We start from the raw sequence: 57,671 nt of genomic DNA, 5'->3' as shown, positions 1-57,671 counted from the left end.
TCTTCGGTCAAGTCCTGCTCCAGATCCTCGATGATCGGCAGCAGATGGCTCCGGTCGGGGTGCTCGGCGAGCTCGCGCTCCCGCCGCTCGAGCTCGGCGCGCAGGTAGGCCTCGTGCTCCGGGCTCAAGCAGGCCGACGGCCCGAGCGTGTCCGGGTCGAGGTCGTCGGCCAGGCAGCCGCTCCTGGAGTCGTACAGACCTGCTCCCGACAGACCCGGCAGGTCCTCGGCGTTGGTGCTGCTGCGAAAACGCAGCCGGGTGACCAGCCCCGCGGCGCCATAGGCCTGGCGAACGGCCGCTTCCAGCGCCTCGCCGAACTCGGGCAAGTGCTCGGCGGCGCGCATGCGGCCCCGGAGCTCCGACAGGCGGCGCTGCTTGTGATCGGCGTCGGTGAACACCCGGGGATCGGCCAGCAGCGCCGCGACGTCGGCGTTGAACCCGCGCCGCTCCATGAAGTCTGCATAGGCGCGGAACGGAATCGCAAAGCCGTCCACGCGGTTCTGCTCGGGCAGGATCCGGGACAGCTCTCCGAGGTTCGCGGCCTTGGTGCCGAACGCCGCGACATCCGCCGCGCCGAGCGAGGCCAGGGCCGCCGGCGTGGCGACCTCCAGGTCCGCGGCGGGATCCCCGAGCGGCGGCCGGCGGGTGCTCCAGAACGCCTCGGCGTCTTCCAGGCGCGCGGGCTCGATCTCCACGTGGGCGCCCCGGGCCGTGAGGTGGACCAGGCCATTGGCGAGCGCGCGGAGCACGCTGTTGTCGAACACGCCCGGCACCGCGGCGCTCGGGATCCCCTTCTCGCGCAAGCGCAGGTTCAGGTGGCTGGCCAGGCTCTGCGGCCGCCGCGTCACGAGGCCGGCGACCAGCCCCAGATCGCTGGGCGCCGCGTCGATCACCAGCACGTCGCGCGGTCCGGCGCTGCCTGCGGCGGCGCCATCCACGATCTTCAGGTAACCGTACGCCTCGCCCTCGCTGTACGTCTCGGCGGACAGCCCGCTCAACAGCGCATCCGGGTCGACCAGCGCGACGCCTGCTGCCACGAGCTCGTCGGCGATGGCTTGCACCGCCGCGGTCTGGGCAGATCCATCCGGTGAGAACACCAGGAAGCGCTCGGCGAACGGGCTGCACCCCTTGAGCCGCCGGTCGGCCTGCACGATGTCGTCGACGGTCAGGAGCTCATCGGGCGCGGCTTCGCTGTAGACCGTGTACGCCAGCACGCCCGCCGCTCCGGTCAGCGGATGAGGCGTGGCCGGGTAGAGCTTCAGACCGCCGCCCCACATCACCCGGCTGGCGCGGCGCAGCACCATGTCCGCATAACGCTCCGGCGCGAGCGCCGCGTACTCCGGGAAGGTACGAAGGAACTGCAAATGGTACGGGTGGTCGTCGGTATTCTGAAACAGGCACGCTGCGCCGGCGAACACCGCCGGAGGCTCGCGACCGTCGACGATCGTCAGGTACTTCACCTCCGCGCCCTCGCCTGCCAGGGAGGTGTAGTCATCGCGCGTGACGAGCTCCGTGAGATACTCCGTGTCGGCCCCTGGCGCTCCCCCCGCGCCGGCGGCGTTCACGGCCGAGGAATCGCCACATGCGGTCAACGCGACCGCCGAAAGCAAGGCTGTTACTCGCGCCGAGGTCCAAGGCTGCATCGACTGGGTTTCCCTCCCCGACGTGGCCGGAGTCGAGCAAGCGTGATGCCAGGCAGGCGGCAGCGCTGGTCGCCGCCGGAAGCGGCGCTCGAAGGGCCGCAGCCGTGACATCCGCGTCGCGGAGTGTGCCGCGGCCGTCATGGCACAGAGCCCCTTGGCGCCCCCAGCGAGAACCGGCCGTCCTCCTCGGGATCCCTGCGCTTCGCCACGAACACGCCGGACTCGGCCGGCTGGCCGCGTGCCAGGTGGAAGAGCGCATGCGCCCTCCCCGCGCTACGAGGACCTCGAGGCTCGGAGATGGCCCTAATGAGAGATGTTGACGAAGACGTTCACGCTCCCGTCCTGCTGGACCGGGGTGGAGACGACGAGCACGTCCGGCCTCTGGTCGGCGTTCACGTCTCCGATCGCGAGCGCCCTGGTGAAGACGCTCTGGTACAGAAGCGCCGCGTCGAACGTGCCGTCGCCCTTGCCGCGAAACACCCCCACCGTCCCACCGCCGCCGAGCGCAAGGAAGATATCGGGCCGCGCATCGGAGTCGAAATCCGCCGTGCTGAGCGCTGTCTCGATGGGGAGGTAGACCGGCATGGTGATGGGCGCGCCGAACATCCCCCGTGGCTGGCCGGGTAGGACGCCGACGACGCTCGCGCTACCCACCGTCGCGAAAGCCATATCAAGCACGCCGTCGCCCGTGAAATCGGCGGGCGCGACGGTCCACGCGGAGCTGCCCACCGGGAGGCTCGTGGCCGCCTCGAACGTGCCGTCTCCGCCGCCGATGAGGAGCCGAAGATCATCGCTGTCGTAGTTCGCCGTCGCCAGATCCGCCTTCCCATCGCCATTGAAATCGCGCGCCGTTACATCCAGGATGTTCATCCCCGCGGGATACGCGATCGGCGGCAGGAACCCGCCAGCCTTGTCGTTGAGGAGCACGCGCACGTTGTCGAAGGTGGTCGCCGCGACATCGGCGGCGCCGTCTCCATTCATGTCGGTGAGCGCGATCTTCCTCCCGCCCTCGTGGAGCGTCACGGGGCCGAACGAGCCTGCGCCGTCACCGAGGAGCACACCGACCTTTCCCGCCGCGTCGGTGCCGAACACGACATCGAGGTGCCCGTCGCCGTTCACGTCCCATGCGACGACCTGCTCCGGATCCACGCCACCGGCGGGCATGGTCACGGGCATATCGAATGCGCCGCTCCCTTTCCCGAGAAATAACGAGAGCGACTGGCCACCGGCATACGCGACGACCACGTCGGCCTTGCCGTCTTCATTCCAATCGCCGAGCGCCGCGCCGCTCGCGCCCTTGCCCCCGAGCAGCGCCGGAGCTGCGTGGAACGTCCCGTCTCCGCGACCTCGCGCGACCATGAGGCCGCCCATCGACATGACGAGATCCGCGTTGCCGTCCCCGTCGAGATCTCCCGACCGGACGCGCGCGCCACGGTGTCCAGTGAAATAGGTCACCCGCGGCTCGAGCCCCCCGAGCCCGTCACCTCGAAAAACGCTGAGGATCGAGTCGTCCATGCTCTCCACCGCGATGTCTTGTTTACCGTCGCCATCCCAGTCGCCGATGACGACGCCGCTCGGCGCGAGGCCGGCCGGGACGCGCCTGGTCGCCGAGAGCGCGCCCGACGGGCTACCCATCAAGAGGGTCATTCCCTTCGTATCCACGGCAGCGATATCGGGGTTGCCGTCGGCGTCGAGGTCGCCGACCGCCAGATCAGCCGCGCTGCCGACCGGCACGCCGTCTTGCGCGGAGATCGTGGTCTTCGTCACGGGGCCGAACGCGCCGCCGGCCTGACCGAAGCGCACGCTGACGACCGGCGAGGAGATCTCCGTGTCGTAACCGACGATGTCGCGCACGCCGTCGCTGTCGAGGTCGGCCAGCGTGATGAAGCGACAGTTCGTGGTCCCGGTGAGCGTGCTCGACGTCGTGAACGCGCCCGCGCCGTCCCCCGCCAGGATCGTGATGCTATTGCCATTGCGGCTCGCCACGATGTCGAGCTTCCCATCACCGTTCACGTCGGCGAGGACGGGCGAGACGTAGTCCGCTCCCGGGCTCGAGATCGGGGCCTGGAACGTGCCGTCGCCGTTGCCGAGCAGGACGCGGACGCCAGCGTCGGCGCTCAGGAGCGTGACGACGAGATCCTGGTTCATGTCGCCGTTCACGTCGCCCACGGCGACGTCATGCGCACCGTTCACGACGTGCTCTGTCCGAGGAAGAAACCCACCCTTGCCATCGGCGAGGAGCACCGCGACTCTGTTCGCGCTGCGCAGCGCCAGCGCGCCGTCGACGAGTCCATCACCATTGAGGTCCGCGAGCGCGAATGGGACGCCGCCATAGCTCGAGCCGGTCGCATAGAACCTGACGACATCAAAATCGATCGTCTCCGCAGCCTGAGGCTCGCCCCCACCGGCTCCGCCTGCGCCATCTTGGCCGCCGCTCCCGCCCGTGCCGCCGCTCCCGCCCGTGCCACCGGCGCCGCCGCTCCCGCCCGTGCCGCCCGTGCCACCTGCGCCGCCTGAGTCGCCGCTCCCGCCCGCGCCACCGACGCCGCCTGCGCCGCCGCTCCCGCCCGCGCCACCGACGCCGCCTGTACCGCCTACGCCGCCCGCGCCACCTTGGCCGCCGATCCCCCCGGCGCCGCCCTGACCAACGGGCGGATCGGATGGAACGTCCCCGCACGCATAGCTGCAGAAGATGACGAACGCCGATGCCAGAACTCCGCGATGTGTGCGCATCTGGATATCACCCTGAAATGAGCCGCGACCGGGAAGATAATCCGCGCAAATCCGCTTCAATTTGTCAAGAAACTTGTGCCAATGCATGCAGCGTGGCCGTACGGTCGGACGGCCACCACGAGGAGATTGACTTCCGGATCGCGCTTGGATTTCCTGGCCCCCTGTGCCGCCGCGATCAGAGAGGAATTCATCATGAATGCGCGTTATGCGATTGGACTCATCGCCGTAGGTTGTGGTTGCGCGGGATCGACGCCGAGCGCCTCGAGCCCGCCGCCGAGCGAACCGCTCGCGAGCGCCGAAGCTCCCGCGCCCGTTGCGCCCGCGCCGCCGGCGCCGGCACCTTCGCAAACGACGCCTGAGGCCGAGCCCGCGGCGACTGCGAGCGTCCCCAAGCTGGCGCCCCCCGAAGCCCCCGATGCCATCAAGGCGCCGAGCACGGCCAATCTCGTATTGAAGGCGAACGCCAAGGGCGCGCAGATCTACGTGTGCGGCAAGAAGAAGGAGCCCAAGGCGAAATTCGAATGGACGCTCAAAGCCCCGGACGCGACGCTCTCGGACGAGGCAGGAAAGACGCTGGGCAAGCATTACGGCGGCCCGACGTGGGAAGCGGCGGACGGCAGCAAGATCGTTGGTGCCATGAAGGCCAAGGTCGATGCTCCCGACACCACCGCGATCCCCTGGCTGCTCCTGGAGATCAAGTCGACGGAGGGGCAAGGCGTGCTCAGCCACGTCGCGTGGATTCAGCGCGTTCAGACCGTGGGCGGCGAAGCTCCGGCGGACGGCTGCGACAAGGCGCACGATGGCGCCGAGGCGCGCATCGACTACAGCGCGACCTACTACTTCTACGCGAACCCGTGAGCTCGCTCGCGCTCTGAGCCCGCGCCGACCGCCGCGTTGGCGCTGGCCGCGGCCGCCCCGCGCGCCGAGCAGGGCGCTCTTACCAAGGATCCGCCGACTCAGCGCGCAGCGGTCAGCTGCCTGGCAGACGGGGTTGTCGCCCTCGCATAGAGGCTATCGAGGAACAGGGTCATCGAGAGGTACAGCTGCGCATCAGGGCTGTAGAACGGGGAACGGTGCTGTCCGTCCGCCCCCAGGCTGGGCGCGGTGTTGTCGTAGCCGAGCTCGAACCACGCGATGTCCTCTGCCGGGTAGCTCAGCGACACCTCGAACGTGGTGCTTGTCGTCGTCGCCGACGAGCCGCGCGACGCCACGGGCACGCACGTCAGCACGGTCTGCACACAGCCCTCATCGAGCGGCGCATCACGGAATCGAGCCACGAGCCCCCACGTGTTGCCGAGCGATAGATCGCCCCAGAGGTTGACCCAGAAGCTCATCCGCATGGACAGCTGATCGCGCAGCAGGAACTCCCCCGAGAGCCGATCGTCGAGCAGCACCTCGCCCGACGGGGACGTACGAGGTCTGACGGGGTCGCCGTTCACGGGCGTGGTGGCCTGCGAGAACAGGTGCTCCCATACGCCGCCGGCCGAGAAGAAGACGCCGTTCAACCACGCTTCATCGAGCAGGGGGACGTTCGCGAGCACACCGAGCCCGAGCCGCGTGCGCGCGTAGACTCCGGCGTACCGGCTCGCCGGCGACGTCGGGAGCGCGACGCCGAGCCGAGGCCCGGCGAGCAGGGCGAGGCCCTTGTCGTCCTGGAAGATCGTATAGGTGTACGCGGCCTGGAGGGGAAGGTCCGCCAGGGTGACGGGGGCCTCTCCGGGGACATCGCCGACTGAAAGGGGCACGCTCAGGGCGATGTCGGTGCCCGCCCAGGCCCAGTGTTCCTTCGTGCTCACGAACGAGTAGCGGGGGACGAGCGAGAACGTCATGCCGGCGTACTCGCCGTCCTCGCTGTAAGACCCGCCGTCGAGGCCGAAGACGCTGGTGGTGGCGCTGGTGGTCCAGCCGAACCGGCTCGTGCGAAGCGCGTTGTCGCGCGCGCCGAGGTGGAACAGCGGCGCCCCGCCCCGGAGCCCCGGCGCCCGGCCCGGCCCCTGCGCCACAGGCGCCGGCTCTTCCGGGAGAGGATCGGCCGCCGGTTGCGCGAGCGCCTCGCCCCGGCAACAGACGAGCGCAGCGGCGAGCGAGCCCGCGCTGAGCGCTGCCCTTGCGGCGCGACTGGACGGATCCCCCGGCATCACGGCAAAAGCATACCCCGACGTCCGCGAGATTTGAACGGCTCGTTCGGCGCTCCGCCCGCGGTCGCGAGAGGGAGCACCAGCACCCGCTCCGCGCCTCCAGCGTGCCCCCGATAGGCCCGATCGACTATCTCTGCTTGCCCGCCGGCCTCTCGTCGATCTTCTTCTCGAGCGGCGCCCCTTCCGCGCTCTTCTTCTTTTCGATCCACGCGATCACCGGATCTCGCCACGAGAGCCCCGTCCCCACGGCCTTCGGATCTTGCGCCGCGAAGACGGCGCCGTCACCGCCCCCGTACATGAAATCGCTGATGATGACCGTGTAACGCTTCCTCGGATCCATCGGCTTGCCGCCCACCGACCAGTTTCCGTCTGGCGCTCTCTTCGCGCCGGAGATGATGAACGACGTCGCCTCGAGGTCCTTCGCGAGCGTCGCGCCGTCGATGGATACCTTCACCAGGCGGTTGTCGAACGGGAGCACGCTCCAGATGGTCGCGTGGGTGATCGGCCCCCGGGGGATGGTCTGTCGCACGCCGCCTCGGTTCATGATCGCCACGTCCCCGCCCACCTCGTGGAGCCAGGCGTCGCTCACGATCTTGCCGACAGCCTCCTCCGGGCCGATGCCGTCCTCCGAATGGCCGATGACCTTCCCGAGCGCGCCGTCGACCTTCGTCCTCGACGCCTTCACGAGCCGCGCGAGCGGAGGATCCGCCGGGACTTGCGGATCGGTCGCCACGTCGACGATGGAATGGCTGACGGTGACGACGCGGGCCCCCGGGGGATTGCCGGGGTTGGCGGTGATGGCGACGCGGGCGTACTGGTGCATGCGCCAGCCGGGGGTGATGACGGGCGTGTCGCCCGCGCGCGCGTCGATCTTCCTGTGGCAATGGCCCCCTCCGACGAACGCGAGCCGCCACTCCGGGTGTCTCTTCACGATGGGCACGAGATCGTCGGGGCATTCGTGCGCGGTCACGACGACGACGTCGGCTGCTCCCGTCTCCCGCGCTTCATGGATCGCTTTGTCGAGCGAGGCCTCGGTGGGCTCGAACGTGATCCCTCGAAAGCGCTCGGCCATCGCGGCCTTCAGCGTATCCGCTGCGGCGAGCCCCACGACGCCGATCTTCACGCCCTTGCGCTCGAAGACCTCGTAAGGCCGGATGGCGAGCTCGCCCGCGAGCTTCGCGTCGTCGATCTTCACGTTCGCCGCGAGGTAATGCAATCGCGCGAGGTCACGGAGCTTCGAGAACTGAGTCACGCCGAAATCGAACTCGTGATTGCCGAACGCCGAGGCGGCATAACCCATGCGCCCCATCGCGCTCGCCATGGACACGCCGTTGGAATACGTCGAGATGGCGGGGCCGGTGAAGTTGTCGCCGCCCGAGAGGAGGAGCGTGCGCGGCGAGGTGCAGTCCTCGGGCGCGGCGGGCGTGAGCGCCCCTGCCGCCTCGATTCCCGCGGGAACAGGCCCTGGGCAGTGCCCTTCGTGCTTCACGAGCCTCCCGAGCAGCTCGGCCGCGCCGCCGCGGCTCACGCCGTCCGCGGACAAACTCTCGAGCCAGCCATGTTCGTCCGTCGTGTAGAGCACCGTGACGGTGACGTCGCCTCGCGGCCTCACGGCGCGCGGAGGCGTCTGGCTCGCGGGGCTCGCTGTGCCCGCCTCCGCCGAGGAGCCCAGGGGTTTCAGCGGGGCTCCGGGGCCCCCCTGAGGCTGGACAGGGCCGCAAGCAAGAGGAAGCAGGACGGTGCACGAGCCGAAGAGCAGGGCCAACGGGCGCATGGTCGAGCACGATAGGCCAGGCCGGGTGTCGCCGGTACGAAAAAACCGGCGCGGTGACGCGCGCGTCGCTCCGGTTCAGAACCAGCGCGCGAGCGCGTCGTCGAGCGACATCGACGACGCGTCTGTCCACGCGATGCAGCCGTCGGGTCGGACGAGCATCGACGGGCCGTCTTTGGTGCGCGCACAATGCACGTCGTGCGGGAGTGACCGCTCCGAAGGCGAGATGAAGAGGCCGCCGCCCTTCTCCATCAGCACATAGAGCCGCTCTTCGCTCCCGCCCTCGAGCGTGAGGAGCTGGTCCTTCGCGAGCGTGCCGACGAGCGGGTCGTCGTCACCGAGGTCGTAACGAACGCCGACACCCGTGAGCATCTCGCCGAAGTAGCGATTGCCTTCGGGCAGCATCATCAGGTCGCTCACGATGGCGCGGAGCGCGCTCGTGAGCGGGTCAGGACGCATGAGCGCGACCTGCGCGCGGGTATTCTCGAGCACGCGCGCAGCGACGGGGTGGCGCTCTGCGGTGTACGAGTCGAGGAGATGCTCGCGCCCCTTCACCGCCGCGGCGAGCTTGAAGCCGAGGTTCGCGGCGTCGACGAGGCCGAGGTTCAAGCCCTGGCCGCCGAAGGGCGAGTGGACGTGCGCGGCGTCACCGGCGAGGAGGACGCGGCCCATCCGGTAGGTCGTTGCTTGCCGCGCGTGATCGGTCCAGCGCGTCGCCATCGTCATCGACAGGATCTTGACGTCGGTGCCGCTCACGCGCTGGATCGCCGCCTCGACCTCGGCTTGCGTGATCGGCGCATCCCGGCTGGGCGGCGGCCCGTGGAACTCCGCCGTGAAGACGCGCCCCGGCATCGGTCCGGACGCGACGAGGCCGCGCGGCGTTCGGCGCCAGCCCGTCTCGAGCTTCTCGGGCGCATCGAGCTCGACGACGGCTTGATAGCCGGTGATCGTCGGATCCGTGCCGGGGAACTCGAAGCCGGCGAGCTTGCGGACGCGGCTCCGGCCGCCGTCGCAGCCGACGAGGTACTTCGCGCCCAGCGGGCCCGCGCTCGTCTGCACGGTCACGCCGCCGTCGTCCCGCTCGAAGCCTTCCACCGTGACGCCGCGACGGATCTCGATCCCGAGCTCCGTCGCGCGCGCGTTCAGGATCTTCTCGAGCGCCTCCTGCGGCACGGGACGCATGTGGCGCTCCGGGTCGCGCTGGAGGCTCGGCTGAATCAAGAACAGTCCAGAGAAATGGCCTCCCGGCCTCTTCATCGGCCCAGGTCCGAAGCGCGCCTTCAGCGCCGGCATCATCAGCGCCATGGCGGCGCGGCGCTCCTCGTCGAGCGCCCCCGCGAGCCCGCGCCGCTCCAGCGCCTCGGCCGCCACCGCGCCGACCCCGGCGGCCTTGATCGTGCGGTCGGGCTCCGCGAGCCGCTCCAGCACGAGCGGCTTCACCCCCGCGGTCGCGAGCTCGATCGAGAGAAAGAGCCCGACCGGGCCGGCGCCTGCGATGACCACGTCGTGAGCCATGACGTGAAATTATACTCAGTAAAATTTTGTGCAAGACAAAATTTCTATCTCAGTATATTCTTTGATCCATGGGCGAGCTCCGCGAGAGCAAGAAGCGCGAGACCAGGCAGCGGATCTCCGACGTGGCGACGGCGATGTTCTTCGCGCGCGGCTTCGACGCGGTGACCGTCGAAGAGATCGCCGCCGCCGCAAATGTCTCCAAGATGACGGTGTTCAACTACTTCGCGCGCAAGGAGGACCTCTTCCTGGATCGCGAGGACGAGGTGAAGCTGCTCCTGCGCGAGGCGATCCGCGGGAGGCCGCAAGGGCAGCCGCCGATCGACGCGCTCCGCCGCCTCGCCGACAGGCTGTGCGAGCAGAAGCATCCGTTCGCTCGCATCGACAGCCAGACGGCCGGCTGGTGGCGCGTCGTCGCGGCGAGCCCGTCGCTCAAGGCGCGCCTCCGCGAGATCGGGGACGAGGTGGTCGAGGGGCTCGCGATCGAGCTCGCCGGTCCGAAGGCCGATGGCCTCGCGCGGCTCGTCGCCGGCATGGTCGTGCTGACGTGGCGCACGGCGTACGGCGAAGCGATCCGCGTGCTCGAGCGCGGAGGCTCGGCGAAGAAGGCGAACGCTGCGTTCATCGCGCTGATCGATCGCGGCTTTGCGGCCGCTCACGGAATGGCGGCGGGCTCGTGCTGGCAGATGACCGGATGACCCATCCCGCCCCAGGGAGCCCGCTGCCTCACCACTCCGGTCCTCGCGGCGCTCGCCTCCCCCGCTTCGGCGAGCGCGAGATCCTGTAAGCCTTCCGCCAAGCATCAGCTTCATGCCCTTGGCGCTGCGCGCTCGAGCCCTCCGGGGCTCGTCATCGCCGCAGCCCACCACGGCGCCAGCGCCGACGAGACTGCATAAGTGCCAGAGGAGCAGAAGTCGACGCATCGCCGCACGCTCCTGCTGCAAGGAATTGCCATCTCCGGTCTCGGAGCTCGGGGCGAAATGCATTAGAGTCGATCGGCAGGTCGAGCCGTGGAAGGGCGCCGCGCTCCGGCGCCGAGTGGGAGCAGCGCGATGAACGAGATCAATTTTTACAAGCTTCCGCGTACCATCCAGGACGGCGTGATCGAGGCGTTCCGCGGGCGGTTCGCGCCGGCGCCGATCGTCAGCCGGTTCGGGACTCGGCGCACCATCGTGGCTTGGCTCACGGTCAGCGCCGCCTCGGGCCTCCTGCTGGCGGGGCTCTGTGCGGCCGGCCTTGGCGACGTCAACAGCGTCCTCGCGCTCCACCCGAGGTCGGCGGCCGCCGCGTACGTGCTGCTCGCCGCGACCACCGTCATCGGCGTGCTCCGGGCGCTCGCCTACAACGCCGACCTGGTCACGCTGCCGTTCGCGCCCGGCCTGTTCGTCTTCCCCGCGAACCTTGTCGACGCGCGCGACCACAGGCTCCGGGTCTTCTCGCTCGCGGAGCTCTCGCGCGTCTCTGCGGGCCCTCGGGGCGCCGTGGTCCTCACGTTCGGCGGCACGCAGCACGCCTTTCCCCTCGAGGACCCGTCGCGCTCGGACGACGTGATCCGGGAGGTCGAAGCGGCGTGCAACCGCATGAGAGCGAAGCCCGACGCCGCGGAGCTGCGCCGGCTCGATCCCTTCGAGCCGCCTGCCATCCAGAGCCCGTTCGCGTCGCCGATCCCGCTCTCGCGCGAGGTCCCGGGGTGGCACAGCTATGCATGGCTCCTCGCGGCCGCTGTCGGCGTGATCCTCGGCCTCGGGCTCTTCTTCCTCCGCAACCGGATGAGCGACGCGCGGATGTACGCCGCGGCGCTGGAGCGCGACGACGTGGCCGCGTACCAGAGCTACATGGCGCGCGGCCGCGGCCACGCGGAGGTCGTCTCGCAGGTGCTGCTGCCGCGGGCCGAGCTGCGCCTCGCGGTGGCGAAAGGCTCGGTCGAGGCCATCGACGATTTCCTCCGCGCCTACCCCAGGACGGGCATCCAGGCCGAGGTCGCCGCGGCCCGCCGCGCCGCGCTCGCCGCGGAGCTCGAGCGGGCGCGGGAGGTGGGTACGCTCGCGGCGCTGCTTGCGTTCGCGGAGCGCTACCCGAAGCACGGCCTGGACAAGGCGTTCAACGACGCCAGGCACGCGCTCTATGCGCGCGGGCTCGATCGCTACAAGAGCGAGATGCCCGAAGGGAGCGAGCAGAACGCCGACTTCGTGCGGCGACTCCTCGCCTACGCGGAGCGCGTGGGGCCCAGGAGCACGCCGCAGGGCCTCCGCGGCCCGGCCGTCCAGGTCCGCTTCCGGCGGCTTCCGTCGCAGGACCTGGAGCGCGCCGACGATATCGTCAGGAAGATCCCGATGTTCAGCGGCGCCGCGTCCCTGCCGAGCCGCTACGTGGATGCGACCCGCCTCGATCCCCAGGAGAAGCGGACCGCGTCGGCCCTGGTGGAGGGGCTCGCGCGGGGGTTCGAACCGGAGCTCGTCACCTTCGAGCCGGGCCCGCCCTTCGAGGGCGCCGCCGAGGAGCAGCTCACCGTGACCTCCCCCTCCCTCGTGGTGACCTATCGCGTCGAGTCGTCCGGGATCGCCCATGCCAGCAAGAAGCCTCAGATCATCATCATGGGGCTCAAGTTCCTGTTCAAAGCGGAGTTCATCTTGCCCGGGGACGCGGAGCCGCTGCTCGCGAGCCACAAGATCTCGCGGCGGGTCCCGGCCGGGCTCATTCAACAGCAGACCCCCGCCCCGCGCCCCGGGGTCCTCGAGGCCATCGTCTACGAGGCCATGATGCGCGAAGCCTTCATCGACCTCGAAGAGCGCTACCTCTCCAAGTGGTTCAAGAAGCGCGACGCGCCCCAGTGAGGGCGGGCGCGGCGGGCGCGCGCGACGCCGGCATCTCGCGAACGGGCGCCGCGGCGGGGGCTTTACGCACGCCGCGCCTTCGCTGATCCTCGTGCAATGCACCTGCGTCTCGCTCCTGCTCTGGCTCTCGCTGTTGCGCTTCATGGTTCCGGATGTTCGGACGCCGGCTCCGGCGATCCCGGCGGCTCCCAGGCCGGCTCCGGCGGCGGGGGCACGGGGGGCGCTGGCGGGGACGACCTCGGCGAGATCGCCGGCGTCGGTGGGGGGAGCGGGCTCACGTGCCTGGACCGCGAGCAGGCGGTGGAGGAGCTCAACCTGATCAATGAACGTTGCACCGACGAGGTCGTGTCGGTGGAGAGCGCGGAGCAGCGAGACGGCGAGTGCTGCTATAAGGTGACCGCCAGGAACTACTCCCGCAGCTGCCCCATGGCAGGCGCTGGCGGCGTCGGGGGCAGAGGTGGCCCGTTGGAGGGCGGCAGTGGCCAGTCGGAGGGTGGCGGTGGCCAGTCGGAGGGCGGAGGCGGCCAGTCGGAGGGCGGAGGCGGCCAGTCGGAGGGCGGAGGCGGCCAGTCGGAGGGCGGAGGCGGCCAGTCGGAGGGCGGAGGCGGCCAGTCGGAGGGCGACGGTGGCCAGTCGGAGGGTGGTGGCGGCCGATCTTGACTGAAGCTGGATCCCGCCGATGGTTGGCTGCGGAGCCGCACGACACGAGCGTCTAATTTCCGCAAATCTCAGAGACACACGACAGCGCTTCGACGGCAGCCTCACATCTTAGCCGCTCGACCGCGCTTCCCCGCCCGACAGCAATGCGATGAGGCCGTGCGGGGCGGTTTCGCCAAAGCAAAGCTCGAAGGTCGCCGCGGCTTCGGGGGCGGCCTTCGCTCCACGAACGAACATCGCTTCTTCGTATTCGCTTAGGTGCAAGAGCAGAGCGGCGGTCTCCCGCACAGGAGACGGGCCCAGATCGGCGTTTTCGGCGCGCAAGCCCACTCCGGTGCGCTGAGCACCGAGAACGTCGAGGTGGGCCCGTATCCGAAGCGGGCGACCGCCGCTCTAGAACGGGACGAAATCCTGATCGCCCGGGGCGTGCGGCACGCGCCCGTTGCTCGATGCGCCGCCGCTCGGGGGGCCCTTCTGCGGCGGCCTCCACAGCGCCTTGCCGCCGCGGCGGTCCGGTAGACGCCCCGGCGCCGCAGGCCTCTGGCCCGGGTCGCCGTCGCTCTCCTGCGCGAGGCGGAACGACGCCATCACGTTCTGAAGCTGCTCTGCCTGCGCCGAGAGCTCGGCCGCCGTGCTGGCGAGCTCCTCGGAGATCGCCGCGTTGCGCTGCGTGGACTGCTCTATCAGCTCCACCGCCCCGCTGATCTGGGCCACGCCGTTCGACTGCTCCTTGGATGCCACGGCGACGCCCTGCACCAGCTCCGCGGTCTCCCGGATCGACGGGACGAGCTCCGCGATGAGCTGTCCCGAGCGCTCCGCGACGACGATGCTCGACGCGGCGAACGAGCCGATCTCCTTCGCCGCATCCCGGCTTCGCTCGGCCAGCCGCCGCACCTCCGTGGCGACCACGGCGAAGCCCTTGCCGTGCTCGCCCGCGCGAGCCGCCTCGATCGCGGCGTTCAAGGCGAGCAGGTTCGTCTGGTACGCGATCTCCTCGATGATCACGATCCGCTGGGTGATCGCCTTCATCGCCTCGACCGTCTCCCGGACCGCCTGACCGCTCTGCTCCGCGTCCCTCGTCCTCCGGTGCGCCGTCTCCTCGACCTGCTTGCAGTTGGCGGCGTTCTTCGCGATCGTGCCGCTCAGCTGCTGCAGGCTGGTCATCGTCTCCTCCACGGACGCCGCCTGCTCGCTGGTGCCCTGCGACAGGCTCTGCGCCGTCGCCGAGAGCTGCACCGAGACCGAGGAGACCGAGACCGCGCCGCTCCGGACCTCGCCGATGAGGCCCGCCAGGCGCTCCGACATGGCCTTCACGGCGCCGAGCATCTGGCCGAACTCGTCGGAGCTCTTCACCGTGACCTGGCCCGTGAAGTCGCCCCCGGCGATGCGCTGGTGGATCGACACCGCCTGGGTGAGCGGCAAGAGGATCATCCTGCTGAAGATGACGGCGAGCACGGCGGCGACGACGATCGCGAGCAGACCTCCTATCTGCAGCGTCACGTACATCGTCTTGACGAGCGCGTTCGTCGCCGCCTGCCGCTGGGCGAGGAGGGCGATCTCCTCGTCGTCGATCTCCTTGAGCGCCGCGCGCATCTGGTCCATGAGGCCCTTCCCGCGCCCCTGCTTGACCTCCTCGACCACGCGATCCGCCGGCGCCCTCGCCTCGTCCGCGCTGCGGCGCTGCTGGATGATCGGCTCCAGCACGGAGGAGAGCCACTCGTCGTGGAGCTTGTCGATCCTGTCGAGGCGCGTCTGCTGGCGCGGGTTGTCCCTGGTGAGCTCCCGAGCACGCCTCAGGCTTTGCTCGAACCGGTCGCGCCCGCTGCGGTACGGCTCCAGGAACGATTCCGCCCCGGTGATGACGAAGCCGCGCTCTCCTGTCTCGGTGTCGAGCAGCGACGCCATGATCTCTCTCGTCGTGAGCATCACCTCGTACGTGTGCTGGTCCCATGAGCGGGCCTCGTCGAGCTCCGCGAACCTCTGGTAGGCCGTGCCCGCCAGTCCGAGGACGATGACGACCATGGCGGCGAAGCCGAGGTAGAGCTTCCGGCCTACTCCGATATGCGCAAGCATGATGCATGCTCCGGGCTAGATGTGGTGCGGCGTGCTTCGAGCGCCGCCGGGGGCGAAAGCCGATAAACGGATGGCGCGACGCACCGCACGCGGTGGTCCGTCCCGTGGAGGCCCTCGGCGTGTCCGAGGAACAGGTACCCTGAAGGCGCGAGGCTGGCGATGAGCCTCGCCACGATCGACGCCTTCGTCGCGGCGTCGAAGTAGATGAGGACGTTCCGGCAGAAGATCAGATCGAACAGGCCGAATCGCTTGGGTGCCGCGTCGAGCAGGTTGAAGCGCCGGAAGGTGATGAGCCTGCGCAGCTCCGGCCGGGCCTTCATGAGGCCCGCGCTCGCGCCCGTCCCGCGGAGCATGTAGGTGCGCAGGCGCTCCTCCGGGATCTCCGAGGCCCGCTCGATCGGCCACACCGCGCGTTGCGCCTGGTCGAGCGCGCGGACGGACAGGTCCGTCGCGAGGATGCAGATCCCCGGAGCGCCGGTCGACGCGGCGGCGGCCCGTGGCGGCGCCTGTCCCGCCGTGTCGCCGCGATCCCGGGAGGGCAGGCTGTCGAGCAACGACATCGCTATCGAGTAGGGCTCTTCTCCGGTCGAGCAGGCCGCGCTCCAGGCGCGCAGCGGGCGGCCGCGCGCGAAGGACGCTCCGTGGCCCGCGCTCTCGTGCCACGCCGGGAGGATCTCGCGCTCGAGGAGCTCGAACTGATCGCGCTCCCGGAAGAAATGGGTCTCGTTCGTGCAGATGCAGTCGAGCATGTGCACGAGCTCGCCCTCGCCGCCCGGCGCGGTCACGCGGCGGTAGTACTCGCCGAAGCTGCGGAGCCCGAGCGCGCGGAGCCGGGGCCCGAGGCGGCAGAGCAGGAGCGGCTTCTTCTGCGGGCCGAGCGCGATGCCCGAGGCGCGCCTGACGAGCCGCTGGAACATCGCGAACTCCTCGTCGCCGAGGGCGCGCGAGCCCAGCTCGGCGAGCGAGATCATGGCCTGTCCCCTTCGCCGGCCGGCGCACCGTGGCCGCCTGGGAGCGCCGGCGGGGCCCCGGGAGCCGAGGGGCCGGGCGTCGTCGAGGCCAGGAGCTCCGCCGGCGAGAGGATGCGGTCGATGTTGAGCAGCAGCACGAGCTTCTGGCCCACCTTCGCCATCCCGAGCAGCTGATCCGCGCGCACCTGCGCGCCAAAGGCCGGCGCGTGCTCGATCTCGTCCTCGGAGAGCGTGAGCACATCGCCCACACCGTCGATGAGCAGGCCGAGGCGGGTGTTCTCGCCGTCGAGCTCGGTCTCGACGATGAGGACGCACGTCCACCGGCTCACCCTCGTCGGCGGCAGCCCGAGCTTGACCGCGAGATCGATGACCGGCACGACGCGGCCCCGGAGGTTCATGGCGCCGACGATGCACGCTGGCATCATCGGGACACGCGATGTGACGCTGTGCTCGACGATCTCCCGCGCCCGGAGGATGTTCACCGCGTACTCGTCCCCCGCGATGATGAAGGAGATATATTGCGACACGGGGCTCGACGCGTCGGAGATCATGACGCCTCCATGGAGAGAGATGGCAAACGGGCGCTCTGCGCGCCGGGGCGCCGGCTCATCCTGGGCTGCCTCCGGTGGCCGCTGGCGCTGCGCTGCGCTCGTCGGGGGCCTCGACCGGGCCGAGGTCCCCGAGGACGCCGCCGAGCAGCGCGTCGACGTCGAGGATCATCGCCACGCTGCCGTCGCCGAGGATGGTCGAGCCGGAGATGCCCCGGACGCGGCGAAACAGCTGGCCGAGCGGCTTGACCACCGTGCGCCCCTCGCCGTCGAGGAGATCGACCACGAGGCCGGCCTCGGAGCCGTCGTGCGCGACGATGACGACGCGCTCATCCGGCGGGGGAGATCCGCCGAGCCCGAAGAGCGCCCGGAGGCGGACGCACGGCAGCGCGCGCCCGCGCCGGATCATGAGCCCCTGGGGGCCGCCGTGCGCGAGCGTGCCGCGGGGCAGATCGCAGCAGGCGAGCACCGCGCGGAGCGGGATCACGTACCGCTCGCCGCCGATCCCGACGGAGAGCCCCTCGATGGTGGCCAGGGTGAGCGGGAGCTGGATCGACAGCGACGTGCCGAGCCCTTCGCGGCTCTCGATCCGGATCGTACCCTGGATCGACTCCACGCTGCGCCGCACGACATCCATGCCCATGCCGCGCCCCGCCAGGTGGGACGACTCCGCCGCCGTGGAGAACCCGGGCTCGAACACGAGGCTGAAGAGCTCATGATCGGGGAGCGTCTCGGGCTCCGGGTGCCTCCCCAGCGCGCAGACGCGGGCGGCGATGCGCTCGCGGCTCATCCCAGCGCCGTCGTCGGAGATCCGGAGCGCGATGCCGCCCCGCTCGTGCGCGGCGTGAAGGGTGATCGTGCCGCAGGGGTCCTTGCCCGCGGCGCGCCGGGCCTCGGGCGGCTCGATGCCGTGACAGATCGCGTTGCGCAGGATGTGCGTCAGGGCGTCCCTGAACCGCTCGACCACGGCCGTGTCCACCTCGACGTCGCCGTGCACGACGAGGAGGCGCGCCTGCCTGCCGTGCGCGTGCGCGAGATCGCGCACCGTGCGCTCGTAGTGCCGGAACCAGGGGCCGACCGGCACCATGCGCGCGGCGCGCACCGCCTCCTCCAGCTCCTTGCAGAGCCGATCTTGCTCCTCCATCTCGTCGCGCAGCGCGGCGCCGGCGTCGCCGCGCACCGCGCGGAGCGTCCGAGCGATCCTGTTCCGGCCGAGGGTGAGCTCTCCGATGAGATCCGCCATGCAGTCCAGCTTCTCGACGGCGACACGGATGCTCTTGATGCCGGTCGCTCCCTCCGCGTCGTCCTCGGTCGCGCGGCGCGCGCTCGTCGCCCCCGCGTCCTCCTTCGCCGTGAGCCCGCCGCGCCGCGCTTGCTCCAGGCGCGCGACGACCTCTCTGTACGAGGTGCTGCGCTCGGCCTGCCCCCGCTCGACCTCGGCGACGAGCCGGCGGGCTGCGTCCACCGTCTCGAGCAGCAGCGAGACCACGGGCGTAGAGAGCGGGAGCTCGCCGCGGCAGAGCGCCTCGATGATGTCCTCGGCGGCGTGCCCGAGAGCGCTCAAGCCGCCGAGGCCTACCGAGCCGGCGCTCCCCTTGAGCGTATGGGTGGCGCGGAAGACGCGCTGGAGGACCTCGTGAGCGTCGCGGCCGGTCTCGAGTTGAAGCAGCGCGCGCTCGATCTCGTCGAGGATCTCGTGCGCCTCTGGCGTGAACGTCTGGAGCAGCTCGTCGCGATCGCTGTCCATGCGGCTCACAGAGGCTGGATCGAGATGGCGCCGTCGCTCGTCCGGAAGACGATCTTGCGTCCCCGGTTGCCGCCCGTGTCCAGCTGGGCGATCCGTATCCGCTCCACGCGCAGGAACGCGAGCCCGGCATCCACGTTCTGGGCGCCGAGGTGGGTGCCGCGCTCCCGGAACGCGGAGATGAGGCAGGCGCCCCCGACGACGTGCGCTTGCAGCGCCCGGCTGGAGGCCCCGAGCGCCACGAGCCGCTCGAGGAGGCGCTGGCATGCGAACTCGGCGAAGCGGACCGAGGCCATCGCCGGGCTCGGGCATTCCGGAAGCACGTAATGGTTCATCCCGCCGACGCCGGTGGTAGCGTCCCAGAGGCAGATCGCCACACAGGACCCAACGATGGTGGTCACCATGGTCGGCTCGGGCGAAGCGAACAGCTGGCCTGGCATGACGTGCTGGACCACCGCCGGCAGCGAGCGCCAGCTGGGCGGTCCGGCCGACGCGGCCGCCTCCCTTGGGCCGGACGGACTGGTCCTCTCCTCTCTGCCGACATCGTCGGGCAGGGCTACGGATCCATCGTCGCCGCTGGAGGGGGCGAGACGTGCGCCCTCGGATGCCCTCGCCGCCGTGTCAGTCGCCAAGGCAGTTCCTGACCTTTTCCAGGAGCTCCATCGTGTCGATAGGCTTCGTGACGAAATCGGAGCAGCCGCACCGGAATCCCTGTTCCATGTGCGCGACATCGCTCCGGCTGGTGACGAGCAGGATCGGCGTGCTGCGCGTCGCATCCTCCGCGCGCAGCTGCTGACAGGCGTCGAACCCGTTCATGTGCGGCATGACGACATCAAGGAGGATGAGATCCGGCCGCTGCGCCAAGGCCACTTCGATCCCCTGGCCGCCGTCGTTCGCCGTGATGAGGTCGTAGTGCTTGCTCAGCGCCATCTGCTCGATACGCAGGATGGTCTGAGAATCGTCGACCAGCAGAATCTTCTTCCGAGGCATCGTTGCCCCCCCTCGATCCGATTCAGCGGACATGGCGCGGCCGTGCCATCGCGCATGAGCACGACTCCCCCCTTCCACCTACCTGCAGGGCGTCTCCCCCGAGCAGGATCACCCTACCACGAGAGCAGGCGGAATCTCCAATAGAAATTTTCAACAGGCACGCATCTGGTCCCTGTCGGTCGCGATGATTTGCCGGCGCGCCCGGATCCTCTCCATGAGGTTCGCGGCCACGGCTCTGGTGACATGCGGGCGGGCAGGCGCTGGTAGGCCTGCAGCCAGAGCGCGCGGCCTCGAGTGGAGACGCCATCCCGCAGCGACAGCGAGCGCGCGCGGACCAGGCGCGCGAGCGCCGCGATCGGGAGCTCATGGAGGTCGAAGGCAGCTGGAAGGGAGGCGGTAGGGAGGCAGGTAGCAGGGAGGCAAAGGATGTGCGCCGCAACAACGCACAGCAAGCCTGAAGGAGCGACGCGGGGGTGCGTTCGGATGTCGAGCCCAGGGCAGATTCATCGTCCACCTGGTCGACGGCTGCACGCGTCACCGAGGCGGTGGACACGGAGGAGAGGACGAAGAAACGCTGCGTCCTCTCTATGGCTCAGATCCTGTGTGTTCGAATTCTTCCCCATCACGGCGCCAGAGATGAGCTTGGGAAACGCTCTCTTGAGCTCCACCCGACGGCCGTCAAGCGCCCGGGGAGCGCGCGCGAGGAAGACGGAAACAGCTCCGTTCGATCTCGCCCGGCGGTCCGGCCGCTCGCCCCATGCGCCAGCGGGTCAGGTACGCAAGCGGCGGCTCGCCCAGCTCGGGCGTGAACCGGCGGGCGAACGCCGCGCGCGACAGCCCCGCCTCCGGCGCCAGCGTCTCCACCGTCCAGGGGGCCGCCGGGTCGGCGTCAGGACCCCCAGAGACGCCTGGAAGGCGTGAGCGCCGCCCGCGACCTGTGGATTGCAATGACGAGCTCCCGCAGTGGACTGCGGGTGGACGGAATCAGCGCTGGCGCTCGCCCGCGGGCCGCGATGCCGTTGCTGCTGAAGCATCACGGTACTTACCGACTGCTGCCCCATCAACACAGGATCGCGCGACGGGCCTCGCCCGACCGGATCGCGCGGACGTGGCACCTCGAGGACTGGTTCACCGCGCTGGCGCAGATGGCGCCTCACCCCCCGGCGCCCTGAGCGCCCCGCCTCCGCGGTGCTCGGGGCGGCCGTCGGGTCCGGGCCCCGAGGGGCGCGCGCGCCGCGCTCACCGCTCCTGCTCGACCATCGCGCTCCCGCCGTGGCGCCGGACCGGCTCGGCGACCGCGGTCACGGTTCCATCGCCGTTGAAGCGCAGGGCGGTGGCCGCGCCGATCTCACCTGCCATCGTGCCCGCGTCGGAGAGGACGTGGCCCAGGGACGCGAGCCCCTCGGCCTCCGGGGCGCTCAGGAACGCCGTCTCCGCGTCGGTGGCGCCGTCGCCCGAGTTGCGCTGCGACAGGCGCGGCGCCGCGAGCGCGCTGTCGATGGGGAGGCCCAGATCGATATGGCCGACGAGGATCTGCAGCACCGTGGTGATGATGGTGGACCCGCCTGGCGAGCCGAGGAGATCCGAGAGCTCGATGACCCCCGCCCGGACGTCGAGCGCGCTCCCGGGCTCGACGGGAGGCGACTTCACCGCGGCGACGATCGCCTCGGCGACCCGCCCTTCGTAGAACGCCTTCTCTCCGCCCTCGGCGATGGGCCGGTAGGTGCCGGCCAGATCCGGGTTCTTGAAGATCGTGCCCACGGGCCACGGCGCGCCGTCGGGCCCCAGGAAGAGCGCTTTGCTGCTCGTGATCGCCTGGAATCGGGCGAGGTTGCGGCGGGTCTGGTCGAGGAAGGTCTGGTCGACGTCGAACCCCGCCTCGGCGACCTGGATGGCCCGCTTCAGCACGTCTCCGAGCCCGAGCGTCCCATGACGGCGGAGCGCCTCGCTCCAGCCCCGCACCGTGCCGGGCACGCCGACCGACAGGCCGCTCGTGACGAGCTCATTGAACGCGATCGGCGCCCCGTCTTCATAAAAGGACCTCGCCTCGAGCCGGGACGGCGCCGTCTCGCGGTGATCCAGGGCGATCACCTCTTGCTCGCCGGCCAGGTAGACGAGCATGAAGCCGCCGCCGCCGATACCGCAGGAGAACGGGTCGGTCACGCCGAGCACGCCCGCCGCGGCGACCGCGGCGTCGACGGCGTTCCCCCCCTCGCTTCAGGATCTCGATGGCGGCCAGCGTCCCGCGGAGATTGACCGTCGCCGCCGCCCCCCGCCGCCCTGTGGCCGTCGGCGCGATCTCCGGGAGCCGGGCGAACAGGTCGTCCCCGGCGCCGCCCTCGGTGGCGTCCGGCTCGGCGCCTGCGTCGCCCGGCGCGGAGCCGCCGTGGCCCACGGGAGCGAGCCTCTCGTCCGGTCTGCAGGCGCTGCAGGAGGCGCAAAGGAGGAAGAGAGCGAGAAGGAGTCCGGGTGTCTTCATGGGTTCTCTCGGGGTGCGCTGGAGGACGGACGGCTCACGGTCGCACCCCGCCTCGTGCGGCAGAGTCGGCCGTGAGGGCGCTGTCCAGGAGCCGCGATGTGCGGCGTCGCGTTGCCCCGGAGATCCACAATGCAACCACCGTACCGGCGTGCGCAGCCGAGCGGGCGGCTGTGAGGTCGAGCCGGTCCTTGCCACGAGGCGACCAACGCGGTAATGGTTCGGCAGGTCATGAGCGCCAGCGCGTAGCCCCGGCTCGCTGGCCGACAACCCTCCGATCCGCGGTGGGGTGTCCCGGGTGACGACCTGGCCGGCCGCATGTGCGGCGGGCAAGCGCGGACTCTGGTCGCCCGGAGTCCCCTGGACTCGTGAGGTGGTATGTCGATCGCTTCCATCGTGGACTGGCGCCCTGACGCGGGCGCGCCGGCGGCGCCTGCCCTCGGCGCGCTCCCTTTGCCCGTCGTCGGGGCGGACCTCTCCGTGCCGCTCGTGACTGGCGAGCGGGTGGGCTACGTGAACCTCGATTACGCGGCGAGCGCCCCGTGCCTGCGCTCGGTGCTCGACGCGGTCGCGGCGGTGTTGCCCTGGTACAGCAGCGTGCACCGCGGGGCGGGGTTCGCGTCCACCGTGACGACGGAGCTCTATGCCGCCGCTCGCCAGGAGGTGGCGGACTTCGTGGGAGCGCGCGACGAGGACACGGTGGTGTTCACCAGGAACACCACCGACGCGCTCAACCTGCTCGCCGCGGCGCTGCCCGAGGACACGACGGTGGTGATGTTCGCCTCGGAGCACCACGCGAACCAGCTGCCGTGGCGGCGCGGTCGGTCCGTCGTCCTGCCGGTGCCCGCGAGCGCGGACGAGGCGATCGCGCGGGCCGACGGCGCGCTGCGCGGCGTGCTCTCACGCCATCGGCTGCTCGCCGTGACGGGGGCGAGCAACGTCACGGGCGAGCTGTGGCCGCTCCCGGAGCTCGCCGCGGTCGCCCATCGCCACGGCGCGCGGCTCGCCGTGGACGCGGCCCAGCTCGCGCCGCACCGCGCGATCGCGCTCGCCGGGATCGGGGCTGATTATGTGGCGCTGTCCGGTCACAAGCTCTACGCCCCCTTCGGCGGCGGGGTGCTCGTCGGCCGCGGCGACTGGCTCGACGCCGCGCGCCCCTACCTCGCCGGCGGCGGCGCCGTCCGGCGCGTCACGCACGACGGTGTGGAATGGGCGAGCGGCGCGCCCCGCCACGAGGCCGGCACGCCCAACGTGGTCGGCGCTGTGTCGCTTGCGGCGGCGTGCCGCGCGCTCTCCGAGGTGGGCATGTCCGCCGTGGCGGCGCACGAGGCGAGCCTGCTCGACCGCGTGACGCGCGGCCTGTGCGCCGTGCCCGGGGTCGAGCGCCTCGCGATGTGGGGCCCGGAGAGCCCGCGGATCGGCGTCGTGACGTTCAATGTGCGGGGCCTCCATCCCGGCGCGGTCGCCGCGGCCCTGAGCGCCGAGCACGGCATCGGCGTGCGGGACGGGTCGTTCTGCGCGCACCCGCTCATGACGGCGCTCGCCGGGGATCGCGCGCCGGAGGCGAGCGGAAGCGCGGCGGTGCCCCTCGCGGTGCGGGCGAGCTTCGGCGTCGGCACCAGCGCCGCGGACATCGACAGGTTCCTCCTCGCGATCGCCGATCTCGTCGCCCGGGGTCCCCGCTGGCGTTATCGCCTCGACGGAGGGCGGCATGTCCCCGACCCGGATCCTCGCCCGCGCCCTGCGCTGGCGGGCCTCCTCGCCGGGGGCGCGGCCGGCGGGGCGCTCGGGCCCCTGGCGAGCCAGCTCGCGCCGTGCCAGGCGCTCCTCTGAGGCCTCCGAGGCGGATCAGCCCCCGGGCGCGCGGCCCAGGGCGAGCGCGCGCCGCGCGAGCGCGCGCAGGTCGGCGAGGGTCGCCCCCTCCAGCGGCGAGGCCTCGGCGTCGACGTCCTCGCCGCGCGCCGGCGCATCCCCCCGGCCGAGCGCGTCGAGGAGCCAGCGCGCCGTGAGGACGTCGCCGCCGAGCCACGCGCGCGCCGGCGAAACGAGCGGAACATGCGGGACGTTGGCGAGCGCCGCGGCCTCGATCCAGCCGATGGGCACGCGCGCCAGCGCCGCGGCGGAGGCGCCCGGCGGCACCGGGTCGTCGGGCGCGGTCACGGGCTGGAAGCGCTCGGCCGCGAGCTCGGGCGCCTCGCCGCCGTCGATCAGCGGGAGCGCGGCGCGGAGGGCGACCCCCTCGACGACGGCGCGCGCGAGCGCCTCGAGCGAGAGGCGCGCCGGGAGGACGTCGGAGAGCGCGGCCGGGGCCTTGCCCAGCCAGCGGTCGATGACGCGCTCGTCCGGCGCCGCGAGCTCCGGGGGGATCGCGGGCGGCGCGTCGAGGCCCGCGAAGACCTCGATGAGGAGCGCGCCGTCCGGCGTGGCGTCGAGGCCGAGCAGCGCGGCGGGGCGGTGCTGCAGCGAGATCCACTCGCGCCCGAAGTAATGCGCGGGCGCGCCGGCGCGGGAGAAGCCCTTGAGAAAGCCGCGCACGTTGCGGTTGAGGAGCGTCCGGGCCGTGGCGTCGGGCGCGAGCGAGGCGGCGTGCGGCAGCGCGAGGGTCCACACGACGCCGCGCCCGCCGAGGAACGCGGCGGTGCCCGTCGTGGCGCGCCGCAGGACCTTCGCGCCGCGCGCGGCGCAGGCCGAGAGGTCGACCACGCGCGCCGCGCGCTGGGCCGCGCCCAGCACCACGGCGGGGCCCTCGACGAGGCTGGCGGCGAGCCAGGGCGCCGCCTCTGCCGTGCGGGCGCGCGCGAGCAGCGCGGGGCCGAGCGCGAGCGCGTCCTCGAGAGGGCGATGAACCGGCGGGAGCGAGTGCATGACGGGCATCGAGGGAGTCTCCTTGGCGTGAAGCTCGGCGCGCGGCGATGCGGCGATGCGGCGATCTGCCGGCCTGCGGAAGCCATCGACCCGTTGACGGCAGCCCGGGGCGGGGTGTGCCATGGTGCCATGTTCAACGCCCGCCCCGATCGACCATGGCTCCCCGCCGAGCCCTCGGAGCGACTGCTCCGGGTGGAGATCACGGTACCCCGGCCCGAGGGGAGCCAGGCCCGCAAGCCTGTCCACCTCTCGCTGGTGATTGACCGCTCCGGCTCCATGTCCGGCAAGAAGCTCCGGCTCGCGCTGGAAGCTGCTCGCCAGGCCATCCGCACCCTCCAGCCCGGCGACCGCTTCAGCGTGGTCACCTTCGACCACCAGGTCGAGGTGCCCATCCCCTCCACCGAGGCCACGCCCGGGGCGCGGCTCCGCGCCGAGGCCGCGCTCGACACGGTGACCGCGCGAGGCAACACCGACCTGGGCGGCGGCTGGCTCCGCGGCTGCGCCGAGGTGGGCGCGCACCTGCCCGAGGATGCCATCGGCCGCGTCCTCCTGCTCACCGACGGCCAGGCCAACCACGGGATCACCTCACCCGACGAGCTGACTTCCCGCGCCCGCTCCGAGCGGCTGCGCCGGGTGACCACAAGCACCCTTGGCCTGGGTGAGGGCTTCAACGAGTTCCTCCTGGGCCGCCTCTCCGAGGAGGGCGGCGGCAACTTCTACTTCGCCGCGCGCGCCGACGAGCTCCCCGGCTTCGTCGGCCGGGAGATCGGCGAGGTGCTCTCCGTGGTCGCCCGCGACGCCGCGCTCGTGATCCGCGCGCCCGAGGGCGTCGAGGTGGAGTCGCTCAATGACTACCCTTGCACCCGCGACGGCGGGACTTGTTCCTTCTCGCTCGGCTCGCTCCCGGGCGGGATGGTGCTGGCCCCGATGTTCCGGCTGCGCTTCCCCGCCGGCGCGATCGCCGAGACGCTCGTGGTCGACGTCGCGCTCGCGGACCGGGACGGCGCGCTGTCGAAGGAGCCCTGGACGCTGTCATGGCCTCGGGTCGCGGAGGAGCAGGCGCGCGCCCAGCCGGCGGATCCGGAGGTGCTCCGGGCCGCGGCTGCGCTCGACGCCGCCCGCGCTCGCCGGGTGGCCCTGGGGCTCAACGACGGTCGCCAGTGGCAGGAAGCCGCGTCCACGCTGGCCGACGCGGCCAGCCGGCTACGAAGCTATGCCGGCGGGGATCCCGAGATCCAGGCCGAGGCGGACCGGCTCGACGCCGAGCGGGACGCCTATTCCAGGCCGATGTCCTCCCTGAGCAAGAAGGGCCATTATTACGACGCGATGATGGCCATGAAGATGGGCGGCCGCGTCCGGCCCGGCCCTCGGGTCCTCGGCGTCCCCACGGCTGCCCGGCTGGCCCCGCTGCTCCGGACGGCATCCCAGGCGCTCGGCGGTGTGAAGGGCGCGCCGGCCTTCGACGTGGACGAGTCGCTCGAGGGGTCCCCGATCCCTGCCGATCCGCTCTCGCAGCGCGACGAGGACGAGCTGGTCGCCGACGCGGACTCGCTGGACCCCGGCGCCCTCAAGGTGGTCTTCGTGGAGCAGCCCCTGCCGGACCGCTGGTTCTCGCACTGGCATCCGGGACACCGGACGGCGGTGATCTCGCTGGCCGGCCTGGATCAGCTCATCTCCTTGCCAGCCGCGTCCTTCGTGGCCTACGAGCTGCTCCTCTACGGGCTGCACGCCCTCTCCGCCGATTATGAGCCCGCGAAGCTGTTGCACGCCGAGACCCTCGCCTGCCTCTTCGACCTCTGCCAGCAGAAGGCCGACGTGGCTATCAAGCTCCAGGCCGGTCACATCTGCGCCGGGTGCCTCGGAAAGCTCTCCACCGTCGGCCTGGATCGCGACCTCGTGACCCAGCTATGGCGAGCGGTCCAGGCGCTCGCTCAGCCGGGGACGTCCACGGGGCGCTGACCTCCAGCACCTGCTCGTCCTGTCCGCCGCAAGACGGTCGCCCCGCGGTCGCCAGGGTGAGCGCAGTCCTCGCCCCGAGGAACGCGGCCGGGGCCCTGCAAGAGGGGCGCGGACGAGCCCCTGCGGGACGAGGCCCGGCGGGCAGCCGCCGGTGGTAGCATCTCCCCATGGCGACCGAAGAGGAGCTGGCGGAGCAGCGCGTCGGCACGTGGATCGGCCCCTGGGCGGTGGAGAGCGTCCTCGGGGTCGGCGGCATGGCGAGCGTCTTCTTTTGCCGCCGGGCTGACGGGTGCGTGGCGGCGCTCAAGGTCCTGCACGCCGAGCTCGCCGAGATCGAGGCGGTGCGAAAGCGGTTCTTGCGCGAGGGGCCGATCGGGAGCGCGCTGGCCGCCGTGGCGCCGCTCTGCGACGGGCTCCCCCAGGTGCTGGAGTCCGGGGCCACGGACGACGGCCTTGTCTACATGGCCATGGAGGTGCTCGAGGGAGAGACCGTGTTCGACCGCATGGCGCGGCACGGGACGCTCCCTGTCGGCCAGGTGCTCGCGCTCGGCGAGCGGGTCCTCGACGTGCTGATCGTGGCGCACGAGCACGGCGTCGTTCACCGCGATCTCAAGCCCGAGAACCTCCACATCGGCAACGACGGGCGCGTGCGGGTGCTCGATTTCGGCCTCGCGCGCGTCCTCGACCCGCTGCTCGAGGACGTCGCCGGGGTGCCGGAGATGACGAAGACCGCGACGGGCGTGTCGATCGGCACCGACGATTACATGGCGCCCGAGCAGGCCCTGGGCCTCATCCGCGAGATCGACGGCCGGACGGACCTCTTCGGCCTGGGAGCGACGATGTTCCGGCTGCTCGCGGGCCGCACGATCCACGGCAACCTCGAGGACGCGCGCCTGCTCATCGCGGTCGCCACGGAGAAGGCGCCGCCCCTCGCGATGCACGCCCCCACGGCGCCGCCCGGCCTGTGCGCCGTGGTCGACCGCGCCCTCGCCTTCCTCAAGCAGGAGCGTTATCCCGACGCGAGGACGATGCGCGCCGATCTCGCCGCCGTGCGCGCCGGCCGCGAGCCGCCTTATGCGACGGCCGCGGCGCGGCAGCCGCGCGGGGCGACGGGCGCGTAGGGACCAGGGGCAGACAGCGCTCCAGGTGGAGCCAGAAGGCGGGAAGGCCGGAAGAACGATCGATGATCGTCGTGCCTCGATGGAACTCTCTCCGGGCCGATGAGCGCTGACGGGCCGGCAGGCAGGTCATCTCTTGCTCAGCGGCCGCGCGATCTGGACGATCTTCTCCCGCGCGAACTTGCACGCCTCGTCGTCGTCCGTGGCGGCGGGCCACAGCAGCTCCATGTACCCGGGCTGGACCTCGAACGGCAGGGGCTTGGTCCGGAGGTGCGGCCTGACGGCGCGGATGTCGTCGGCGACGATCTCGGGCACGGTCGCCAGCATCGCTGTGCCGTCGATCAGCGCGCCCAGGTTGGAGAAGGTCGCGACGGAGCACCGGATCCTCCGCGTCTTGCCGAGCAGGTCCTCCACGAAGCCGCGCAGGTCCCCGTTGTACGAGACGATGACGTGATCGTGCGCGAAGTACTCGGCCTCGGTCAGCTTGCGCAGGCGCGCGTGGCGCGGGTCGTACAGGCAGGTGAAGCCGGTCCTCAAGAGCCGCTGCCGGCGGACGTTCGAAGGTAGATCGTCGGCGACCGTGATCGCCGCGTCGACGCCGCCCGCGAGCGCCGCGCCCACGGTGCGGAACTGAACGGGCACGGCGACGACGCGCATGCGCGGCGCCTCGCGCTCGAGCGCGCGCAAGAGCGGCGGGAGCAGCCACACCTCGGCCGTATCGGAGAGCCCGAGGCGGAGGGTGCGCTCGCACGTCTTCGGGTCGAAGGTCGGCGGCGCCAGCGCGGCGTCGATCAGGGCGCCGAGGTGCGGCTTCAGCGACGCGCGCAGCCGTTCGCCCCGGCTCGTCAGCGCGACCCCGCGCCCGCTCCGTACGAAGAGCGGCGCGCCGATCGTCGCGGTCAGGCGCCGGAGCGCGGCGCTCACCGCCGGCTGCGTCAGGTACAGCCGGCTCGCCGCCTCCGTGACGCTGCCCGCCTCGGCGACGACGGCGAAGACGCGGAGCAGGTTCAGGTCGAGGTTTATTCCATAAACGTCAGGCATGTCGAGAATAGAACCTATTCATTGGAGCAATGAAACGCGAGCGCCTAGAGTGACGGCATGACGACGACGAACACCACCAAGCTCGGCAAGACTGGCCCCTCCATCTTCCCCCTCGCCCTCGGCTGCATGAGCATGGGCGGGGGCAGCTGGTACGGCGAGAGCGACGAGGCGGAGAGCATCGCGACCATCCACGCGGCGCTCGATCGGGGCGTGAACCTCCTCGACACCGGCGACTTCTACGGCATGGGCAAGAACGAGATGCTCATCGGCCGGGCCATCAAGGACCGGCGCGACAAGGCCGTGCTCAGCGTGAAGTACGGCGGCCTGCGCGCGCCCGACGGCACCTTCCTCGGCTTCGACGCTCGTCCGATCGCGACGAAGAGCTTCCTCGCCCATAGCCTGTCGCGCCTCGGCGTCGACTACATCGACGTCTACCGGCCCGCGCGCCTGGACCCGGCGGTCCCGATCGAGGAAACGATCGGCGCCATCGCCGACATGGTGAAGGCGGGTTATGTCCGCCACATCGCCCTCTCCGAGGTGGGCGCGGAGACGATCCGCCGCGCCGCGAAGGTGCACCCGATCGTGGACCTCCAGATCGAGTACGCGCTCGTGAGCCGCGGCCCCGAGGCGACGATCTTCCCCGCGCTCGCCGAGCTCGGCGTCGCGGTCACCGCGTACGGCGTGCTCTCGCGCGGCCTGCTGGCCGGCAGCAAGCCGGCCGGCGCGGGCGACCTGCGGGCCCACATGCCGCGCTTCTCGGGCGAGAACGCTCGAAAGAACCAGGCGCTCGTCGACGCCTTCGTTCGCCTCGCGGAGAGGCGCGGCGTCACCCCCGTGCAGCTCGCCGTCGCCTGGGTCCGCGCCAAGGGCGCCGCGCAGGGCGTCACGGTGATCCCGACGATGGGCGCGCGCACGCGGAAGCAGCTCGACGATGCCCTCGCCGGCCTCGAGATCGCGCTGGCGCCCTCCGACCTCGCCGAGCTCGAGGCCGCCGTCCCCGCGGAGGCGATCGCCGGCACCCGCTACCCCGCGCCCATGATGGCGATGCTCGACAGCGAGAGGTGACCTCAGGGCGGCCTCATCGTCGATGCATGGATGAATCGATCGGGTTGAGCGGAGAGGAAGAAGGAAGGATTCACAGGGAGGCGGGGAGGCGGGGAGGCGGGGAGGCGAGAGTTGGGGATTCTAGTTCTCTCCCCTCCCCGTCTCCCGCTGTACGCTCTTGCTCTGCTTCACGTGCTGTGATTTCCTGTGGCTGAGCCACGCACGAGAAACGAGATCCATGAAGCTGTACTTCAGCCGAAACTTGAATCCACGGGTCGCCGTCGCCGTGGCGCGCCACCTCGATGCACCCGTGGACTACGTCCACGCGGCTCCTCTCGACCCGTCACAGCAGGAGAAGTTTCGAGCGCTGAATCCGAACCTGCGCGTGCCCATCCTGGTCGAGGGGGACGAGTCGCTCTGGGAAACGGACGCGATCGCGTGCCGCCTTTCGCAGCTCACGGGCTCGGACTTCTGGCGCACGGGCGCCGCGCAACCGGAGATGATCCGCTGGTTGAGCTGGGGCACGCACAACTTCGTCGCCGCGTGCGACAAGGTCCATTTCGAGCGGGTGACGAAGCAGCGCTACGGGCTCGGTCCCATCCGCGACGACCTCGTGGTGGAGGGGCTCTCGGGGTTCGCCGAGGCGGCGACGCTGCTCGAACAGGTCCTGAGCGGCAGGGACTGGCTCGTCGGGAGCGCGGTCTCGTATGCGGACTTTCGGATGGCATCGGTGCTTCCGTTCGCGGATCTCGCCGGCCTGCCGCTCTCGGACTACCCGCGCGTCGCGGCCTGGCACGCGCGCCTGTGGCAGCTCGACGCCTGGCGCGATCCGTTCGCGGGGCTCGATGCCCCCGAGCTCCCGCAGGTTTCGCGCTTCGATGCCACCGGTCGGCGAGGGTGAACGGGTCAGCCGTAGGCGACCCGCCATGGCCATGGGCGCGACCCCCGCCGCTCTCGCCGGGGTCGACGCCGTCGCTGGAGGATGTCTCGAGCGCCGAACGAGCTCCCCGACGCGAGCTCATCGTGTCTGCGCGACCACGGCGAGAAGGGCGTCGAGATCGATCGGCTTCTTGAGCAGCGCGCACACGTCCAGGGTGGCTGCCTTGGCTTCCAGAGCGTCGACGCCCGACAGGATCGCCACCGGGATGTCCGCCAGCGCGGGCTCCCGTCGCTTGAGCGCGAGGAACTCCCAGCCGTTGATCTCCGGCATCATGAGGTCGAGCAGGATGATGCCCGGCCGGAGGCCGCGGCGGAGCAGATCCAGCGCCACCGCGCCATTTTCCGCGCAGACGACCTCGTAGCCGCATGCCTGCAAGAGCTCCTCCACGACGGCGCGAAAACCGCTGTCGTCGTCGACGATCAAGACACCGTCGTGATGATCATCCCGCGGGCTCATCGGGACCTCCGGCCGGCGGAGACACCTCGGTCGGCAGAGCGTCGCGCCGCCGGCGCAGGGGCAGCTCCACGATGAAGGCAGCCCCCGCGCCGAGCTCGCTCTCGACCCGGATCGAGCCACCATGGCCGTCCACGATCTGGCGGCTGATGTACAGCCCCAGGCCGAGGCCGCCGTAGTGCTGCGCCGAGACGCCTCGCTCGAAGCGTTCGAAGATGTACGGCGCGCAGCTCGCATCGATCCCGATGCCGCGATCGGCGACGACCAGCCTGGCCACCTCGCCCTCGGCCGCGACGCTGATCTCGATCGGCTCGCCCCTCCCGTACTTGATGGCGTTCAACACCAGGTTCGTCACCACCTGCTCCAGACGGGCCCTGTCCCACGTGCCCACCACGGGAGCGTCTGCCCGCCAGCGCACTGTACTTCCTGCCTGCTTCAGCTCCACGTCGAAGTGCTCCACGACCTCTTCCGAAAGCGCCCGGAGATCGACGTCTCCCAGCCTCAGATCGAGCTTGCCTGCCTGGATCCGGGCCACGTCGAGCAGATCTTCGATGAGCCTGACGAGCCGCTGGCACTGCCGCTCGGCCATCCTGGCCAGCTTCGTCGCGCCGGCGGGGAGCGTCGTCGCCTCGCGCATCAAGCCTTGCACGGCGAGCTTCAGGCCCGCGATGGGGGTGTAGAGCTCATGGGAGGCGATCGACAGGAAGTCGTCGCGCATCCGCACCGCGGCTTCGGCGGCGGTCCGAGCCCTCTGCTCGTGCTCCAGGACCAGGGCGCGCTCCGCCTCGATCTTCTTCCGCTCCGTGATGTCCGTGGAGATGCCGCCCACCGCGTACGGGACACCGGCGGCGTCGCGCAGAGGGAACTTGATGGTGAGGTAGGTGTGCACGCCGTCGTCCTCGGGCATCACCTCCTCGTCTTTCAGCGCCGTCCCGGCGAGGAGCGCCCGCCGGTCGAAAGCGCGGAGCGCCGCGGCGTGCTCCCGGGAGAACACGTCATCGTCGCTCTTGCCCACGATGGCCTCGCGCGCGACGCCGAACAGCTCCTCGAAGCGGCGGTTGACGAGGAGGTAGCGCCCCTCGATGTCCTTGACGGCGACGATGGCCGTCGAGCTGTCGATGATGGCGCGCAGGAGCTCCTGGCTCGTGCGCAGCGCCTCCTCCGCGCACCTGCACTCCTCCGCGACCTTCCGCAGCGCCGCCTCCGTCCGCTCGTGGTCGGCGATCTTCTGCCTGAGCTGGGCGTTGACGTGGCGCAGGTCCGCGGTGCGCTCGGCGACCTGCTGCTCCAGCCGCTCTTTTGCCCGGGCCTCTTCTGCCAGGCGAGCATCGAGGGCGAAGATGGATTTCAAGTCCATCTCGATCACGTCGCGGCACTGCTCCATGAGCGCCTGATAGGCCTTGCTGTAATGGTTCGCGCGGTCATCCAGCACGCAGATGGTTCCGAAGATATCCCCCGTGGGCCAGGAGATCGGGAAACCGAGATAGGATATCAACCCGAGCTCGATGTCCGGATTCGACCTCCACTGCTCGTCTTTCAGGGCGTCCGGGATCAGCAGCGGCGTTCGGCTCTTCATCACGCTCTCGCAGTAGAGCCCGGTGCCGAGGCGCGCTCGTTCGTTGGCCGCGAAGGGGTTCCCCTTCGACTCGCTGGAGACGCAGACGACGATCTCCGGCGGCTCGATTCTCATGATCAGAGCGGCCGGGACGCGCAGGATCTCCGCGAGGAGATCGGTCATCTCCTGCCACTTGCGAGCGATGTCCGTCGGGATGTCGATAGCGACCGTGCTCGGCTGGGCTCTTCGGCCGCTCCCCGGCGGAGGGCTCTTCGTCCCGAGATCGCCCGTACGTTGCTCCGGCGGGCAGCCCGAGGCGGCCTTGCGCGGCCCGAGGCCCGCGCGCTCAGCGGGCTCCGAGCGCGCGGGCTCGCCCGGCCCCAGGCGACGGGCATGGTCGACAACGAGCGCGCCTGGCTCCGTGTGATCGTCGGGTCCTGTACGCATGCTCCCCCACGATGATGAATCGTGCGAAGGACCATCGGGTTGTCAAGCAATCCACGATCACGTTGACCGCCCCCCAGCGATCCAGCAGGCAACGTGCGCGCCCCGGACCTGGTGACGTCGCGCCGGCCGGCCCGTCGCCGCTCGGGCGAGCGCGGCCCGACGTGGAGCTCCCGTCGTGCCGCGCCTCCGCTCAGGCGGAAGGCACGACGGTGATCTCTCCGGTCGTGTACAGCGCGGAGGTATCCCAGGCGAGCCCGGGGGCGAGCGGCAGGGCGATGTGCACGTCAGCGAAGGCCCCTGTCAGCTCTCCGCTCCAGCCGAGCAGGGCGACGGTGTCCCCGGCCTGGAACGGCGCCGTGTCGCCTGCCGGGACCACCTCCAGCACGCCATCGAGGCTCACGTCCCCGTCCACGACCAGGAGCGGCGCGGCGCCCGGGCCCGCGACGGTGGCGCTCAGCGTGGCGCTCGGGCCCTGGCTGTAATCGCCGGCCACGTCCGTCGAGGCGTAGACCTCTCCCACGGACAGCGCGCCGGCCTGCGTATTGGCGAGATCGCCGACGAAGCTGCCAGTGCTCAGGCGGCCTCCGGCGAAGTCGAAGTCGCGCGCCTGGATCTCGATCGCGCCCGCGGCGAGCACCCCGCGCGTGAGGCGCACGATGGGCTCCGGGCCAGGCGCTGCGCCTTCGACCAGCGGCGTGATCCGGAGGAGGCCGCCGATGCTGACCTCGCCTCGCCCGTCGACGAGGAGCGACGGGGAAATCGAGAAGGTCGCGTAGATCGTCACATCGCCGCTGTTGCGCCATGACGCGTAGGGCTCGTTCACCCGGACGAACCCGTGGCCGTACGTGGAGCGGATCTCCGTGTCTTCCGTCACGAGGGTTCCATAAGCGCCGACCGTGAGCTCGCCATGGCCGGCGGCCCCGACGCGCAGCAGCCCCTCGTTGGTCCAGGTGGCGTCCCAGCCCCTCACGATCGCCGAGCTCGCGAAGTAGCTGGGCTCGCCGGGATAGGTCTCGATCTGCGCGTTCGCGGTGAAGACCTGGGCCCCCTGCTCGATGCGCAGCCTCGCGCCGCCGTTCGCGCCCACGACGAACTCGCCCGTGTTGACCCACCTCGTCGCGGAGCCCGTGACGGTCACGTCGCCCTGGCAGATCGGGCACGTCGCGATGAATACGTTGTTCGAGAAGAAGCTCCCTCCCTGCTTGATCTCGAGGACGCTGAGCTCCTCCGAGCGGCCGATGTACGCGTTCGTGTGGCTCGTCAGGGAGGCGTCGTACCCCTCGACGAGCACGTATCCCATGGCCGCGTAGCCGCGCACGCCGAGCACGAGGTCGTCGGTGGTCACCTGGGCGCCCCGCCGCACGAGGAGCGAGCCGGACGCCCCGGCGCGAAGCCCGAGCGCGAGCTGCCCATCATTGATCCATCGCGAGCCGTATCCGATGACCTGGACCCTGCCGCTGGAGTAGGCGACCGCCGCCACCGAGGCGCCGGCGCTGATCAACGTCCCCTGGTGGCTGACGATCACCTCTCCCATCGGCTCCTCCGCGTCGAGCGCGCTGCCGACCACCAGCGCATTCGCCCCGAGATCCCACGGGTCGCCCGGGTCAGCGACAGCGGGCGTCACATTCCCCGAGACGGACACGCTGGCATAGGCCGGCCCGGCCGCGCCCATCGAAGCTGCCACGAGCAATACCGAGAAAGCGGTTCGAGCTTGTTGGTTCATGTGCCGTGCCGCCGCATGAAAAATTCGCGCTTCACTGGACTACTCCTCGCCACCAACGCGCCCGCGAAACGGAAATTTCGTTAATCATGTTACACATTTACGCATCAGACACGTCATTGCCCGTCCTGATCCGCTTGCAGGGGATCAGGTCATCGTTTTCGAGGTGCGAAGGCAGGTTTTGAGGTGAAAGAGTACACAGGATCATTCAAAAGAAAATCGTCCAGTGGCTCCTCGCTTATTTGGAGGCCTGATGAATATGCGGCTCATGTCGAGCAACGAAGCGTTGCCATGGCCGAACACATTGCGCGTCGTGGTTGGAGCCTCAAGGGTTGCCGGCGGGCAGCATCCGCACTGACCATCACGGCCCTGGTTGGCCTCACCGCGTGCGAGCCCATCGCGCGCGGCGGAGGTAACGGCGGCGCAGGAGGCACAGGCGGCAGCGGCGGCACTCCGGGGGCGAGCAGCAGCAGCGCCACAGAGGGTGCCGGCGGATCGAACGACGGCGGCGCGCCTGGCACCGGCGGCGCATCTGGCACTGGCGGAGAAGGCGGCGCGCCTTGCACCGGCGGCGATGGCGGCGCGCCTGGCACCGGCGGCGGCAGCAGCTCGACCGGTGGTGGCGGCGGCTCGCCGGGCACATGTGTGCCGGGCTCGGTCGTCGCCTGCTACACAGGTCCTGCTGGGACGAAGGGCGTCGGGCGCTGCGCTTCCGGGACGCAGACCTGCCGCCCCGACGGCTTCGGCTACGGCGCGTGCGCAGGCGAGGTGACACCCGATCGAGAGCGCTGCGCCACGCCGGCGGACGAGAGCTGCGACGGCGAGCCCCGCTGCGCTCAGCCGCCGGCCTGGGCGCTGGGCTTCGGCGGCCCTGGCGTCGACGAGGGCTTCTCCGTCGCGAGCGACGCATCGGGCAACACCTACGTCTCGGGCACCTTCCGAGGAACCGTCGACTTCGGCACCGGCCCCGTGACCAGCGCCGGAGAGGGGGACATCCTCTTTATCAAGCTCGATCCCTCGGGCGCGGTGCTCTGGAGCAAGCGCATCGGGACCGAGCTGAACGAGCGGGGGGGCGCCGTGACCGTCGACGAGAACGGAAACGTCTTCCTCACCGGCGTGTACATGGACTCGTACGGGATGCCGAGCATCGATCTGGGCGGGTGTCCCCTCCCCCTCCAAGACATCGCCCCGTTGGTATCCTTCTTCGTGGCCCAATTCGATCCCGACGGCAATCACATCTGGAGCAATGGTCCCTACGCTGCTCCAGCGGTGCACTCCGTCGAGCAGATCGCCGTCGATGCTCACGGCGATATGTATGTCGTGTACCTCCAGTGGGAGCAGGCCCAGCTCATCAAGATCGACGCCGCGAGCAAGGCCACCCTCTGGTGGGAGACGTTGCCAGGATACTATGCTCGCGGCGCGGGGCTCGCGCTCGACAGCGCCGGCAACGTCGTGGCGGTGGTGACCCACGGCTTGAGCTTCGAGGGCATTCCAACCAGGTTCGTGGTCTCCAAATACTCTCCGACCGGCGATCCCCTCTGGGTGCAAAATTTCATATCCAGCGACCCTGTGTTTGGCGGCGGCGTGACGGCGCACGCCGTGGCGATCGATGCGGCGGACGAGATCCTCGTGACGGGCACGACGGATGGATCCATCGACTTCGGCAGCGGGCCCCTCCCCGCCGGCTCCGTCCTCCTCAAGCTGGATGCCGCGGGCGAACCCCTCTTCAGCCGCTCGGTCCGCTTCGGCGACAGGATCGCGCTGGATCCCGCGGGCGACATCGTCATCGCCGGACGCGGCCTCGCGAAGCTCGACGCGAGCGGGACGGAGCTCTGGTCGATCGACTTCGACGCAGATGCGCGGGATATCTCCTTGTCCCCGAACGGCGCGATCGCCGTCACCGGTCTCGCGGGTGGCCCCGTGGACTTCGGGACCAGCCCGATTCCCTATGTAGGGTCCAACGACGCCTACGTCGTCGTCTTCAACCCGCCGGCGAGCGGCGGCGACGATGACGGCGGCGGCGGCGGAGCAGCATCGAGCGGTGACGGCGGCGGCTCGACCGGCGGCGACGCGCCGGCGACGTGCGCGCCGGGCTCGGTCGTCGCATGTTACACCGGCCCCGCCGGGACCCGGGGCGTCGGGCGCTGCGCTCCTGGAACGCAGACATGCCTCCCCGATGGTGCCGGGTATGGGCCCTGCATCGGCGAGGTGACGCCCGCCGCAGAGGTCTGCGTGACACCGGAGGACGAGAGCTGCGACGGCGAGCCCCACTGCCCTCCGCAGCCACCATGGTCGCGGGGATATGGCGGCGCCGGCGCCGACGTGGGCTGGTCCATCGGGAGCGACGCCGCAGGCAACACCTACGTCATCGGCACCTTCGAAGGTACCGTCGACTTCGGCGCCGGCCCGCTGACCAGCGCAGGCGAGACGGACGTGTTCCTCCTCAAGCTCGATCCCGCCGGCGCGTTGCTCTGGAGCAAGCGCTTCGGCAGCGACCTGGCGGAGACCGGCCGCGCCCTCGCCGTCGATGGAAGCGGCAATGTGTTGCTAGCCGGCAACTACAGGCAAGGGATGTCGGCCGTGAGCTTCGGCGGCTGCGCGCTCCAGGCGTCGGGCTGGGAAGAGGCGATCTTCGTCGCCAAGCTCGACCCCGAGGGGAATCACATCTGGAGCCAGAGAGCCGTCGCGTCGGACTGGTTCGGTTACAAGCTCTTCGGGCGGCTCGCCGTCGACGCCCTCGGGAGTGCCTATGTGGCGTTTGCCCCGCTCTTGGCCCCGTCGACCCCCTCCCTGGCGAAGCTGGATCCCGCAGGAAACATCCTCTGGACTCAACCGCTCGCGACGGCGATCCCGTCCCACAACGACGACCAGCACCAGAGCGACGACGTTCTTCTCGCGGTCGACAGCGCTGGCGATGTCATCACGACGAGCGCGTCCATCTCCGGTCAGCCGTCCTGCCCCTGCCCTCACGGGTTCACCGTCCAGAAGCGCACCCCGGCCGGCGGCGTGGTCTGGAGCCGCCAGTTCGGTCCCTCGGATCCCTCCGAGGCGGAGCTCGGAGCGTCGGCCCTCGCGCTGGCGATCACCGCCGAAGACGAGATCCTCCTGACGGCCTACACCGACGGGACCGTCGACGTCGGCGGCGGCGTGCTCCCCGAGGGCCCGGTGCTCGTCAAGCTGGACGCCGCGGGCGAGCATGTCTTCAGCCGCTCGATCCCGTTCGGCAATGCGATCGCCCTGGATGGCTCCGGCGGCATCGTCATCGCCGGCGACGGGCTCTCCAGACTCGACGCGGCCGGGACGGCGCTCTGGACGAGCAGCTTCGACGCGCACGCGAACGACATCGCCGTCTCTCCGAACGGCACGATCGCCATCACCGGCGCTGCCGAGGGACCGACGGACTTCGGGACCGGGCCGATCCCCCACGCGGCCGGCGCCGATGTCTTCGTCGCCACGATGAGCCCCTGAGCGCCCCGGCGGCGGCGCCGGCGCGTCCGCCGCGCCCCGTCACCTCGACGGGCGTCGCGTCACGTCATGCGCCCGAGATCGAGGCGGCGACGACCAGGCGGCCCAACTGTAGCGCAATCGCTCACACCGGCGCGCAGGCGGAGCCGCCTGACGCCTGTAAGACGCCACGCAGCTCCGCGGCGCGCAGCGCGAGTTCGGGTCGCCCTGCGCCGAGCTGCCCTCCCAGGTGCGCAGATTGCGTCTTCCACTGGCCGCAGATCCCTGTAGGATTATTCCTGTGCGGACAGTTCGGGGGCATGGCCGCAGTGGACGGGCACGCTGGGATTGGAGCAGACCAGCTACGACGGCGGCAGCCGGGCTGCCCTCCGGTGGGCCCGACAACAGAGAGGTTCGCTCCTCTTGCAAACCCTGCGTTCGAAGGTTGTGTAACGAACCCAACAACGAGGAATGAGCGTGATGTCTGCGAGACTGCTGCATGGACCTCCCCCCTCGGCGTCACGCCGATGGGGGCGAGTCTTTCTGATGGCCAATACCGTTGCTTTTTCGTTCCTTGGTTGCGTTTACGACAGCGAAAAGCCCTGTGGACCTGGCCAGACCCTCAGGGCCGAGTCGGAGTACTTTGAGGTCTGCGTCTGCGCCGAGGGTCATGCTGCGACGGCGGCGGGCTGCGTGCGCTGTGGCGAGAACGAAGAGGTCGGGCCGAGCGGCTGCCTCTGCAAAGCCGGATATGGCCGCGCTGACGCCGCGGCGTCCTGCTCGGCGTGTGGCGAGAACGAGGTGACCGGAGCCACAGGGGCGTGCGAATGCGCGCCCGGGTTCAGCAGGGCGTCCGCCGAGGCGCCATGCACCGCGACCCCGGCCGGCCTGGCTGCGGCGTGCGACACCGCGACGACCCCTTGCCCCGAAGCCGCGTACAGCTACTGTCACGCCGCCTCGGGGACCAGCGGCTACTGCACCAGCCAGGGATGCGAGGGCCCCGCCGACTGCGCCGTTGGATACATGTGCGACCTCACGGTCGCCCCATCCTACTGTCGCCGACCGCCGATCGGCGCGGGGAAGCCCTGCGCCGGCGACGCGGATTGCGCGGGGACCGAGGCCACGTACTGCAATGTCCAGCTGACGCAGAAGTGTCAGGTTCAAGGCTGCACGCTCTCGCCGAACAATTGCTTCACCGGCACCGTGTGCTGCGACCTTACCGCCTATGGAGTCGAGCAATACCAGTGCGTCGCGGAAGGGAGCTGCCCCAATTGAAGACGCGATCCATTGAGCTCCGCGGCGTGCCCGTTCACCTTGCCTTCGCCGTCTCCTCCGCGCTGTTGCTCGGGTCGTCGTACGCGGCGGCACAAGCAGCTCCGACGCCTGCGGAGGCCACGGGTCCGGCGGCCCCCTCCGGACAGGCTCCGGCACCGGACGGCTCGGGCGCCGTCCAACCTCCGGAGCCAGCGCCTCCGGCTCAACCTGCCGCGAGCGCAGAGCCGGGCGCAGCAAACACACCTTCGCCGGCGGCCAGCGCGGCTTCGAGCGCCGCGGCGCCTCGACCCCAGGCAGGGGCTACCGGCCCGGTCGACGCGGGCGCTGCGCCGGGAGCCGGCGGAGAATCGCTCGCTCAAGCGCTGGCCGGCGAGGAAGTCGCCGAGGAGCTCACCTCCGAAGAGACCAAGCTCAGCGTCTACGGCTTCGCTGATTTCACCTTCGCCACGCTGCTCAGCGACGAGAAGACCTCCGGGGCCTTGACCGGAGTGGGCCCGAACCCGACGTTCTACGTCGGCAACCTCAACGTCTACCTCGACTCGAACCTGGGCAAGAAGTTCCGCTCCTTGATCGAGCTCCGCTTCACTTACCTGCCGGACGGGGCGATCGTGACCGACCCGGCGACGTTCCAGAGCGCCCGTATCAGCGCTGCCTTTCCAGACTACACCGACTTCAATCGGCCGAAGAAGGTGGGCGGGGTGGTCATCGAGCGCGCGTGGCTCGAATACGCCGCCCATCCGCTCTTCAACGTCCGGCTCGGACAGTGGCTTACCCCGTACGGGATCTGGAACGTGGACCACGGGACACCCGTCATCCTGAGCGTCACGCGACCCTATATCGTCGGCTCCGAGTGGCTGCCCCAGCGACAAACCGGCATCGAGGCGCATGGAAGTCATGGCATCGGTGACACGCAGATAGGGTACCACCTTACGCTGTCCAATGGCCGTGGCCCGGTCGACAGCTACATGGACCTGGACAACAACAAGGCGGTCGGCTGGCGCCTCTGGCTACGGCAAGACACTCCGTTCGGCAACGTCGCCGTCGGCACATCGGGCTACAAGGGCCGCTACACCGACGCCGCGCAGGTCACGACGCTGGAGGACGGCGCGTTCGCTACCAGCTTCCCGGTCACCGCGAGGTACGACGAGCTCGGCCTGGCCGCAGATCTCAAGTACACCTGGGGCGGCTTCCTGTTCCAGTCCGAGTACATCATGCATGATGTACGCTACGACGACGACCACCGGCCTGCCGGCCTTACGCCAGGGACATGGACCCCTGACAACCGTGGCTGGGGCTTCTACTTTCAGACGGGTTATCGATTGCCCTGGTACGGCATCATGCCCTGGTTCGGCTTCGAATACGACCGCACGGGCAAATCCAGCTTCGTGTACGAGGCGTGCGATATCGTCGGGGGCTTGAACATACGCCCCACGGAGAACGTCGTGCTGAAGGTCGTGGGCGTGCATGTATGGATGCCCTACCTGAAAGAGAAGAGCATCGATTTGGATCAGTTCATCACGCAGGCCGCGTGGAGTTTCTAGCATGATCGCTCGAAGAACCCTCTTGACGTCGTGCGCGTTGGTGTTCGCGGCGGTGGTCACGGCAGCGCCGGAGGAGACGTACGGCGCGGGAGACCTGGGACCTCTGGCGATCGTCGTCTCGAAGAGCTTCCCCGCGGAGGGGATCTCGTTCGGAGATCTGAAGCGCGCGTACATGGGCAGCCAGGTCATGGTGAACGGGAAGCTGCTGGTGCCCGTCACCTATCCCAGGGCCGCTCCGGAGCGCATCGCCTTCGACGAGGCGGTCCTCGGCATGTCACCCGAGGAGGTGGGTCTCTACTGGATCGATCGCAAGATTCGTGGCCAATCCGGTCCGCCGAAGAGCGTGCCGAACGCGGCTACGGTCGTCTGGATCGTGGGCAGGGTGGACGGGGCGATCGGGTTCGTTCGCGCGTCCGCGGCGGGGAATGACGTCAAGGTGCTTCGCGTCGACGGCAAGCTGCCGCGCGATCCGGGGTATCGTCTCTAGCGCGGAGATTTCATCCCGCCTCGCCGGCACCGCTCTCGGCCTCGCCGATGCGCCCCGCCTCCTCGGGCGGCTCTTCCCACGGCCGCGTGATCTGCGCGGGCCGCACCAGCGGCACCCACGGCCTCGGCCCCGCCGCCGCCATGCGCCCCTCCTCGGCCGCGATCTCCATCAGGCTCTCGCGGCTGATGCTCACCAGCTCGAGGCGCACCGCCTCCGGCATCGATCCCACCCGCGCCGGCTCCGGCATCTCCACCCCGACCGCCGCCACGGCCCCCTCCCCCGGCGACGCCGCGCCGGCCCGGATCTCGGGCGCCGACGGCCACGCCCCGCCGAGCTCTCGCCCGATGGCGTCGAGGCTCTCGCGCCCGAGCGTCGCCTCGCCGATGCGGATGTCCGGCAGCGACCCGGCCGGCCGCGCCGGCGCCCCGGGCGACGCCGGCGCCTCGCGCAGCGCCACCGGGCGCGCCAGCGACCGCGGCGGCCCCCCGTTGGCGAGGAGGGCCAGCCCCGCGACCGCGCTCCGCTTGCGGGCCGGCGGCGACGGCGGCGGCGGGCGCCTCGAGGCCGGGGCCGGCGCCTCGCACACGACCGCGGCCCCGCAGATGGCCGGCGGCACCTCGCGCACCTCACCGACCGGCCGGCGCGCCGAGGCAGGCACCGCCTCCCCCCGCGGCCGCGACCGGGTGCGCCGCGGCGCGCCCCGGACCGGCTGCGGCGCCGCCGGGGTCCCCTCGTCGATGGCACGCAGGCCGCGCTCGATCGCAGACGCCACGTCCCGCCGGTCCGCCCACGTGGGCATCACCACGCAGAGGATCGCCTCGGCGGCCACGCCGAAGTACACGTCGACGGGCGCCGCGCCCCCGTACGGCACCAGATCCTCGCGCCGCAGCTCGACGCACCCGAGCCGCCCTCGCTCCCCGAGGCTCTGCGCCGCCTCGACGATCTGGCCGCGGCCCTCCCTGGGCATGTCGCGCGGCACGCGCTTGGTGATGACCCGCCCCCGCCGGGTGATCACGAACGCGAAGTCCGCCCCCGCAGCCACGTAGGTTCGGTCCGAGATCGCATCGAGATCTACCACGCTCCCATCCTACCCGATCCAGGGCGTCCCCGTCTCGGGATCATGCCTTTCCGCGCCTCGCATCGCCCTCCCCTCGCATCCCCCTCCCGCCGCGGCGGAGGTGATGGGTTGTGCGAGATACCGACAGAGCCCCTGTTTTTCTACAGCGCTGTTATCAACCCAGCCGCGCGCCGCTCGCCCCCCGCGTCCCGCTCCGCGCGCTTCGCCGCCTTCCCCCGCCGCCGCGTCTCGCCGCGTCTCGCCGCGCTCACCGCGCTCGGCGCGCTCACCGTACGACTTGCAGCATCCCCATCATGCCCGCGTCGGCGTGATCGAGGATGTGGCAGTGGAACATCCACATGCCAGGCCGGTTGTCGTAACGCACCGCGAAGCGCGCCGCGCCGTCGACAGGCACGTTCACCGTGTCCTTCCACGCGAGCGGCCTCACCGGCTGGCCATCGGCGCCGAGCACCTGGAAGAAGAAGCCGTGCAGGTGGAACGGGTGATCGAACTCCATCGTGTTCTCGACGGTCCACACCGCGGTCTCGCCCACCGCCGCCACGAGCGGCTCCGCCTCCCAGGAGGGCACGCCGTTGATGCCCATCACGAGGTCGCCCGGGCCCTCCTCCCGCGTCAGCTGCAGATCGACGCGCCTCGCCGCCGCCGTGTCGAGCGCCTCGATGCCCCGCGCGATCGCGGGGAGCGGTTCGTCCTCGGCCAGGGGCTCGTCCGCGAGGCGCAGCCGGAACGCCTCGACCTCGGGCCTCCCGAAGGTCGTGCCGTAGCCGCGATCGTAGGGCACCCAGCGCACCGAGAGCGTCGCGCCCGGCGCCCCGCGCGGCGTCACGAGCACGTCGGCGCGCTCTCCGGGGGTGAGCAGGATCCTGTCCTCCTCGACCGGGTGCTCCAGGAGCCCGCCGTCGCCGCCGATGCGGGTGAAGCGGTGATCCGTGATCAGGAGCTGGTAATAGCGGGACTTGGCTGCGTTGACGATGCGCCACCGCTGCCTGAGCCCGGCGCGCGCCCCGATCACCGGGTTGACGCGCCCGTTGACGAGCAGGAGGTCGCCCTCGCGCCCGAACAGCGTGCCGAGGTTGCCGCCCGCCTCCGGGTCCTCGAGCAAGCCGCCCTCGCGCACGCTGATGTCGCTGAGCACGAGCACGAGCTCGTCGCCGAGCGCCGCGGGCTCGTCCGGATCCTCGACCAGCAGCGGGCCGTAGAGGCCGTTGCCCGCCTGCACCGCGGAGTCGACGTGCGGGTGGTACCAGTAGAGCCCCGCGTCCGGCACCACGAAGTCGTACGTGAAGCCTCCGCCCGGCGGCGTCTCGGGCTGGCTGTGCCCGGGCGCGCCATCCATCGCCGCCTGCAAACGCACGCCGTGCCAGTGGACCGTCGTGGGCGCCGGCAGCTCGTTGCGGAAGTGCACGATCACGCGATCTCCCACCCGGGCGCGCAGCAGCGGGCCGGGGAGCCCGCCGTTGTAGGTCCACGTCGGCGTCTTCGTGCCGGCCACGATCTCCACGTCCTCGACACGCGCCGTCAGATCGACCTCGAGCACCCCCGGCCTCGCGTCGAGATCGCGCGCCGGTCGCAGCGCCACCGCGCCGTCCCACCCCTCGGGCTGCGACGGACGCTCGCCCGCACACCCGATCGCGGCGACAGCAAGCCAGAAGCTCACGAAAGGACCAGCAGAACGCCCGCTAAGCATATCGCAGGGACGGATCGTACCACCAGCCGGCGGAGGAGCCTCGTGGTTTCGCGGGCTTCGCGGGCCCGCCGCACGCCGGCTCCAGGTCAGCTCACGCGCGGCGCGGCCTCGGGCGGGTCGTCGATGGCGGGCGCCGCCGCTTCCTCCCGGACCAGGTGGCTCTCGCCGCGGCGCGCGGCGAACGCCGCGGCGAACACCTCGTCGACCTCCGGGCGCTCGGGCGCATCGTACAGGAACCACGCGCCCTGCACGCGCTCCGGCGTCACGTCGAGCACCGCGTACCCGCGGCGCCACAGGTCGGCGTACTTGACGTGCGGGTTCGCGAGGAACAGCGGCTCGGCCGCCCGGGCCTGCTCCTCGGTGAGCCACGGGGAGGTGATCCCCGGCACCGCGATCTCGACCGCCAGCGCGCCCCGGCCCGTCGCGGCGTCGTAGCGCGCCGGATCGAGCGGCGCCGGCGCGAGATCGATCGCCCACGACGCGTGGGTGTCGCCGCTGAGCACGACGACGTCGCGCACGCGCTCCTCGTCGAGGAGCTCGAAGAAGCGCTGGCGCGCCGCCGGATACCCGTCCCACGCGTCCGTGTTCAGGTCCTGCGGGAGCTGGCCCATCAGCACCTGTTGACCGATGACCTTCCACGCCGCCGTCGAGCCCGCGAGCTCCGCGCGCAGCCACGCCTCCTGATCGCGCCCGAGCATCGTCCGCGCCGGCGCCTCGATCGCCGCGCGGTCGCCCGGGTCGGCCTGCCGGTCGCGCCCCCAGGAGCGCGTGTCGAGCAGGAAGAGGTCGACGAGATCGCCGTAGCGCAGCGCGCGCCAGATCCGGCCGGCGCCGCGCAGCTCCTCGCCGCGCTCGCGGATCGGCATCCACTCCGCGTAGACGCGCTGCGCGACCGCCCTGCGCTCCTCCCACGACCCCTCGGCAGGCCACGCGTGGTTCCCCGCGCCGCCCTTCCATGTGTTGTTCGCCAGCTCATGGTCGTCCCAGACCGTGATGAACGGGTGCTGCTGGTGCGCCGCCTGGAGGTCCCTGTCGCGCCGGTACTGAGCATAACGCGCGCGGTAGTCGGCGAGCGTCACGATCTCGTGCGCTGGCTCGTAATGCCGCGCGCTCCCGTACTGGCCGGCGCCGAATTCGTAGATGTAATCGCCGAGGTGGATCACCGCGTCGAGGTCGAGGCGCGCGGCGATGTGCCGGTACCCGTGGAACAGCCCGTGCGCATAGCTCGCGCACGACGCGACGGCGAAGCGCAGCCGCCCGGCGCGGCCGCGCGGCGCCGTCCTCGTGCGCCCGACGGGCGACGATCCGCCGAGGGCGATGAACCGGTAATAATAGGTCTTCCCCGGGTCGAGCCCGCCGGCGTCGACCTTGACCGTGTGATCGCGCTCCTCGTCCGTCAGGAGCGCCCCCGAGCCCACGATCCGCGTGAAGCCGGCGTCGAGCGCGATCTGCCATGTCACCGCCACCGCGCCCGCCTTCCCCGCCGTCACGCGCGTCCAGAGGATGACGGCATCGGGCAGCGGATCCCCGCTCGCCACGCCGTGCTGGAATACCGCCTTCGACAGCTCGCTGGCCGGCGACGGAGCGTCCCCCGACGCCGGCAAAGGCGCGTCGCCGTCCGGCGCGGCGCCCCAGCCGCCCGACAATCCGGGGAGCGCAGCGAGGCTGAACATAGACACGCTGCAAAGGATGCTTCGCCGGGCCATCGACATGTTCTCTCCCCTCGTCGACCGCGTGCGGTGAGCTGCGTATGACGCACGCACCGCCGCCCCGGCAAGCGGAAACAAGCGCTGTAACGCGTCCGTCGCGCCGCGCTCTCGGCGATGTTTGTTTCGGGCGTCCCGGCGCCGACTCAGGTGTTGCGGCCGACCACGTCGAGCAACGCGACGAGATCGACAGGCTTCTTCAGGATGTCGACCGATCCGAGCTCCGTGGCCCGCGGCGCCGCCCCCGCCGTCAGCACGACCACGGGGACGTCGGCGATCGCGGGCGTGCGCAGCTGCTCCGCGCGGAACGCGTATCCGTCCATCCCCGGCATCATCAGATCGAGCACGATGAGCGCCGGCGTCGGCCCCTCGCGGAGCCTGGCCAGCGCGTCCGCGCCGTCCCCGGCCGTCGTCACGTCGTATCCCTCATCGCGCAGGACGGTCACGAGCGCATCGCAGACGCCTGGATCGTCCTCGATGATGAAGATCGTCCTCCGTCGAGAGGGGCCCTGCTCGGCGAGCCTCCGCCCCATCGCGCCCGGAGGGCGCGGCGGCGTGGCCGGCCGATCGCCCCGCTCCGCGCCGCCCCCCCTTCCGGGGGCGCGCGGGACATCGACGCCGCCGCCCCTGCCCATTCCGCTCCGGACCATCAAAGGACCCATAAGGCGCGGGGCCGCGACGCGCAATTTGAATCGCGCCGCGCGCCCTGCGCCATGCGTCATCCACGGCTGCAGGGCCTGCCAGCGGGCCCCGCTCATGCCGTTCTCGACGACGCCGTGACGGGCGCGCGGCGAGCTCATCGGACACGGCATGGAGCGCTCCGGCCATGGGAGCACGGCGGTATGAGGGCTGCATGCGCGCTCGGCATGAACGTGGCCGTGATCTTCTATTCTCGCTATGGCGGCACGGCCGCGCTCGCGGCCGCCGTCGCGCAGGGCGCCAGGCAGGCCGGAGCGACCGTGCGGCTCCGGCGCGTCGCCGATCTGACGGCGATCGAGGACCGGTGGAGCGCGGCGAATGAGCGGCTCCGCGCCGCGCGGGAACACCTCGCCTCCGTCCCGCTGGCGCGGCAAGACGACCTCTTCTGGGCGGACGGCATCGCCATCGGCTCGCCTGCGCGCTATGGCGCGATGTGCGCGGAGATCCGGCGCTTCCTCGACGGGTCGAGGCAGCCCTCGGGAGATCTCGCCGGCAAGGTAGCCTCGGTGTTCTGCTCGCCGTCCGCTGTAGAGGGAGCGCAGCGCGCGACGCTCCAGGCGACGCTCGCCTCCCTCGCCGGCCATGGAGTCCTCGTCCGGGCCCCCGCACGCGCGGAGATGGATCCGACGAGCAGGGCCGCGCAGCGCGGCGGCCCGCCTCAGGCGAGCGCGGATCACGCGCCGGCGGAGCTCGACCTCGCGCCGGCGCGCGCCCTCGGCCGCGGGCTCGCGCGGCTCGAGAGCAGGACTCGCGGGTAGGCGCGGAGAGCCGGCCGCGCCGTCGGCCTGTGCCGTTGGCCGCGCCGGCGTCATTGGCCCTGGAGTCCCGGACAACCGCGCAGCAAATCAGCGAGCGCCGACCTCTTCTCCGGTACTCACGTAGAGCGCGTCCGCGTCGGGCTGTTACACCAGCGGCGATACCTCGCTACCGGTCGTAACCGATGGATCGTCAGGCGGGGCCCGAGATGGGCCGCCCACGACCACCTCAGCCGTAGACAGGAGAGAGCTCAGCGAACCATGAGCGCACCGGCTCACCGCAAGCACTATCATCCTTCGCCTCGGCGCGAAGGCAGGGTCAGGTTTTCGAGGCACTCCCCGCGGACGACCGCGCAGCTGGCGGCCGCGCGCGCCGCGCCCAGCCAGCCGGCCGGCGCCGAGCGGGTCCGCTTCTTCCTCCGGGTGGGCGCCTACTTCAAGGGCGAGTGGGCGCGCCTCGGGGCGCTCGCCGTGCTGGTCTGCGCCTCGATCACGATCAGCCTGCTCCAGGTGTGGCCGGTCGCCGTGATCGTGGATCTCATCTCGACAGGCCCGCGCGCGGGGGACTTCGTCCACCGCCTCCTGCTCGCGCCGCTCCCGGACAGCCTGCTCGGCCGCGTCCTCGGGCTCGCGGCGATCACGCTCGTCCTCCGCGTGGCGCAGGAGTTCGTGGGCATGGGCCGCGCCTTGCTCACGTTCCGCATCGGCTATGGCGGGCTCACGCGCGTGCGGCGCGACGTGTACCGGAAGCTCCAGGCGCTCCACATGGGCTATCACCGGGCGCAGCCGCAGGGGGACGCGCTCTACCGGCTCAACCAGGACGCCTCCGGGTTCCACGGCATCCTCAACGTGGCGGTCGCGGTGATGGGGAGCGCGCTGACGCTCGCCGTGATGATCTGCATCATGGCCTCGCGCAGCCTGGAGCTCACGCTGCTCGCGCTCGCGGTCGTCCCGCCGCTCCTCCTCACGAACGCCAGGTTCGGGCGCGTGCTGCACAAGAAGTGCACCGAGGCGAAGGAGGTCGAGAGCGAGTTCGCGACGTCCGTCCAGCGCTCGATGGCGTCGATCGGCCTCGTCCAGGCGTTCGGCCGCGAGGCGGACGAGGAGGCGCGCTTCCACACGACGCTGCGCAACAGCGTGAAGGCGTGGCTCCGGCTCCACCACGACGAGCTCCGCCACACGCTCGCCATGGGCTCGATCCTCGGGCTCGGCGGCGCGCTGGTGCTCGGCTACGGCGGCTACCTCATCGTCCAGGCCCGGGCGAGCGGGAGCGAGGCCGGCATGACGCTCGGCGCGCTGACGGCGTTCCTCGGGTACCTGGGCATGCTCTACGACCCGCTCTGCAAGCTGACCGGCGCCGGCGCCGCGGTGCAGGGCGGCGTCGCGGGCGCGCAGCGCGTCTTCGAGGTGCTGGACCGCGACCAGGCGGTCGTCGACGGGCACGACGCGGCCCCCCTCCCGCCCCAGCCGCGCGCGCTCTCGCTCGATGGCGTCGGGTTCGAGTACCGCCCGGGCCACCCGGTGCTGCGCGGGCTCGACGCGACGATCCGGCCGGGCGAGATGGTCGCGTTCGTGGGCTCGGTCGGCGCCGGCAAGACGACGCTGCTCGGCCTGCTGCCGCGCTTCCACAACCCGACCTGCGGCGCGCTGCGGCTCGACGGCATCGACACGCGCGCGGTCCGCGTGGCCGACCTGCGCCGGCACATCGCGCTCGTCCTCCAGGACAGCATCCTCCTGCCGGCGACGATCGCGGAGAACATCGCCTACGGCCGCCCCTCCGCGACCGACCAGGAGATCCGGAGGGCGGCCGAGATGGCGGGGGCGGCCGGCTTCATCGAGGCGCTGCCGGACGGCTACCTGACGGCGATCGCCGACGGCGGGCTCAACCTGTCGACCGGCCAGCGGCAGCGCATCGCGATCGCGCGCGCGCTGCTGACGGACGCGCCCATCCTGGTGATCGACGAGCCGACCGACGGGCTCGACGCCGAGCACGAGCGGACCATCGGCGAGGCGCTGCGGGCCCTGAAGGGGAAGCGGACGATCGTCCTGATGAGCCACCGCCTGAGCACGGTCGTCGACTGCGACCAGATCTTCGTGATGGAGCGCGGCCGCATCGTCGAGCACGGCGGGCACGGAGAGCTCCTGCGGCGGGGCGGCGTCTACACCAAGATGGCGCGCTGGCAGCACCTCCACACCGGCCACGCCGCCGCGGCGAAGAGCAGCCCGCGCCGCGTCCAGCCGGCGCCGTCGTCCGACGCGTACCGCGCCGAGGAGGGCAGCTGGGCCGATGGGCTGATGGGCTGAGCGAGACGCTGGCGAGACGTCGGGCGCCGTCCGCCGCCACGAGGCGGCGGGGACGTGATAAAGCAGATGGGGCGCGCGCCGGCCGCGCCTTCGCCGGATCGCCATCGATGCTGCGGGCCACGAACATCGACAGCTTGAGCCGGGACACATTCGACGTCCTCGTCCTCGGCGCCGGGATCAACGGCGCCGTCGCGGCCGCGGCCCTCGCCGCGCGGGGGGCGAAGGTCGCGCTGATCGATCGGGGCGACTTCGCCGGATTCACCAGCCAGGAGTCGTCGAACCTCGCCTGGGGCGGCATCAAGTACATGGAGAGCTTCGAGTTTCCGCTCGTGCGGAAGCTCTGCACGTCGAGGAACCTCCTCCTCAGGAGCTACCCGTCGTCGGTGCAGGAGATCCGGTTCTACGCCGCGCACGAGCGGGGCTTCCGCCACGGGCTCTTCAAGCTCTTCCTCGGCACCTGGCTCTACTGGATCATCGGCAGCTTCTTCACGCGCATCCCCCGCCTGCTCTCCCGCCGCACGATCGCGCGGGAGGAGCCGATCATCAACCTGGACGGCTGCGACGGAGGATTCGAGTACTCCGACGCGTACCTTGTCGACAACGACGCGCGGTTCGTCTGGGGCTTCGTGCGCGCGGCGCTCGATCACGGCGCGCGGGCGGCCAACTACGTCGAGTCGCTCGGCGCGCGGCGCGAGGGGGGCGCGTGGGTCACGCGCGCCCGCGACGTCCTGTCGGGCAGGGAGCTCGCCGTCCGGTCGCGCGTGCTCGTCAACGCCTGCGGGCCGTTCGTGGACGCGCACAACGAGCTGACGGGCCAGCGGACGAGGCACCGCCACATCTTCTCGAAGGGCATCCACCTCATCGTGGATCGGCTCACCGCGAGCCGGCGGGTGCTCACGTTCTTCGCGGACGACGGCCGGCTGTTCTTCGTGATCCCGATGGGCTCGAGGACGTGCATCGGCACGACCGACACCCGCGTCGAGAGCCCGCGCGCGGCGGTGACGCCCGAGGATCGGCGCTTCGTGCTCTCCAACATCAACAAGCGCCTCAACCTGCCCCGCCCGCTGACCGAGGCCGACGTCATCGCCGAGCGCTGCGGGGTGCGCCCCCTGGCCGTCGAGGGCGGCGGGGAGGGCGAGGACTGGCTGCAGCTCTCGCGCAAGCACGCCCTCGAGGTGGACGGGGCGCAGGCCCACGTGAGCATCTTCGGCGGCAAGCTCACCGATTGCATCAACGTGGGCGACGAGGTCTGCGCCGCCGTGCAGCGGCTCGGCGTCGCGCTGCCCCGCCCTGCGCAGCGCTGGTATGGCGAGCCGGGCGAGGCGCTTCGTAAAGAGTTCTTCCACAAGGCGCGCGCCCTCGATCTCGACGCGCTGACGCCGCGGCGCGCCTCGGAGACGCTCAGCACGCGGCTATGGCGCCGCTATGGCGCGCAGGCGCTCGGGCTGCTCGAGGACATCCAGCGCGATCCGAGGATGGCCGATCCGCTGTTCGAAGGGGCGGACGACCTGCGCTGCGAGGTCGCCCACGCCGCGAAGCACGAGATGATCGCGAAGCTCGATGATTTCCTGCGGCGGCGCACGAAGATCTCGCTCTTGCTCCGCCGCGAGGCGCTCGCGAGGTCGCCCGGCCTCCGCGAGGCGTGCGAGCTCCTCTTCGGCGACGAGGCCGACAGGCGGCTTGCGGAGTACTTCCACGAGCACGGCGCCGGCCGCCTCGCGGAGGGGACGGCGCCCGCCGCGGGCGCTGCCGGTCAGGCAGCGCCGCGCCCCGGAGCCTGATCAGGGCGCCCGGGCCGCGTGAGCGCCGCCCTGGCGCGCGATCTCGCTCGATGGGCGCGCGCGCCCCGCCCGGCTCATCACGCCGGCGCGCCGCAGATGCGGTGGACCAGCTCGAGCAGCGGCTCGATCTGGAGCGGCTTCTTCAGCAGGCCCGCGACGCGCAGCCGCGACGCCTCCTGCTCGACCCGCACGTCGGCGGACACGATCACCACCGGGATCGACGCCAGCGCCGGGTCGCGCTGGAGCTCGGCGCGGAGCTGCCACCCATCCATGACCGGCATCATCAGATCGAGCAGGATCAGCGCGGGCGGCGCGTCCCGCCGCAGCAGCGCGAGCGCCTCGGCGCCGTCCGCGGCCTCCTCGACGTCGTACCCCTCGAACACGAGGAGCTGCGTCAGAATGCTCCTGATATCCAGATCGTCCTCGACGACCAGGATGCGGCCCGTTTTCTCGATCATGACCGAACCTCACGACCGGACTGCGCCGCGCGGCGCGCTTCCTCTGCCGCCCCGCCGAGCAGCCCAGCTGCGGCCCTGACCGATCGAGTGTTCATGGGGCCGGTGACGCAACTTGAGCGAACGCCGCGGCCCTGGCAAGCGGTCGGTCCCGCGGAGCGGCGCCGCGGCGCGCCGGAGCACGGACGGCGCGCGGCCCGTCGGAGCCCGTCCGCCAAGGACGGCGGAGCGCCTACTGAGCGGCCTCCTCGGGAAGCTCATCGGAGGCCCCGCCCGAGGCGGCGTCGCGCTGCTCGCCTGCCCCCGCGCGATGGTCATGGACAGGCAAGAGCACGCGGAAACACGCCCCCTTGCCGACCTCGCTCTCGACGCCGATCTCGCCCCGGAAGCTCGTCACGATGCCGTGGCAGATCGCGAGCCCGAGCCCCGTCCCTTCCCCGATGGGCTTCGTCGTGAAGAACGGGTCGAAGATGCGGCTCCGCAGATCCGGCGCGATCCCTGGCCCGGTGTCGCACACCTCGATGCACACGCGGCCGGGCGGCGCGGGGGCGGTGGAGATCCGGATCTCGTTCTCCGACACCTTCCCCGCCGGCAGCGCCTGGGCGGCGTTCACGAGCAGGTTCAGGATCACCTGGCCGAGCTGCGCCTCGTTCGCGTGGACGGCCGGCACCGGGCGGAGCTCCAGGACGAGCCGCGCCTTGCTCTGGATCTGCTGCTGCGCCATCCGCAGCACCAGCTGGATCACCGGGTCGACGTCGACCGGGCCGAGCTCGCCGCCGTCGGCCCGCGAGAACGTCTTCAGGCCGCCCACGATGTGCCGTACCCGCGAGCCGCCCTCCGCGGCCTCGTCGAGCGCCGAGAGGAGCGCGTCGAGGCGCGCGCCGGCCCCCTTCGCGCGGAGCTCCTTGCGCGCGAAATCGACGTTCGCGACCATGTACGCGAGGGGGTTGTTGATCTCGTGCGCCACCCCGGCCGCGAGCGTGCCGAGCGAGGCCATGCGATCGGCGAGCTGGAGCCGCGTCTCCATCTGCCGGCGCTCCGTGACGTCGGACACGGCCCCGAGCATCCGGTACGCCCTGCCGGTCGCGTCGCGCAGCACGATGCCCCGGTCGTGGACGTCGGCGTAGCTGCCGTCCGCGAGCAGGCACCGGTACCAGAGCTCGAACGTGCCCTCGCCCCCCTCCATCGCGCGCCGCAGCCCGTTCATCACGCGATCGCGATCCTCGGGGTGGACCCGCTCGAACCACCACACCGCGTCCTCCTCGATGTCGGCGCCGCCCGTGCCATAGAAGCTCCGCATGCGCTCGCTGCCGGTGACGCGCCCGGACGAGAGATCCCAGTCCCAGAAGGCGTCGCTCGTGGCGCGCACGACGAGCCGCATGCGCTCCTCGCTCGTCCGGAGCGCGTCCTCCGCGGCCTTGATCACCTCCGCGGACGCGTCGCCGAAGGAGCGCGCGGCGCGCTCGAGCAGCGCGCGCTCCGCGGGCGCCCGGTCGGCCACGCGCGCCGACGGCCGCCGCGCCCACCACACCGCCGCGTCGAGCTGGATGGCGATCGACGGATCGAGCGCCGCCGCCACGACCGTCGCGCCCGCCTCGAGCAGCGCCGCTGTCGCGCCCGCGCTCCCGGTGACGGCGACGACGGCCACGCGATCGCCCCCGGGCGCCGCGCGCAGCCGCCGGCAGAGCGCGAGCGTTTCCTCGAGCGGCCCCTCGGCCGCCAGCACGGCCACGTCGAACGGCTGAGTCGCCAGGAGATCCAGCCCGGCCTCGACGTCCCGCGCCGGGACCGCGACATGGCCGCGCGCCGCGGCGAGCGCCTGCGCAGCGCCCGAGGGGCCGCCTGGGAAGATCAAGATCCTGGGTGCCTGTGGTCCCGCCACGCGCGCAACATCCCGCGCGCGGCGCGCAGACGCAATACCGGCGCAGCGGTGATCCACGTTCTCGTACGTCCCCGCACGTCCCCGCGCTTTCCCGCGCGCTCCGCGCCTACCCCCGCCTCACCCGACCCCGGCCCTCCGGTCGTCGAACCATTGCCACGCGTTCGCGAACCCCACGCGCTGGGATGATTTCTTGTAGCAGAGGAAGTAGAGCCTTCCGCCCTGAACACCGCACTCCGTGCGGTCTTTCCAGCAGGTGAGGAGATCCGGGTCCACGGCCGGATTGCTCGAAAACACCGTCCCTTCCTCGAGCTCCTGTGTCCCGGCGGCGTCCGGGCAGGCCGCCGGGCCGGAGGTCACCGGAATGCCCACCGCGCTCGACTCCACGCCCGTGTTGAAGAGCGCCTCCGCCACCCGGCGCACGGCGGCGGCGCGGTCTGGACCGCAGAGAGAGAGGATATCGAGGCTCGCGCGATCGACCTGGACGAGAATGAAGTTGCGCCCCTCGATGACGGTGAGCCCGAGCCCGCCCGCGGCGTACTCGTGGCGGAGCAGGTCGGGCGTATCGTCCGTGGCGGCATGGAACGCGTGGCGCGCCTTCACGGCCTCGCCGTGCGGGTTGAGCTCGTCCCGGAAGATGGAGTCGCACCAGTGGAACGACTCCGCGCGCGCCTGGGCCGGCACGTCGTCGAACCGCTCGACGGGCGTGAAGCCATCCAGCGAGACGCGCGCCACGGCCGCGAGCCACCCCGCGATCTTCGCGTCGACGTCCTGCTTGTGAAATGCGTCCGCGCTCATCCCCAGCCTCCGTTTCTGTAGGTCGCCACGATCTGCTCCACGCGGTACCCGTCGTCCGGCGCCGAGCTGAACCAGATGAGCCCCCAGAAGACGCCCAGGATCGGCTCCACGGAATCGAACACGCCGGCGCCCCCCGCGTAATACCTGGTCACGCCGCCGTGGGAGAACTCGAGGCACGCCTCGTACCGGTTGAGCCCCGGGCTGAGCGTCCCGTCGGGGAGGCGCGTATGGGACGCCGGATAGGTCCTCCCCACCTCCACCGGCCCGTCGACGAGCGCGGCGCGCCACACGCGGCCGCCCTCGACCTTCGTGACGTCGAGCCCCGCCCACGGGTTCTGCTCGACATCGGCCGACAGCGTCCTGCGCCCGCCGCCCACGTTGGGGTCGCCCCAGACCACGATCATGCGCGTCCGCCCCGGGATCCCGAGCTGGCGCAGCATGCCGCGGAGGAGGCGGACGATCGCCTGGCACTCCCCGCTCTCCTCCACGTGATCGGTCATCGGCCAGGCGCCGCCCTCGTCGTTCATGTACGTCGGGTGACGGTACTTCCGGGGCACCCTCGGGCTCGGCAGGAGCGTGTACGTCGGGAACCTGGCCATGACCCCCTCCACGATCTCGTGGGGATTGAGGGTTTCCATCGGCGCGATCCAGGAAACCGCCCTGTCCATCCGCTTCAAGGTCACCCCATCTTCCTGCCAGACATCCTGTCTGTCGGTCTGGGGCCTACCCATCGTGACATAGACGACGTTCGAGGTCCGGGCGGGCGACACCGTAGCTCCCGCCCCTGCAGACCAGCTCAGGGCGAGGTTGAACTTCTGGATCTTCCTCCCGATCTTCCGCGAGGAGAAGAGATCGAGCGGCGCGGCGACGGCCCCGCCACCGCGGCTCTCGAGGGCGATGCCCCCCGGCCCCACGGCGCGGATCTCGGCCGCCGCCGCGCTGTACGCGTCGCGCTGCGCGAGCTGGAGCCGGACGACGATGTGCCGCCCCATCGAGATCGAGAGGGGGACGGCGCCCCCCGATGTCCACTCCGGCCGTGGGCACGGGGCCCCCTCGTTCCTCCAGCCGCTCTCCCCCTTGCAGTCCTTCAGGAGACCGTGATCGGACCTGAACTCGATGGAATGCAGCGCGATGGACCGCGCCGCATCGGGCTGCGGGCTCTCCGGGGTCGGATCCGCCATATCGACCTTCCTCGCTCGCGGCGCTCATGCACTCGACGCTTGCCGAGCCGCACGCCGGGTCACGACGATCGTAGTGCGCGAGCCGGCCGGGCCAAGTCGGGAGTCCACGCAGGGAGCGACGGCGCTCTGCCGGCCGCCCCGCCACCCGCGCGCCCGCCCTGCCCCCCGCCGCCGCGCCCCGCCCGGAGGCAGCGCGCTCGGCCGAGCCCGCGCGCGCTCTCCCGGAAGGCCGGCCGCGGCGCGAGCCGGGTTCCTGCGGCGGCGCGCCCGAGCTAGATTGCGCGCATGTCCAACAGCCTGTTCGTCGTGCATGTGCATGTACGTGTCAGACCCGAGCTCGTCGACGCCTTCCGGAGCGCGACGCTCGAGAACGCACGCGAGAGCGTCAAGGAGCCGGGGATCGCCCGGTTCGACGTCGTCCAGGACACCGAGGATCCCGCGCGGTTCGTGCTCGTCGAGGTCTACAGGACCAAGGAAGCGCCGGCCGCACACAAGGAAACGGCGCATTACCAGCGGTGGCGGGACACCGTCGCGGAGATGATGGCCGAGCCGCGGACCAGCCGGAAATACGTCAATGTCTTCCCTGACGACGCGGGGTATTGACATGACGCCTCCCGGCCATGAGCCCGCCTTCGAGTTCGCCACCGCGACGCGCATCGCCTTCGGCGCGGGCAAAGTCGCCGAGGTCCCCGCGGCCGTGCGCGGCCTCGGCGGGACGCGGGCGCTCGTCGTCACCGGGCAGGATCCCGGCCGCGCCACGCCGCTCCTCGCCGCGCTCGCCGCGGCGGGCGTCGCCGCGGTGCGCTTCGCCGTCGCGGGCGAGCCCACGGTGGACATCGCGCGCGAGGGGACGTCGCGGGCCGCGGCCGAGCGGTGCGACGTCGTCGTGGCGCTCGGCGGCGGCAGCGCGATCGACGCCGGCAAGGCGATCGCCGCGCTCGTCGCGAACGGCGGCGACCCGCTCGATTACCTGGAGGTCATCGGCAAGGGGGGAGCGCTCTCCAGGCCGTCCGTGCCGTTCGTGGCGATCCCCACGACCGCGGGCACCGGCGCGGAGGTGACGCGCAACGCGGTGCTCGCGTCGCGGGAGGCCGGCGTGAAGGCGAGCCTGCGCAGCCCGCACATGCTGCCGCGCCTCGCGGTGGTCGACCCCGACCTGCTCGCCGGCGCCCCGCCCGGGGTGCTCGCGTCGAGCGGGCTCGACGCGCTCTCGCAGCTCATCGAGCCGTTCCTGTCGAGCCGCAGCAACCCGCTCACGGACGGCCTCGCGCGCGAGGGCATCCGCCGCTCGGCGCGCTCGCTGCGCCGCGCGGTCCTGGAGGGCGCCGACGCGCCGGCCCGGGACGACCTCGCGATCGCCAGCCTGCTC

At 71.2% G+C, this 57,671-nt stretch carries 43 protein-coding genes, 1 pseudogene and 1 riboswitch (2 of these 45 only partly in view); of the genes and pseudogenes, 18 read left to right on the top strand and 26 right to left on the bottom strand.

The genetic code is table 11. The features are described 5' to 3' along the window. A protein-coding gene (locus WMF22_RS06880; protein WP_438035249.1) for a PEP/pyruvate-binding domain-containing protein crosses the window boundary here: on the bottom strand, window positions 1-1,643 show its 5' portion. It extends 520 nt beyond the left edge of the window; the window shows 1,643 of its 2,163 coding nt (coding positions 1-1,643); it begins with the start codon at window positions 1,641-1,643; the stop codon falls past the left edge of the window. Window positions 1,644-1,946: 303 nt separating this feature from the next. After that, the gene (locus WMF22_RS06875; RefSeq protein ID WP_438035248.1) at window positions 1,947-4,376 is read right to left on the bottom strand and encodes an FG-GAP repeat domain-containing protein; all 2,430 of its coding nucleotides are present in this window, start codon (window positions 4,374-4,376) and stop codon (window positions 1,947-1,949) included. A gap of 144 nt (window positions 4,377-4,520) precedes the next feature. Here WMF22_RS06875 and WMF22_RS06870 point away from each other — a divergent pair, with 144 nt between their 5' ends. Beyond that, window positions 4,521-5,234, top strand: coding sequence for a DUF3455 domain-containing protein (locus WMF22_RS06870; RefSeq protein ID WP_438035247.1), 714 nt, complete (start codon window positions 4,521-4,523; stop codon window positions 5,232-5,234). Window positions 5,235-5,332: 98 nt separating this feature from the next. Here WMF22_RS06870 and WMF22_RS06865 read toward each other — a convergent pair whose 3' ends face one another. The 3 genes from WMF22_RS06865 to WMF22_RS06855 all read right to left on the bottom strand — a co-directional run bounded on the left by WMF22_RS06865 (window position 5,333) and on the right by WMF22_RS06855 (window position 9,800). Next, window positions 5,333-6,517 carry a hypothetical protein gene (locus WMF22_RS06865; RefSeq protein WP_438035246.1) on the bottom strand — a complete coding sequence of 395 codons (1,185 nt, stop codon included), beginning with the start codon at window positions 6,515-6,517 and terminating at the stop codon, window positions 5,333-5,335. Between the two features lie 124 nt (window positions 6,518-6,641). Beyond that, the gene (locus WMF22_RS06860) at window positions 6,642-8,126 is read right to left on the bottom strand and encodes a bifunctional metallophosphatase/5'-nucleotidase (RefSeq protein WP_438035245.1); all 1,485 of its coding nucleotides are present in this window, start codon (window positions 8,124-8,126) and stop codon (window positions 6,642-6,644) included. 237 nt (window positions 8,127-8,363) lie between these two features. Next, a complete protein-coding gene (locus WMF22_RS06855) occupies window positions 8,364-9,800 on the bottom strand; it encodes an FAD-dependent monooxygenase (RefSeq protein WP_438035244.1) in 1,437 nt (478 codons plus the stop codon). Between the two features lie 68 nt (window positions 9,801-9,868). On the opposite strand from WMF22_RS06855, the gene WMF22_RS06850 reads away from it, so the two are divergent. The 3 genes from WMF22_RS06850 (at window position 9,869) to WMF22_RS06840 (ending at window position 13,291) form a co-directional block, all read left to right on the top strand. Then, entirely contained in the window at window positions 9,869-10,495 is a 627-nt protein-coding gene (locus WMF22_RS06850) for a TetR/AcrR family transcriptional regulator (RefSeq protein ID WP_438035243.1), read from the top strand. A gap of 354 nt (window positions 10,496-10,849) precedes the next feature. Then, a complete protein-coding gene (locus tag WMF22_RS06845) occupies window positions 10,850-12,631 on the top strand; it encodes a hypothetical protein (protein WP_437298296.1) in 1,782 nt (593 codons plus the stop codon). 96 nt (window positions 12,632-12,727) lie between these two features. After that, the gene (locus WMF22_RS06840) at window positions 12,728-13,291 is read left to right on the top strand and encodes a hypothetical protein (RefSeq protein WP_438035242.1); all 564 of its coding nucleotides are present in this window, start codon (window positions 12,728-12,730) and stop codon (window positions 13,289-13,291) included. 390 nt (window positions 13,292-13,681) lie between these two features. Here the strand turns inward: WMF22_RS06840 and WMF22_RS06835 are convergent, their stop codons facing one another. The 8 genes and pseudogenes from WMF22_RS06835 to WMF22_RS06800 all read right to left on the bottom strand — a co-directional run bounded on the left by WMF22_RS06835 (window position 13,682) and on the right by WMF22_RS06800 (window position 21,777). Further along, window positions 13,682-15,361 carry a methyl-accepting chemotaxis protein gene (locus WMF22_RS06835; RefSeq protein ID WP_437298294.1) on the bottom strand — a complete coding sequence of 560 codons (1,680 nt, stop codon included), beginning with the start codon at window positions 15,359-15,361 and terminating at the stop codon, window positions 13,682-13,684. Beyond that, entirely contained in the window at window positions 15,340-16,332 is a 993-nt protein-coding gene (locus WMF22_RS06830) for a CheR family methyltransferase (protein ID WP_438035241.1), read from the bottom strand. Before WMF22_RS06830 ends, WMF22_RS06835 begins: the two co-directional genes overlap by 22 nt. Further along, on the bottom strand, window positions 16,329-16,883 hold the full coding sequence (locus WMF22_RS06825; RefSeq protein WP_437298292.1) for a chemotaxis protein CheW: 555 nt from the start codon (window positions 16,881-16,883) through the stop codon (window positions 16,329-16,331). Before WMF22_RS06825 ends, WMF22_RS06830 begins: the two co-directional genes overlap by 4 nt. A 55-nt stretch (window positions 16,884-16,938) precedes the next feature. Next, window positions 16,939-18,627 (bottom strand): chemotaxis protein CheA, encoded by a 1,689-nt coding sequence (locus WMF22_RS06820; protein ID WP_438035240.1) that lies wholly within the window; start codon window positions 18,625-18,627, stop codon window positions 16,939-16,941. 5 nt (window positions 18,628-18,632) lie between these two features. After that, complete coding sequence (locus WMF22_RS06815) at window positions 18,633-19,064, bottom strand: chemotaxis protein CheD (RefSeq protein WP_438035239.1); 432 nt, start codon at window positions 19,062-19,064, stop codon at window positions 18,633-18,635. A gap of 181 nt (window positions 19,065-19,245) precedes the next feature. After that, entirely contained in the window at window positions 19,246-19,614 is a 369-nt protein-coding gene (locus tag WMF22_RS06810) for a response regulator (RefSeq protein ID WP_437298289.1), read from the bottom strand. A gap of 744 nt (window positions 19,615-20,358) precedes the next feature. Beyond that, window positions 20,359-20,499 (bottom strand): annotated as a pseudogene (locus tag WMF22_RS06805) (AraC family transcriptional regulator); the annotation flags it as partial. A 354-nt stretch (window positions 20,500-20,853) separates the two neighbouring features. After that, entirely contained in the window at window positions 20,854-21,777 is a 924-nt protein-coding gene (locus WMF22_RS06800) for a gamma-glutamyltransferase (RefSeq protein WP_438035238.1), read from the bottom strand. Between the two features lie 540 nt (window positions 21,778-22,317). Beyond that, window positions 22,318-22,432, top strand: a riboswitch (SAM riboswitch). 36 nt (window positions 22,433-22,468) lie between these two features. Here WMF22_RS06800 and WMF22_RS06795 point away from each other — a divergent pair. Continuing rightward, window positions 22,469-23,923: an aminotransferase class V-fold PLP-dependent enzyme gene (locus tag WMF22_RS06795; protein ID WP_438035237.1), complete on the top strand. Its 1,455-nt coding sequence runs from the start codon at window positions 22,469-22,471 to the stop codon at window positions 23,921-23,923. A gap of 15 nt (window positions 23,924-23,938) precedes the next feature. Here WMF22_RS06795 and WMF22_RS06790 read toward each other — a convergent pair whose 3' ends face one another. Continuing rightward, window positions 23,939-24,964, bottom strand: a complete 1,026-nt coding sequence (locus WMF22_RS06790) for a lipoyl protein ligase domain-containing protein (RefSeq protein ID WP_438035236.1) — start codon at window positions 24,962-24,964, stop codon at window positions 23,939-23,941. A gap of 120 nt (window positions 24,965-25,084) precedes the next feature. Between WMF22_RS06790 and WMF22_RS06785 the strand changes: the two genes are divergently transcribed. Together WMF22_RS06785 and WMF22_RS06780 are read left to right on the top strand one after the other, a co-directional pair. Beyond that, window positions 25,085-26,914, top strand: a complete 1,830-nt coding sequence (locus tag WMF22_RS06785) for a vWA domain-containing protein (RefSeq protein ID WP_437298285.1) — start codon at window positions 25,085-25,087, stop codon at window positions 26,912-26,914. A 167-nt stretch (window positions 26,915-27,081) separates the two neighbouring features. Further along, window positions 27,082-28,035 carry a serine/threonine-protein kinase gene (locus tag WMF22_RS06780; protein WP_437298284.1) on the top strand — a complete coding sequence of 318 codons (954 nt, stop codon included), beginning with the start codon at window positions 27,082-27,084 and terminating at the stop codon, window positions 28,033-28,035. Between the two features lie 126 nt (window positions 28,036-28,161). On the opposite strand, the gene WMF22_RS06775 is transcribed toward WMF22_RS06780, so the two are convergent. Beyond that, window positions 28,162-29,073, bottom strand: a complete 912-nt coding sequence (locus WMF22_RS06775; protein ID WP_437298283.1) for a LysR family transcriptional regulator — start codon at window positions 29,071-29,073, stop codon at window positions 28,162-28,164. Window positions 29,074-29,130: 57 nt separating this feature from the next. Here WMF22_RS06775 and WMF22_RS06770 point away from each other — a divergent pair, with 57 nt between their 5' ends. After that, window positions 29,131-30,138 (top strand): aldo/keto reductase, encoded by a 1,008-nt coding sequence (locus WMF22_RS06770; protein WP_437298282.1) that lies wholly within the window; start codon window positions 29,131-29,133, stop codon window positions 30,136-30,138. Window positions 30,139-30,355: 217 nt separating this feature from the next. After that, the gene (locus tag WMF22_RS06765; protein WP_438035235.1) at window positions 30,356-31,018 is read left to right on the top strand and encodes a glutathione S-transferase family protein; all 663 of its coding nucleotides are present in this window, start codon (window positions 30,356-30,358) and stop codon (window positions 31,016-31,018) included. Between the two features lie 117 nt (window positions 31,019-31,135). Here the strand turns inward: WMF22_RS06765 and WMF22_RS06760 are convergent, their stop codons facing one another. From WMF22_RS06760 to WMF22_RS06750, 3 genes are all read right to left on the bottom strand, one after another. Then, window positions 31,136-31,513 carry a response regulator gene (locus WMF22_RS06760; RefSeq protein ID WP_438035234.1) on the bottom strand — a complete coding sequence of 126 codons (378 nt, stop codon included), beginning with the start codon at window positions 31,511-31,513 and terminating at the stop codon, window positions 31,136-31,138. Beyond that, entirely contained in the window at window positions 31,497-33,512 is a 2,016-nt protein-coding gene (locus tag WMF22_RS06755; RefSeq protein ID WP_437298279.1) for a sensor histidine kinase, read from the bottom strand. Before WMF22_RS06755 ends, WMF22_RS06760 begins: the two co-directional genes overlap by 17 nt. A gap of 190 nt (window positions 33,513-33,702) precedes the next feature. Continuing rightward, window positions 33,703-35,196: a hypothetical protein gene (locus WMF22_RS06750; RefSeq protein ID WP_438035233.1), complete on the bottom strand. Its 1,494-nt coding sequence runs from the start codon at window positions 35,194-35,196 to the stop codon at window positions 33,703-33,705. 327 nt (window positions 35,197-35,523) lie between these two features. On the opposite strand from WMF22_RS06750, the gene WMF22_RS06745 reads away from it, so the two are divergent. The 4 genes from WMF22_RS06745 to WMF22_RS06730 all read left to right on the top strand — a co-directional run bounded on the left by WMF22_RS06745 (window position 35,524) and on the right by WMF22_RS06730 (window position 41,979). Then, window positions 35,524-38,700, top strand: coding sequence for a hypothetical protein (locus WMF22_RS06745; RefSeq protein ID WP_438035232.1), 3,177 nt, complete (start codon window positions 35,524-35,526; stop codon window positions 38,698-38,700). 777 nt (window positions 38,701-39,477) lie between these two features. After that, a complete protein-coding gene (locus tag WMF22_RS06740; protein WP_438035231.1) occupies window positions 39,478-39,951 on the top strand; it encodes a hypothetical protein in 474 nt (157 codons plus the stop codon). A gap of 26 nt (window positions 39,952-39,977) precedes the next feature. After that, window positions 39,978-41,492 carry a hypothetical protein gene (locus WMF22_RS06735; protein WP_437298275.1) on the top strand — a complete coding sequence of 505 codons (1,515 nt, stop codon included), beginning with the start codon at window positions 39,978-39,980 and terminating at the stop codon, window positions 41,490-41,492. 1 nt (window position 41,493) lies between these two features. Continuing rightward, window positions 41,494-41,979 (top strand): hypothetical protein, encoded by a 486-nt coding sequence (locus WMF22_RS06730; RefSeq protein WP_437298274.1) that lies wholly within the window; start codon window positions 41,494-41,496, stop codon window positions 41,977-41,979. Between the two features lie 10 nt (window positions 41,980-41,989). Here WMF22_RS06730 and WMF22_RS06725 read toward each other — a convergent pair whose 3' ends face one another. The 4 genes from WMF22_RS06725 to WMF22_RS06710 all read right to left on the bottom strand — a co-directional run bounded on the left by WMF22_RS06725 (window position 41,990) and on the right by WMF22_RS06710 (window position 47,100). Continuing rightward, entirely contained in the window at window positions 41,990-43,057 is a 1,068-nt protein-coding gene (locus WMF22_RS06725; RefSeq protein WP_437298273.1) for a hypothetical protein, read from the bottom strand. Window positions 43,058-43,322: 265 nt separating this feature from the next. Next, window positions 43,323-44,714, bottom strand: a complete 1,392-nt coding sequence (locus WMF22_RS06720) for a multicopper oxidase family protein (protein ID WP_438035230.1) — start codon at window positions 44,712-44,714, stop codon at window positions 43,323-43,325. A gap of 116 nt (window positions 44,715-44,830) precedes the next feature. Continuing rightward, window positions 44,831-46,417, bottom strand: a complete 1,587-nt coding sequence (locus WMF22_RS06715) for an alkaline phosphatase D family protein (protein WP_438035229.1) — start codon at window positions 46,415-46,417, stop codon at window positions 44,831-44,833. A gap of 179 nt (window positions 46,418-46,596) precedes the next feature. Then, a complete protein-coding gene (locus WMF22_RS06710; protein ID WP_438035228.1) occupies window positions 46,597-47,100 on the bottom strand; it encodes a response regulator in 504 nt (167 codons plus the stop codon). Between the two features lie 192 nt (window positions 47,101-47,292). On the opposite strand from WMF22_RS06710, the gene WMF22_RS06705 reads away from it, so the two are divergent. The 3 genes from WMF22_RS06705 to WMF22_RS06695 all read left to right on the top strand — a co-directional run bounded on the left by WMF22_RS06705 (window position 47,293) and on the right by WMF22_RS06695 (window position 51,989). Continuing rightward, the gene (locus WMF22_RS06705; RefSeq protein WP_437298269.1) at window positions 47,293-47,907 is read left to right on the top strand and encodes an NAD(P)H-dependent oxidoreductase; all 615 of its coding nucleotides are present in this window, start codon (window positions 47,293-47,295) and stop codon (window positions 47,905-47,907) included. 258 nt (window positions 47,908-48,165) lie between these two features. After that, entirely contained in the window at window positions 48,166-50,208 is a 2,043-nt protein-coding gene (locus WMF22_RS06700) for an ABC transporter ATP-binding protein (protein ID WP_438035227.1), read from the top strand. Between the two features lie 107 nt (window positions 50,209-50,315). Next, the gene (locus WMF22_RS06695) at window positions 50,316-51,989 is read left to right on the top strand and encodes a glycerol-3-phosphate dehydrogenase/oxidase (protein ID WP_438035226.1); all 1,674 of its coding nucleotides are present in this window, start codon (window positions 50,316-50,318) and stop codon (window positions 51,987-51,989) included. Between the two features lie 77 nt (window positions 51,990-52,066). On the opposite strand, the gene WMF22_RS06690 is transcribed toward WMF22_RS06695, so the two are convergent. The 4 genes from WMF22_RS06690 to WMF22_RS06675 all read right to left on the bottom strand — a co-directional run bounded on the left by WMF22_RS06690 (window position 52,067) and on the right by WMF22_RS06675 (window position 56,302). Next, window positions 52,067-52,447 (bottom strand): response regulator, encoded by a 381-nt coding sequence (locus WMF22_RS06690; RefSeq protein ID WP_437298266.1) that lies wholly within the window; start codon window positions 52,445-52,447, stop codon window positions 52,067-52,069. 229 nt (window positions 52,448-52,676) lie between these two features. Beyond that, window positions 52,677-54,299 carry an ATP-binding protein gene (locus WMF22_RS06685; RefSeq protein WP_438035225.1) on the bottom strand — a complete coding sequence of 541 codons (1,623 nt, stop codon included), beginning with the start codon at window positions 54,297-54,299 and terminating at the stop codon, window positions 52,677-52,679. A gap of 144 nt (window positions 54,300-54,443) precedes the next feature. Further along, window positions 54,444-55,121, bottom strand: coding sequence for a hypothetical protein (locus WMF22_RS06680; RefSeq protein ID WP_438035224.1), 678 nt, complete (start codon window positions 55,119-55,121; stop codon window positions 54,444-54,446). Beyond that, window positions 55,118-56,302 (bottom strand): hypothetical protein, encoded by a 1,185-nt coding sequence (locus WMF22_RS06675; RefSeq protein ID WP_438035223.1) that lies wholly within the window; start codon window positions 56,300-56,302, stop codon window positions 55,118-55,120. The genes WMF22_RS06680 and WMF22_RS06675 overlap by 4 nt, the downstream gene beginning before the upstream one ends. A gap of 285 nt (window positions 56,303-56,587) precedes the next feature. On the opposite strand from WMF22_RS06675, the gene WMF22_RS06670 reads away from it, so the two are divergent. Continuing rightward, the gene (locus tag WMF22_RS06670) at window positions 56,588-56,905 is read left to right on the top strand and encodes a putative quinol monooxygenase (protein ID WP_012233804.1); all 318 of its coding nucleotides are present in this window, start codon (window positions 56,588-56,590) and stop codon (window positions 56,903-56,905) included. Between the two features lies 1 nt (window position 56,906). After that, on the top strand, window positions 56,907-57,671 hold the 5' portion of the coding sequence (locus WMF22_RS06665; protein ID WP_437298261.1) for an iron-containing alcohol dehydrogenase. Its footprint extends 414 nt past the window's final position; 765 of the gene's 1,179 nt are visible here — the first part of the coding sequence; its start codon is at window positions 56,907-56,909; its stop codon lies beyond the right edge, outside the window.

Origin of the sequence: Sorangium sp. So ce204 (assembly GCF_051526795.1) — a bacterium.
GTDB classification, from domain to species: domain Bacteria; phylum Myxococcota_A; class Polyangia; order Polyangiales; family Polyangiaceae; genus Sorangium; species Sorangium cellulosum_B.
The sequence above is the reverse complement of the archived record's forward strand: the minus strand, read 5'-3'. Positions and strand labels throughout refer to the sequence as shown.

Coding starts and splice junctions, on each gene's coding strand:
- WMF22_RS06820 (WP_438035240.1), bottom strand. CDS start 18,627: ATGGACAGCGATCGCGACGAGCTGCTCCAGACGTTCACGCCAGAGGCG.
- WMF22_RS06710 (WP_438035228.1), bottom strand. CDS start 47,100: ATGGTCCGGAGCGGAATGGGCAGGGGCGGCGGCGTCGATGTCCCGCGC.
- WMF22_RS06835 (WP_437298294.1), bottom strand. CDS start 15,361: ATGCTTGCGCATATCGGAGTAGGCCGGAAGCTCTACCTCGGCTTCGCC.
- WMF22_RS06795 (WP_438035237.1), top strand. CDS start 22,469: ATGTCGATCGCTTCCATCGTGGACTGGCGCCCTGACGCGGGCGCGCCG.
- WMF22_RS06755 (WP_437298279.1), bottom strand. CDS start 33,512: ATGCGTACAGGACCCGACGATCACACGGAGCCAGGCGCGCTCGTTGTC.
- WMF22_RS06840 (WP_438035242.1), top strand. CDS start 12,728: ATGCACCTGCGTCTCGCTCCTGCTCTGGCTCTCGCTGTTGCGCTTCAT.
- WMF22_RS06850 (WP_438035243.1), top strand. CDS start 9,869: ATGGGCGAGCTCCGCGAGAGCAAGAAGCGCGAGACCAGGCAGCGGATC.
- WMF22_RS06785 (WP_437298285.1), top strand. CDS start 25,085: ATGTTCAACGCCCGCCCCGATCGACCATGGCTCCCCGCCGAGCCCTCG.
- WMF22_RS06775 (WP_437298283.1), bottom strand. CDS start 29,073: ATGCCTGACGTTTATGGAATAAACCTCGACCTGAACCTGCTCCGCGTC.
- WMF22_RS06830 (WP_438035241.1), bottom strand. CDS start 16,332: ATGATCTCGCTCGCCGAGCTGGGCTCGCGCGCCCTCGGCGACGAGGAG.
- WMF22_RS06780 (WP_437298284.1), top strand. CDS start 27,082: ATGGCGACCGAAGAGGAGCTGGCGGAGCAGCGCGTCGGCACGTGGATC.
- WMF22_RS06845 (WP_437298296.1), top strand. CDS start 10,850: ATGAACGAGATCAATTTTTACAAGCTTCCGCGTACCATCCAGGACGGC.
- WMF22_RS06670 (WP_012233804.1), top strand. CDS start 56,588: ATGTCCAACAGCCTGTTCGTCGTGCATGTGCATGTACGTGTCAGACCC.
- WMF22_RS06810 (WP_437298289.1), bottom strand. CDS start 19,614: ATGCCTCGGAAGAAGATTCTGCTGGTCGACGATTCTCAGACCATCCTG.
- WMF22_RS06680 (WP_438035224.1), bottom strand. CDS start 55,121: ATGAGCGCGGACGCATTTCACAAGCAGGACGTCGACGCGAAGATCGCG.
- WMF22_RS06825 (WP_437298292.1), bottom strand. CDS start 16,883: ATGATCTCCGACGCGTCGAGCCCCGTGTCGCAATATATCTCCTTCATC.
- WMF22_RS06760 (WP_438035234.1), bottom strand. CDS start 31,513: ATGAGCCCGCGGGATGATCATCACGACGGTGTCTTGATCGTCGACGAC.
- WMF22_RS06675 (WP_438035223.1), bottom strand. CDS start 56,302: ATGGCGGATCCGACCCCGGAGAGCCCGCAGCCCGATGCGGCGCGGTCC.
- WMF22_RS06715 (WP_438035229.1), bottom strand. CDS start 46,417: ATGTTCAGCCTCGCTGCGCTCCCCGGATTGTCGGGCGGCTGGGGCGCC.
- WMF22_RS06690 (WP_437298266.1), bottom strand. CDS start 52,447: ATGATCGAGAAAACGGGCCGCATCCTGGTCGTCGAGGACGATCTGGAT.
- WMF22_RS06790 (WP_438035236.1), bottom strand. CDS start 24,964: ATGCCCGTCATGCACTCGCTCCCGCCGGTTCATCGCCCTCTCGAGGAC.
- WMF22_RS06855 (WP_438035244.1), bottom strand. CDS start 9,800: ATGGCTCACGACGTGGTCATCGCAGGCGCCGGCCCGGTCGGGCTCTTT.
- WMF22_RS06700 (WP_438035227.1), top strand. CDS start 48,166: ATGAGCGCACCGGCTCACCGCAAGCACTATCATCCTTCGCCTCGGCGC.
- WMF22_RS06745 (WP_438035232.1), top strand. CDS start 35,524: ATGGCCGAACACATTGCGCGTCGTGGTTGGAGCCTCAAGGGTTGCCGG.
- WMF22_RS06695 (WP_438035226.1), top strand. CDS start 50,316: ATGCTGCGGGCCACGAACATCGACAGCTTGAGCCGGGACACATTCGAC.
- WMF22_RS06770 (WP_437298282.1), top strand. CDS start 29,131: ATGACGACGACGAACACCACCAAGCTCGGCAAGACTGGCCCCTCCATC.
- WMF22_RS06705 (WP_437298269.1), top strand. CDS start 47,293: ATGAGGGCTGCATGCGCGCTCGGCATGAACGTGGCCGTGATCTTCTAT.
- WMF22_RS06730 (WP_437298274.1), top strand. CDS start 41,494: ATGATCGCTCGAAGAACCCTCTTGACGTCGTGCGCGTTGGTGTTCGCG.
- WMF22_RS06875 (WP_438035248.1), bottom strand. CDS start 4,376: ATGCGCACACATCGCGGAGTTCTGGCATCGGCGTTCGTCATCTTCTGC.
- WMF22_RS06815 (WP_438035239.1), bottom strand. CDS start 19,064: ATGCCAGGCCAGCTGTTCGCTTCGCCCGAGCCGACCATGGTGACCACC.
- WMF22_RS06765 (WP_438035235.1), top strand. CDS start 30,356: ATGAAGCTGTACTTCAGCCGAAACTTGAATCCACGGGTCGCCGTCGCC.